42 protein-coding genes and 2 pseudogenes are annotated in these 52,292 nt (G+C 35.8%); 26 read left to right on the top strand and 18 right to left on the bottom strand.

Features of this window, described 5'->3' with window-relative positions; all coding sequences use genetic code 11:
• Positions 1–679: pseudogene (locus LEP1GSC192_RS20020) on the bottom strand (transposase); the annotation flags it as partial.
• A gap of 125 nt (positions 680–804) precedes the next feature.
• On the opposite strand from LEP1GSC192_RS20020, the gene LEP1GSC192_RS04240 reads away from it, so the two are divergent.
• The 8 genes from LEP1GSC192_RS04240 (at position 805) to LEP1GSC192_RS04280 (ending at position 9,478) form a co-directional block, all read left to right on the top strand.
• A complete protein-coding gene (locus LEP1GSC192_RS04240) occupies positions 805–1,383 on the top strand; it encodes a hypothetical protein (RefSeq protein WP_020768703.1) in 579 nt (192 codons plus the stop codon).
• Positions 1,384–2,694, top strand: a complete 1,311-nt coding sequence (locus tag LEP1GSC192_RS04245) for a hypothetical protein (protein WP_020768724.1) — start codon at positions 1,384–1,386, stop codon at positions 2,692–2,694.
• 135 nt (positions 2,695–2,829) lie between these two features.
• Positions 2,830–3,921 (top strand): hypothetical protein, encoded by a 1,092-nt coding sequence (locus LEP1GSC192_RS04250; RefSeq protein ID WP_020768716.1) that lies wholly within the window; start codon positions 2,830–2,832, stop codon positions 3,919–3,921.
• Positions 3,922–3,953: 32 nt separating this feature from the next.
• Positions 3,954–5,402 (top strand): LA2681 family HEPN domain-containing protein, encoded by a 1,449-nt coding sequence (locus LEP1GSC192_RS04255; RefSeq protein ID WP_020768728.1) that lies wholly within the window; start codon positions 3,954–3,956, stop codon positions 5,400–5,402.
• Positions 5,403–5,494: 92 nt separating this feature from the next.
• On the top strand, positions 5,495–6,961 hold the full coding sequence (locus tag LEP1GSC192_RS04260) for a caspase family protein (RefSeq protein WP_020768714.1): 1,467 nt from the start codon (positions 5,495–5,497) through the stop codon (positions 6,959–6,961).
• Positions 6,962–7,325: 364 nt separating this feature from the next.
• A complete protein-coding gene (locus tag LEP1GSC192_RS04270) occupies positions 7,326–8,222 on the top strand; it encodes an SH3 domain-containing protein (RefSeq protein ID WP_157186889.1) in 897 nt (298 codons plus the stop codon).
• Positions 8,223–8,337: 115 nt separating this feature from the next.
• Positions 8,338–8,574, top strand: a complete 237-nt coding sequence (locus LEP1GSC192_RS04275; RefSeq protein ID WP_020768729.1) for a hypothetical protein — start codon at positions 8,338–8,340, stop codon at positions 8,572–8,574.
• Between the two features lie 169 nt (positions 8,575–8,743).
• Positions 8,744–9,478 carry a DUF5131 family protein gene (locus tag LEP1GSC192_RS04280; RefSeq protein ID WP_020768737.1) on the top strand — a complete coding sequence of 245 codons (735 nt, stop codon included), beginning with the start codon at positions 8,744–8,746 and terminating at the stop codon, positions 9,476–9,478.
• 334 nt (positions 9,479–9,812) lie between these two features.
• Here LEP1GSC192_RS04280 and LEP1GSC192_RS04285 read toward each other — a convergent pair whose 3' ends face one another.
• Positions 9,813–10,031: a helix-turn-helix domain-containing protein gene (locus LEP1GSC192_RS04285; RefSeq protein ID WP_036089038.1), complete on the bottom strand. Its 219-nt coding sequence runs from the start codon at positions 10,029–10,031 to the stop codon at positions 9,813–9,815.
• Positions 10,032–10,209: 178 nt separating this feature from the next.
• Between LEP1GSC192_RS04285 and LEP1GSC192_RS04290 the strand changes: the two genes are divergently transcribed.
• Positions 10,210–10,581: a TIGR04452 family lipoprotein gene (locus tag LEP1GSC192_RS04290; protein WP_036089020.1), complete on the top strand. Its 372-nt coding sequence runs from the start codon at positions 10,210–10,212 to the stop codon at positions 10,579–10,581.
• A gap of 58 nt (positions 10,582–10,639) precedes the next feature.
• Entirely contained in the window at positions 10,640–11,680 is a 1,041-nt protein-coding gene (locus LEP1GSC192_RS19240; RefSeq protein WP_020768734.1) for a hypothetical protein, read from the top strand.
• 191 nt (positions 11,681–11,871) lie between these two features.
• Here LEP1GSC192_RS19240 and LEP1GSC192_RS20130 read toward each other — a convergent pair whose 3' ends face one another.
• On the bottom strand, positions 11,872–12,003 hold the full coding sequence (locus LEP1GSC192_RS20130; RefSeq protein ID WP_255349069.1) for a hypothetical protein: 132 nt from the start codon (positions 12,001–12,003) through the stop codon (positions 11,872–11,874).
• Between the two features lie 35 nt (positions 12,004–12,038).
• Between LEP1GSC192_RS20130 and LEP1GSC192_RS20180 the strand changes: the two are divergent.
• Positions 12,039–12,296: pseudogene (locus tag LEP1GSC192_RS20180) on the top strand (DUF2085 domain-containing protein); the annotation flags it as partial.
• 142 nt (positions 12,297–12,438) lie between these two features.
• Positions 12,439–13,215 (top strand): DUF932 domain-containing protein, encoded by a 777-nt coding sequence (locus LEP1GSC192_RS04305; protein ID WP_020768719.1) that lies wholly within the window; start codon positions 12,439–12,441, stop codon positions 13,213–13,215.
• 52 nt (positions 13,216–13,267) lie between these two features.
• Here LEP1GSC192_RS04305 and LEP1GSC192_RS04310 read toward each other — a convergent pair whose 3' ends face one another.
• Positions 13,268–14,380, bottom strand: coding sequence for a phage/plasmid replication protein (locus LEP1GSC192_RS04310; protein WP_020768727.1), 1,113 nt, complete (start codon positions 14,378–14,380; stop codon positions 13,268–13,270).
• Between the two features lie 603 nt (positions 14,381–14,983).
• On the opposite strand from LEP1GSC192_RS04310, the gene LEP1GSC192_RS04315 reads away from it, so the two are divergent.
• Positions 14,984–16,024, top strand: coding sequence for a hypothetical protein (locus LEP1GSC192_RS04315; protein ID WP_020768721.1), 1,041 nt, complete (start codon positions 14,984–14,986; stop codon positions 16,022–16,024).
• 40 nt (positions 16,025–16,064) lie between these two features.
• Here LEP1GSC192_RS04315 and LEP1GSC192_RS04320 read toward each other — a convergent pair whose 3' ends face one another.
• Positions 16,065–16,613 (bottom strand): tyrosine-type recombinase/integrase, encoded by a 549-nt coding sequence (locus tag LEP1GSC192_RS04320; protein WP_020768735.1) that lies wholly within the window; start codon positions 16,611–16,613, stop codon positions 16,065–16,067.
• A gap of 280 nt (positions 16,614–16,893) precedes the next feature.
• Between LEP1GSC192_RS04320 and LEP1GSC192_RS19245 the strand changes: the two genes are divergently transcribed.
• A complete protein-coding gene (locus tag LEP1GSC192_RS19245; RefSeq protein WP_052005204.1) occupies positions 16,894–17,253 on the top strand; it encodes a hypothetical protein in 360 nt (119 codons plus the stop codon).
• A gap of 354 nt (positions 17,254–17,607) precedes the next feature.
• Here LEP1GSC192_RS19245 and LEP1GSC192_RS04330 read toward each other — a convergent pair whose 3' ends face one another.
• The 3 genes from LEP1GSC192_RS04330 to LEP1GSC192_RS04340 all read right to left on the bottom strand — a co-directional run bounded on the left by LEP1GSC192_RS04330 (position 17,608) and on the right by LEP1GSC192_RS04340 (position 19,142).
• Positions 17,608–18,018 carry a hypothetical protein gene (locus LEP1GSC192_RS04330; RefSeq protein WP_020768715.1) on the bottom strand — a complete coding sequence of 137 codons (411 nt, stop codon included), beginning with the start codon at positions 18,016–18,018 and terminating at the stop codon, positions 17,608–17,610.
• A gap of 65 nt (positions 18,019–18,083) precedes the next feature.
• The gene (locus LEP1GSC192_RS04335; protein ID WP_020768725.1) at positions 18,084–18,473 is read right to left on the bottom strand and encodes a hypothetical protein; all 390 of its coding nucleotides are present in this window, start codon (positions 18,471–18,473) and stop codon (positions 18,084–18,086) included.
• A gap of 9 nt (positions 18,474–18,482) precedes the next feature.
• Positions 18,483–19,142: a tyrosine-type recombinase/integrase gene (locus tag LEP1GSC192_RS04340; RefSeq protein WP_020768732.1), complete on the bottom strand. Its 660-nt coding sequence runs from the start codon at positions 19,140–19,142 to the stop codon at positions 18,483–18,485.
• A gap of 192 nt (positions 19,143–19,334) precedes the next feature.
• Here LEP1GSC192_RS04340 and LEP1GSC192_RS19250 point away from each other — a divergent pair, with 192 nt between their 5' ends.
• The 3 genes from LEP1GSC192_RS19250 to LEP1GSC192_RS04355 all read left to right on the top strand — a co-directional run bounded on the left by LEP1GSC192_RS19250 (position 19,335) and on the right by LEP1GSC192_RS04355 (position 23,252).
• Positions 19,335–20,921 carry an alpha/beta hydrolase gene (locus tag LEP1GSC192_RS19250; RefSeq protein ID WP_020768709.1) on the top strand — a complete coding sequence of 529 codons (1,587 nt, stop codon included), beginning with the start codon at positions 19,335–19,337 and terminating at the stop codon, positions 20,919–20,921.
• Positions 20,922–21,039: 118 nt separating this feature from the next.
• Positions 21,040–22,458, top strand: coding sequence for an AAA family ATPase (locus LEP1GSC192_RS04350; protein WP_020768706.1), 1,419 nt, complete (start codon positions 21,040–21,042; stop codon positions 22,456–22,458).
• Positions 22,455–23,252, top strand: a complete 798-nt coding sequence (locus tag LEP1GSC192_RS04355; protein WP_036089027.1) for a hypothetical protein — start codon at positions 22,455–22,457, stop codon at positions 23,250–23,252. Before LEP1GSC192_RS04350 ends, LEP1GSC192_RS04355 begins: the two co-directional genes overlap by 4 nt.
• Before the next feature lie 219 nt (positions 23,253–23,471).
• Here the strand turns inward: LEP1GSC192_RS04355 and LEP1GSC192_RS04360 are convergent, their stop codons facing one another.
• The 4 genes from LEP1GSC192_RS04360 to LEP1GSC192_RS04375 form a co-directional block, all read right to left on the bottom strand.
• The gene (locus LEP1GSC192_RS04360) at positions 23,472–24,638 is read right to left on the bottom strand and encodes an ImmA/IrrE family metallo-endopeptidase (protein ID WP_020768708.1); all 1,167 of its coding nucleotides are present in this window, start codon (positions 24,636–24,638) and stop codon (positions 23,472–23,474) included.
• A gap of 3 nt (positions 24,639–24,641) precedes the next feature.
• The gene (locus tag LEP1GSC192_RS04365; protein WP_232420954.1) at positions 24,642–25,352 is read right to left on the bottom strand and encodes a hypothetical protein; all 711 of its coding nucleotides are present in this window, start codon (positions 25,350–25,352) and stop codon (positions 24,642–24,644) included.
• Between the two features lie 502 nt (positions 25,353–25,854).
• The gene (locus LEP1GSC192_RS04370) at positions 25,855–27,015 is read right to left on the bottom strand and encodes a transporter (RefSeq protein ID WP_008589764.1); all 1,161 of its coding nucleotides are present in this window, start codon (positions 27,013–27,015) and stop codon (positions 25,855–25,857) included.
• A 56-nt stretch (positions 27,016–27,071) separates the two neighbouring features.
• A complete protein-coding gene (locus tag LEP1GSC192_RS04375; protein ID WP_008590697.1) occupies positions 27,072–27,851 on the bottom strand; it encodes a hypothetical protein in 780 nt (259 codons plus the stop codon).
• Between the two features lie 1,451 nt (positions 27,852–29,302).
• On the opposite strand from LEP1GSC192_RS04375, the gene LEP1GSC192_RS04385 reads away from it, so the two are divergent.
• From LEP1GSC192_RS04385 to LEP1GSC192_RS04395, 3 genes are read left to right on the top strand one after another with little or no spacing between them, the layout of a single operon-like run.
• On the top strand, positions 29,303–30,643 hold the full coding sequence (locus LEP1GSC192_RS04385; RefSeq protein WP_010514610.1) for a TolC family protein: 1,341 nt from the start codon (positions 29,303–29,305) through the stop codon (positions 30,641–30,643).
• On the top strand, positions 30,609–33,713 hold the full coding sequence (locus LEP1GSC192_RS04390; protein WP_008591556.1) for an efflux RND transporter permease subunit: 3,105 nt from the start codon (positions 30,609–30,611) through the stop codon (positions 33,711–33,713). Before LEP1GSC192_RS04385 ends, LEP1GSC192_RS04390 begins: the two co-directional genes overlap by 35 nt.
• A gap of 59 nt (positions 33,714–33,772) precedes the next feature.
• A complete protein-coding gene (locus LEP1GSC192_RS04395; RefSeq protein WP_008591159.1) occupies positions 33,773–35,677 on the top strand; it encodes a heavy metal translocating P-type ATPase in 1,905 nt (634 codons plus the stop codon).
• A gap of 174 nt (positions 35,678–35,851) precedes the next feature.
• Here LEP1GSC192_RS04395 and LEP1GSC192_RS04400 read toward each other — a convergent pair whose 3' ends face one another.
• Positions 35,852–36,529: a hypothetical protein gene (locus tag LEP1GSC192_RS04400; RefSeq protein ID WP_008589401.1), complete on the bottom strand. Its 678-nt coding sequence runs from the start codon at positions 36,527–36,529 to the stop codon at positions 35,852–35,854.
• A 370-nt stretch (positions 36,530–36,899) separates the two neighbouring features.
• Here LEP1GSC192_RS04400 and LEP1GSC192_RS04405 point away from each other — a divergent pair, with 370 nt between their 5' ends.
• Complete coding sequence (locus LEP1GSC192_RS04405) at positions 36,900–37,901, top strand: hypothetical protein (RefSeq protein ID WP_008591546.1); 1,002 nt, start codon at positions 36,900–36,902, stop codon at positions 37,899–37,901.
• 47 nt (positions 37,902–37,948) lie between these two features.
• On the opposite strand, the gene LEP1GSC192_RS04410 is transcribed toward LEP1GSC192_RS04405, so the two are convergent.
• The gene (locus LEP1GSC192_RS04410) at positions 37,949–38,815 is read right to left on the bottom strand and encodes an HNH endonuclease (RefSeq protein WP_232420955.1); all 867 of its coding nucleotides are present in this window, start codon (positions 38,813–38,815) and stop codon (positions 37,949–37,951) included.
• Positions 38,816–38,964: 149 nt separating this feature from the next.
• Positions 38,965–39,855 carry a tyrosine-type recombinase/integrase gene (locus tag LEP1GSC192_RS04415; protein WP_036089031.1) on the bottom strand — a complete coding sequence of 297 codons (891 nt, stop codon included), beginning with the start codon at positions 39,853–39,855 and terminating at the stop codon, positions 38,965–38,967.
• Positions 39,856–40,023: 168 nt separating this feature from the next.
• Between LEP1GSC192_RS04415 and LEP1GSC192_RS04420 the strand changes: the two genes are divergently transcribed.
• From LEP1GSC192_RS04420 to LEP1GSC192_RS04440, 5 genes are all read left to right on the top strand, one after another.
• Positions 40,024–40,635 (top strand): hypothetical protein, encoded by a 612-nt coding sequence (locus tag LEP1GSC192_RS04420; protein WP_008590240.1) that lies wholly within the window; start codon positions 40,024–40,026, stop codon positions 40,633–40,635.
• Positions 40,636–40,918: 283 nt separating this feature from the next.
• Positions 40,919–48,154: an RHS repeat-associated core domain-containing protein gene (locus LEP1GSC192_RS04425; protein WP_020768731.1), complete on the top strand. Its 7,236-nt coding sequence runs from the start codon at positions 40,919–40,921 to the stop codon at positions 48,152–48,154.
• Positions 48,151–48,771, top strand: a complete 621-nt coding sequence (locus LEP1GSC192_RS04430; RefSeq protein ID WP_020768712.1) for a hypothetical protein — start codon at positions 48,151–48,153, stop codon at positions 48,769–48,771. Before LEP1GSC192_RS04425 ends, LEP1GSC192_RS04430 begins: the two co-directional genes overlap by 4 nt.
• A gap of 44 nt (positions 48,772–48,815) precedes the next feature.
• Positions 48,816–49,268, top strand: coding sequence for a TIGR04452 family lipoprotein (locus LEP1GSC192_RS04435; protein ID WP_036089035.1), 453 nt, complete (start codon positions 48,816–48,818; stop codon positions 49,266–49,268).
• A gap of 129 nt (positions 49,269–49,397) precedes the next feature.
• Positions 49,398–50,090: a hypothetical protein gene (locus LEP1GSC192_RS04440; protein ID WP_232420956.1), complete on the top strand. Its 693-nt coding sequence runs from the start codon at positions 49,398–49,400 to the stop codon at positions 50,088–50,090.
• 41 nt (positions 50,091–50,131) lie between these two features.
• On the opposite strand, the gene LEP1GSC192_RS04445 is transcribed toward LEP1GSC192_RS04440, so the two are convergent.
• The 3 genes from LEP1GSC192_RS04445 to LEP1GSC192_RS04455 all read right to left on the bottom strand — a co-directional run.
• Positions 50,132–50,794 (bottom strand): hypothetical protein, encoded by a 663-nt coding sequence (locus LEP1GSC192_RS04445; RefSeq protein ID WP_020768730.1) that lies wholly within the window; start codon positions 50,792–50,794, stop codon positions 50,132–50,134.
• A complete protein-coding gene (locus LEP1GSC192_RS04450; protein WP_020768701.1) occupies positions 50,751–51,080 on the bottom strand; it encodes an HNH endonuclease in 330 nt (109 codons plus the stop codon). The genes LEP1GSC192_RS04445 and LEP1GSC192_RS04450 overlap by 44 nt, the downstream gene beginning before the upstream one ends.
• The coding region (locus LEP1GSC192_RS04455) for a transposase (RefSeq protein WP_036089054.1) at positions 51,070–52,292 on the bottom strand (1,223 nt) is incomplete at its 5' end. The genes LEP1GSC192_RS04455 and LEP1GSC192_RS04450, both read right to left, overlap by 11 nt.

The raw sequence follows: 52,292 nt of genomic DNA on the forward strand, positions 1-52,292 counted from the left end.
TGTCTACGCATACGTAGGGCCGTTTTGCCATGATCTTGCTAATGTCTCTATTCTCATTTGGTGGTAGTAGGAAGTCCTTGAACTGATCGTTTAGAGCATCATAGGTTAGCTTTTTATACTTTGGTAATTGATCGGAAGCGAAGAGTTGGAATCTTCTCTTGAGTAAGCTGGCTGCATTATATCCTATCTTTAGTCTCTTACTTAGTTCTGTTGCTGTTACTACCTTTGGGTATTGAATTAGAGATTCATAAAGGATGTATCCGAACATCCAAATTGGTAGTTTGAAGTGATGAAGGGGAGTGTAACTTAGTCTTGATGTTAGATGTCTACATTGAGGACATCTAATTAGATCTGTTCTTGTTGAGATTTCTTTATCTAAGATTCTGCCGTTACATTCAGGAGTAGGGCAGTGCTTTGGGTAGAAGTCATTGAGTATCTTCTTGGTTATCTCTGTGAAGTAGACAGTGTTGAGTGCTGGGTTGTAGTGTTTAGGGAGGGGAGTTCGGAAGAGATTTCTATTTTCTGTTTTTCTAATGAATGGAGCGGTTCTGGATTGGAGGAAAGGTGGTCCTCGGTTCGGATTACGTGTGTTAAATATTCCGAATTCAAGCCAAGGTCGAGTAGGGGTGAAGGATTGTCCGGGAGATCGAATTTCTGTGTATTTTAGGGCTGATTGCATACGTATTACTTTTTTGTTTTTTAAGGAAGCAAAACGTTAGACACATAGAAAAAGAAAGTAAAAAATTGAATTTTGTGGAATAGTATATAAGGCACTCATGAATTCAAATAAAATAGGAGTTAAGAATGAAACAATACGAACTGCTAGAGTATATTCGAAAATTAATTCTTACAAAAATTAAAGTAATAGGAGATATTCTTTCTGATAAGTTTACATATGCTGAATTAATAGATTCGATTCCTGAGAGGGCGCGTGACGAATTGAAAAAATATATTCCGGCTTTGGTTGATATGAGGAGAGTCGACTCATTTTCTAATAATTTAGAGTTTAGGCTAACAATATTTGGTTTGGGGGAAGGTATTCAATATGAATCATTTCCGGTGTTTCTTTTTAAGATAATGAAATGTAATTTCGAGAAAGGAATACGTGTATATAAAAGCAGGGAAATTGCTAATGATGCTAGATCATTCACACTTTTAATTGATTCAAACTCTTATTCTTCCTTTGAAGAATCTTTTTTAAACAAGAAAGAAGAGTTCATAAGGGATGCCCTTTCACCTCCGGTTTATTCTGTCATCTATCAAGATCACCTTGAGGGGGCATTTTTTACTGAATTTGGCTTTGCGGGGTTCTTAACTCCAGATACATTATACTTACGTATAACAGATTTGGATAGTTTATTGCGAAGCATTAAGAAGAGTTAGATGGCAAACACTCAAAAAGAAATAATATTTGATCCGAAAGATTTTATTAATCCTCCATATTGGAATTGCCCAAAATGCCAAGCTCATGGTTCCTTTGGGGTTTTATCTATTGGCGTTCTTTCTTACCGTAGAAGATGTAAGTCTTGCTTATTTTCGGAAACGTATTCTTTACCTCAATTAAATAAAAAAGTTATTTATCTGGATCAGATGGCAGTCAGTGAAATGATGAAAGCTTTAAACTCAGGAAATAAAGCAAATAAAGAAGGCAAAGTCGATCCATATTGGAAGATCCTTTTCGAAAAATTAGAAACATTATCAAAACTGCAATTAATTGTTTGTCCTGACTCAGAATTTCATAACCGTGAATCTACATTGTCTGGATTTAAAGAAGATTTAGAAAAGATGTATAAATTACTATCCGGTGGCATTCACTTTCGTATGAAAAACCAAATAACGGAATCTCAGTTATTTTTTCATTTTGAGCAATGGCTATCTGGAAACGATAATCCAGATTTTCACTTTAATGCTGCTGATGTTGTGGACGGAGAATATAATAAATGGGATGAAAAGATATTCATTACTGTTACACTTCCTATTCAAGACGAGCATGTAAAGTTACTTAGAGACTCGAGAGACGAGACGTCTCAGCAGCTATGGGCATTAGCGGATTATTGGAAATCCCAAGGCGAAAGAAAATTGAATGATTTTTATGAAACTGAATGGTCTTCATTCGGTAAGACTCATTTAGAACGATATTATCAGAATTATAGAAGATTACAAGAAATTGAAAATTTGCCAGAAGCGAAGGGTTCATTTGAAGATTATCTGCCTAATGAATCCGTAACGCTTATAAATAAACTAATTTTGATACTGAAATTGAAGGGATGGGATGAAACACGGGCCACTCAAAAGGTTATTGAATATTTAAACTCGCCTAGCTTGAAGAATATTCCCTTTTTGAAAATTTCCTCTTTCTTATATGCTACGCTTGCAAGGAAGTTTTCCTCGGGTGGTCGGAATAAACCGCCAGGACAAGGAACTATTACTGACTTTAATATTATTTCGACTTATATTCCTTATTGCGATGCTATGTTTATAGATAACGAATGCCATTCATATTTGCAAGAAAATCCCTTAAAAGTAGAGGTGCAGAATATGGCGAAAACATTTTCGAAAAATAATCGAGAGGAATTTTTAGTGTATCTTGATCAAATTAAATCGGAAATTCCCGTTGAGCATTATGAGAAAGTTAAGGAAGTTTATGGTGAAGGTTGGGAACATCCATATTTTGAAATATTTGAAAAGAACTAAGCGGCACTACGTGTGACCTGTTATTTGTTCGAATAACTTGAATAGGTAGGATAAATTTCGATCGTTCAAAAATTATGAAATAATAATTGTAGGTTTTAGTTTAATATATCCATTTCATTTGCGGATAAAATAATAATGCTTAATAACTTGTTAAAGAAAATATTTAATTGTGCCACAAAGAAAAATAGAGAGCTCTTGGATTCAAAGGAAAAAGTGTTAAATGAAATTTATAGCAAATTTCGGAAAATGAATGCTGAAAATAAAAAGAATTTAGTAAAGGTTCAGAATATATTTTCAAGAAGAGATGTCCAAGTTAAAATCGAATATTACTCAATTCAATCTTTTCTAATTATTGAGGGTATAAAAATATTTTATGATAATGACAAAATCGCTTTCTTCCCTTTTGAGAACGCATCGTTCTACCAGAAAAACCCATCCGGAATAAAAAAAGCGCGTGATGAATTCCTTAAGATTGGTTGGTTTTTTCCAGCATATATAGTTGCGAATCCGTTAAAGGTTTTGGCAGCAGAATTGAAATCTCAATCAATAGACTCTAAGATGACAATTTTAGAGTCTATCTTGCTAAGTTTATATAATCTTGAATATTTATCTCGTATGTATTCTGAGCGATACGCCAAGGTAGCCTACGTTAGCTACAGAAAAGAAATAATATTAGAATCTATTGAAGCATTTAGTCTTGGTTTGAATCATTGTGCGATAACGACACTGATCCCTGTAATTGAAGGAACAATTCGCGATATAGCGGATTTGAATGGGGAAAAGTCGGTTGATGTCGCCGTTAATAAATTACTTGGGATATTGAGGGATTATAAGAAGAAAATTAAAACTGAAAGTTTTTTAAAAGATTTTGATTATTTTCCACCTGAATTTAAGGCTGATGGCTTCTTTGATGATTTTCATGAGCAGTTTCAGCTTCTGGAAGGGCTAATTAGATACATGAATGAATTTTTGTATAAAGATTCTCAATTAGTAGATGATATAGGGAATTTGAATCGACACAGTATTTTGCATGGCTTTTTTAAAACTTATGATTATCCATTTAATTTTGTCAGATTAATCTCCATTCTCGATTTGCTTGTATTCGTAATAATGTTGAAAACCAATTTTTCTTCAAATTTGCCGCCAGACCAAACAGAAAAGTCAATAGCCCTGTTCGACCATTTAGAAAGACTTTCAAGTATCGAATTGAAGAATACGCGCCATTAACTTACTTTTAAATGAAATCGTATAAGATTGAAATGAAAATAAATCAAAAGCTCGAATTAGCCGAAGAAACTTTTAGTTCAGGAAATCCTAACGAAGCTTTGAGAATCACTTTAGAATACCTTGACGATTCCGATGAACAATCTATACTTCCGGATGATATTTTTTCTGATTATAAGGCCGGTTGCCTATTAGTAGATATAGGTGCCCAGTTTCATGACATTGATGTAATAAAACAAGGTCTTCAGATTGTTGAATCAAATCGATATGAGGGACATGTTTCAAATACTTCTATACAATATAATTTGGGAAACGCTAAAAAGGCATTGTTTGATGCTGCTAGATATAAAATCGATGATCGATACAATGCTGAATTACTGAGACTGGCTATTGAAGCTAAAAATCATTATTTAAGGTGCTTAAACTTTAAGGAAAATATTCCACAAGATTTTAAATATCGAGTATTGGTTAATACCGCAAATGCTCTGGATGTATGTGGACGACCAAGCGAAGCTCTCTTTTTCTACAATCAGGCGCTCGCAATAAATGCGAAAGGGTTTGAGGCTCATGCTAGTAAATCAACTGCTCTTCAATGGTTAAATACACTAAGTTCAATATATACTCCGCAAATGCTCTTAGTAACTAAGTACCATGTGAAGAAAGCGCTAAGTTTAGCACCTCCATATTATAATGTCGATGAATTACAAAATAGATTGCTTAGTGTTGATATTGCTTTATCAAAATTGAACGTAGAAAAATCGGATATTGGAACCAAACATAGATTAAAATATCAGAATAGTGATAAGCAAACGAAGAATAATTTCTTTATTAACAATAATCTGTATCTTTCCGAACATAGCTGTTATTGTTCTTGTGACGATGCATCAAATGATGAAATATTAGGTAAAAAATTTATTCCAAACCGACCTGGGTTAAACCGAAAAGTGATTTTACTTAGATTGATTCGTAGAATAATAAACGAATATATTTATGCCAGAGAATTACTAGTTAAGGGCTTACAAACTATCAATGAAAATCATTCTGAAATAGAAGAGTCTATAAGAGCATCCTACAGAATTTGCTATGGAACTTTAGATAAAATCGCAAGACTTATTGTAATTTCGGAAATGGGGGAGTTGGAAATTAAGGATAACTTGATATTTGAGTCTTTTTGGAGAAATAGGCCTAATATTAGGGATAAAGCAGTGACCTCTGAAAGCTATAATCTATTCGCATTGTATTCGATAGCGACAGATTTACAAGTAAATGAAGGTGAACTTAGATTTTTCAAGGAATGGAGAAATGCTTTTGAGCATTCGTTAATTATAATAACAAACTCTGAGTCTATAAATATAAATCAAAGTAGAATACTTACCATTTCAAAAACTGAACTATTGGAAAATTTATTGAAATTACTTCGCATTGTTAGGTCGGCTATTTTTAGTGCCGCTTTCTTACTCAAGGAGGATTGTGATTTGGATTAAAATGGAACATTAGACGAATTGAGAATAAAAGTATATTGGCATATAATAATTATATAAGAAACAAATACAATTTTGAGGCGATGGAAAATATCATGGATTTTTCTTTATGTATCGGTTTAGATAAATATATCAGTTTAAGGCCCCCTACACCATATGCAGAAAATGATGCCAATGGATTTCATGAAATAATGGAGAATATATTTAAAATCGAAAACGCTCAAAGTCTTATTGGAAATAATGCCACATTAAGAACAATACAAAGGGCTATTAAGCAGATTTCTTCAAAAATAGAAGACTCTGATCGCTTTATTTTCTTTTATGCAGGGCACGGTACTAATTTTTCTGGAGTTCCACATTTGAGCGCTTATGACTCAGATGATGAAGAAGAATCATGGATTTCTCTCTATACTATATTTGAAGAAATAAATTCCAAATGCAAACGTAGTTTGTATTTTGTAGATGCCTGTGAAAGTACTTTAGCATTAGGAGCAAGGAAGACTAAAATAGATAAATTTAAATTGGATCAACTCATAGAAAGAACTTCTGAATCAGAGTATTGTTGTGTTTTCTCAGCTACATCTCATAAAGGTGTGGCAGATATTATACCGGATGAGAAGCATGGAATTTTTTCTCATTACTTATTGAAAGCATTTACTGGAAAGGTGTCCGAAGTTATAAGAGAAGGGAAATATATAACGAACAATTCACTTAAGGACTATTTATCAGATTCTGTTAAAAAGTATTGTAAAACGAATCCAAATTCAATGCATTTACAAACTCCCTTTGGTTGGGGAAAGGATCAGGGCGAAATTATAATTCATGAATTTAATAGCAATAATGGTCCAATTGCTTATTCAGAAATTTCTGAGAAAGATTCAAATAGAATTGCATTTATAGCTAAAAAAGAAATTAAAATACGGGATCTTTCAGGATTTAAGAAAGGGATACATTCAATTCCGAAATTTTATACTGCGTCCGTTGAAAGATTTATAAATTCGATATCTAAAACCGAAATTCATGAGAATGTTGAACAAGTAGCTCAATCGTTGAAGAACCTTTTTGATCTTAGGAATAAAGATTTTAAGGTCGACATTGATAATGGCGGGGGTTCTGGTCGTTTCGAATGCCCTTATTGCTTTTACGATTGCTATATAGAGATTGATGAAGACAATCTGGACGCCTTAATTCTTACGATGCGTCTTCAGCCAATAGACTTAAGTAAGATTTATGAAGTTGCCGACGAATTAGATGATAGTTTTCCACATTGGTTCGATTTTTTAATGTATGATTTGCCGAAGAGAATTGATATTGAAGATTTAATTGATAAAATTGAAGACTCACCAAAATTAAAGGAAAAGTTGAATCTTACTTATCCAAGTGATAATTCATATTTAACTATTTATATGAAAGATGGAGAGCGTGAAATTACAATACGGTCTAATGAAATTGAAATCTATTTTCATGCTACGGAAAACGTTCCTTCTATGATTGATGGGCTTAAGGATCTTGCAAATAAAGTAGCGGAAATATCCGGAAACGTAAATAAGATATTAGAATAGAAAATAGTAGAATTATTAACCATTGCCCGAATGATGCATGTTCAAAATTAGCATCTTTGTGAGCATGAAATGTTCAGATTTTATGCTAAATATAAAGTCGTGATATATTTCAGTCGAACCTTTAAGAGATGTAATTTCATTATTTAATACAACGCTTTCTTACGGGCTCTTTTCTTTGGTGGATGATTACTAAGCTTTTCCAAATCAAATGGCTCCATCGGATTAATCTTTAGCTTTCTGCATATCTTGTGGATTGTTCGCAGATTGATAAATGTTAAATAAGTCGAAATGTCTTCCTTTGATAAACGTTCTTTGATGTTTCCGTCGATTGTAAAGATCATAAATTGAATTCCATTTATTTCTCATGTATTTATTGAAAGATCATTATTTGCTTTTCTCGCAGTTTTTCATTAAGAAAAATCCTTGTTTCTTTAAATTAAGATTATACTTTGCGGAAATGATATTACGGTTATTATTTTTTCTCATTTTCTTAGTTACTTGTTTACCGGACAAAAAGAATTCCAATGTTCTTTATGTGAACAGCTTAAACGGCATCGTGCTTAGAGAAAAACCGAGCGTCGATTCTGAAAAATTGAAGGTAATAAACTATTCAACCCCCGTATTTATATTGGAAGAGAGCCAGTCGGAAATGAAAATAGCTGGTAAATCGGGTAAATGGCTTAAAGTCAAATATGCTCCAATTGGATATCCAGACATTGAGCCGGTAAACAATGAATTTACTGGATGGGTTTTCTCTGCGTTTTTAACGAATGAAGCGGATATTCAGCAGGCTTTGACTAATAAATTCGAAGTAATAAATGGATGTTATAAAATTAATCGAACGAATTTCCCGAAAGATTTTAAATCCGGACTGATCGGAAATTGCACTGGTGAAGAATACCGTGGTGTTGATAATGGCTGCCTGGATCTTAAGCTATATCCGGATCATGGTGTAGGATTGCATGAAACCGATTGGACCTCGCGTTATGGATCCTGGCAGATTGAAGGAAACAGTATCAAAATTGAGACAGGACACGAAACGACTGATCAAGGCAGTAGGGCTATTTGTGAACAAAGATGCAGAGATCAAAAACTTTCTCGTTCTAAATTAGAAGAATGTGAACAAGAATGTTGGTTAGTAAAAAGATTTTACGAAATAACTTTAACTGAAAATGGAGAAGTATATGTGGCAGGTGGTTCTGGCGATATGGGATGTATGAGGCCTCTTCCGTGGCTTCGGGAAGAGGGTAAGTCAAAATAAAGGATCCCTTTCTGATTTCTTGCATCATATGATACAGTTTAGAGTTTAGTATTTCCCAACATTAAACTTTGTAAACTGGAGTAATCTACAGACCTAGCATTTTGTTTAGAAGAATTTGTTATCTCGGATCGGTTCCGGGAACGATAAAAAGATCGTGGTCAGCGATCATTACGATGTAGCCGTCGTATGCGATGCCGAACAGATAATTTACTCTCAGTTTGATCGACAAAATCAGTCGAAAATTGACTGTTTGCCAGGCTCAATAGAGAACGCGGGGATCAATGTTCTAATCGTAAATGTATTGGAAGGAACGATGCCTGCTTTCAATAATAGAAAAATAAAATACCATTAAATATTATTCTACTTCTTAAGTTGAAATGCCGAGAAGACCGAGATGAGTTTCTTTCTTTAGATTATTCACATGTATTAAATTGATTGTATTTACTAGTTGCATAATTATTATTAACTTATTATAATATCATGCAATTTTACTTTATGATAAAGGACATTAGAGGAATATTATGGCAGGCAATTCTAAGATAGAATGGACTGAGGCTACTTGGAATCCAGTTACAGGTTGTACGAAGGTTAGCCTTGGTTGTAAAAATTGCTATGCGGAAACGTTAACGAAGAGATTTGAAAAAACATGGGGACCTTTTTCTAATGTGAAATTGCATCCGCAAAGATTACAAATACCTTTAAAAAGAAAACAGCCGACGGTCTATTTTGTAAATTCGATGAGTGATATTTTTCACGAAAAAGTATCCAATGAATTTATCTATGAAATGTTCAAAATTATGAACAACTGTCCAGAGCATACATTTCAAATATTGACAAAACGACCGGAAAGATTATTAGAATTAGATTCTAAGTTAAATTGGACCCCAAATATCTGGATGGGAGTTTCAATTGAAAATAGAATATCCTACAATCGTTTGTATCCATTAAAGCGATGTGGGGCAAAAGTTAAGTTTCTTTCTCTTGAACCTTTGCTAGAAAGTGTCATTGATATTGATATTATTGGAATAGATTGGGTAATAGTCGGTGGTGAATCGGGACTTCGAGCTCGCCCATTGATGGAGGAATGGGTAATTGAAATTAAAACGATTTGCTTTCGAAATAATATCCCGTTTTTCTTTAAGCAATGGGGAGGTAAATGGAAAAAGGAAGGTGGGCGAGAGCTTGGTGGGAGGGAGTATAATCAAATTCCAAATGGTGTATCTTTAAAAAAATATGAGCATGCGCGTTTGGACTAATCCTAAATATTGAATACCCAGTACGTATTTTTAGTTAATAGTCAAACTTACTTTCAGTATGTAACAATTAATTCAGGGCGCTGCTGTGTCTAAAGTTGATTTTCTTTTAATCGACGAGCAATGCGAATTGAAATTTATTCCTACCTATTACTATGATTTTAAAAATATTTCTTTAGAAAAAATGTTTGACAGTTTGGATGGAAATAAAAATTTTAGTCAAAGAAGGGGCTGTAGCTTAACGGAAAAGCGAGGTTCTTAATAAATGCAGGAGTGAAAATTTGTGCATTTATTAAAACCCTGCATGCGGGTTCGAATCCCGTCAGCTCCACATTTCTTATATATCAAAAAGATCCTTTGGCTTCACCTTCAGTCTTTTAGAAATTCGAAATAAGGTATTCACATTCGGATTAGTCCGACCATTTTCAATTTCTTGGATCGTTCTGAAATGAACCGCAAAATCTCCCTCATCCATATCTTCCTGAGTTAATCCGGCAGCTAGTCTAAGTTTTCTGATTCTTTTACCAAGTTTTATTCTAAATTCGTCCGAATCCACACACATTATTATGTGGGTTGAATAAAGAATATACCTACAGTGCGGAATGTGGGTGATTCGAAAAAGGGAAAAACGAGTAAAAATCTTAAATATAGCCCACATTCGAATGTGGGTCTTCTTGACGAAAATAAAGGCCACATTTTAATGTGGGTAAAAATTAGCTTAATTGAGAGTATCTATGTCTCGGATCCCATTAGATGTGAAATTGGTTCTAATTTATTCACTATTTATTTCCTGCAACCTTCTCAACGAAGTCGGGTTAGTCGATGATCGGCAAAAGGGATCTGAGGTAAAGCAGAGGATCCAAGATGCAGTAAATACCTATGTTGCAGTTGCCGCTTCTTATGATCCGTCAGTTCTAACCGCGAGCAATGCTTCATTAAACGCTCAAGCTTCAAGTTTAGCAGGAATAAATTCCGGAGACTACTATCACAAACAAGATGTGGATAATTGTGTCAGTGAGATCCAAACATGGGGATACTTAATTCGATCTCCTGGTTTCATTGCAATGATTCAGTGCCGCTTGAATCCCACTAATCCGATCTATTAGAAAAAAATCCTTTCTTTAATTTACGTTTGAATCTTTGAAGGAAAAAGGATCGGTTTATATGATTAATACATTAAATAAATATAAAATTCTATTTAGAGCTATATTGTTTGTTTCTCTTTCAGGTTGCGCAACTTTAACTCAAAAACATCTTCAAAACCCGTACACCGCTCGCTGTAACCAATTGGGAATAGTTGGAGATTTGGGACTGGAGCATGTTATCACCTTGGATAATGAAAATTCGAGTTTAATTCTGCCGAATAGATTCCAAGAACGAGTTTGGCAGCATGGCTTTACGTATGAAGAGATTGAAATACCTGATTTCTATAATAGAAGTCATTATGAAAAAAATCCGATGGAGTTTGTTTCGATTTGGAATCAGAAAGCTGGAAAAACAAATTTTGTTGAAAAGCAATTTTTAACTCAGATTCCAAAGATTGATTCTTGGGAAAAGGCGAGATATTTTGAAGCGTTATATAAAGCAATTTGCTCTTCTCCTACTAAAACTGAGGAGCTTCCGGATAACCTATTAAATGAAATTGGCATTGTTAAGGAATCATTTGCCGAAGAACAAAAGCAATGGATAAAGACAAATAAGAATTCAGTCAAAGACATCTTAGAATACAACGATAAGGTCCGTGATAGGAGATCGGAACAAATATCACATGAAGCTTTGAATAAGCTATTAGATAACAAAGTTAGAGGATACCTTTCAAAAAAGTATCCATTCACGAAGCCTTACCTTGATTTCAACATTGTTTCGATCGACGGTACGAAAGCGAAAGAAAGTTTTTATAAACTCTTTAGAGCATTAATTTTAGGCAGAAATCCTAATACTGGTTTTAAGGTGGAATTAAAAATTTCTTCCGAGGCTGACAAAATCGTTTGGGATATTGAGAATAATGGAGAAGGAATGATTTTCTATTTCAATCCATTCAAGCAATCAATGGTCGTTCAAAAGGTGCTCTCTCGAAAGGGATTACTCACATCAAATTTGGATATGGAGAGTTCTAACCTTGCTATAAAACAAATTTTTCCCGTGTATTGGAGCATTCCTCAGGACAGCCATTTAGATTTGGATTTTATCGAATCAATAAAATGAAATTTAAGAAAGTGAACGTATAGGAGATAACGAATGGGTAAAGAGGATAAGAATCGGGATAAGGAAGAAATTATTATCGAGACAAAGACCAAAGGATTCGGATTCATAAAGTCTTGTATCGGATTTCTTTGCTTGGGACCTATTGGGATTTTATTCGGGTTTTGCGGAATGGGAAAAAGCAAGACTCGTATTTATAAAAAGTAATATGCAACATTCGAGTTTTTGGACTGTAATAGAGGGTCTACTTCTTCGGAGAATGGATTCTCTTCGAAAGTCACTTTCTTATCTCCCGCACTTTTGTCATCAGTGGGAGGAGCGGTCATTTTCATATAAAGGCCATCCTTTTCCAGTCTGTGCCCGATGCACTGGTGTGTATTTCGGCCAATGTGTGTCACTGGGATTATTTACCTCCTTCTGGCCTATTTCTGCTAGTCTTTGGATTTTTTTTGCCTTATTGGTTCCGATGGGAATTGATTGGAGCATCCAGGAATTTCTCGGAATTCAATCTACTAATCTCCGGAGATTCGTTACTGGATTCTTTGGTGGCTTTGGATTCTATGGTATTGGAATGACAATTGTTTATAATGCATTCCTTTTTCTGCGTTCATTGCTTTAGATTTAAATTGATCAAGTAGTCTCTAAATTTACTCAGCTTTATCTAAAAATATAAAAAACAAAATAATAACTCTCGTTCCAGAAAAAACGCTTTCTTATATTACAAATAAATAAAATGAAACTCCTAGTTCTTTGGAGTTTATATGAGTTTTAGTTATGAGGATTTAAAAGAGAGAGCTCCCTCGGTTTTTAAGGATGCCAGTTACGGTAAACCAAGCGAAAGATACTTGCAAATAAAGACTTCGGATGTCCTCTCAAACTTTTTTGACAAAGGGTGGGAGGTGCAGTCCGCTGCTGAAAAGAATGTACGAAAGGAAGATCGTAAGGGATTTCAGAAACACTTAGTCATTCTGAAACATATAGATTATAGGATTGTAGATGAGGGAAATCTAAATGTTGTCATCCGGAATTCTCATGATCAGACAAATGCCTTAGAGATCTTTTATGGTTTTATGAGGGTCGCTTGTGCAAATCAACTCATGGTAAAAGATATTGGTAAGGTCGGGGACCATTCTGTATTTAGGCATTACAAGACAAACCAAGATGCCATTCGGAACAAGATTGAAGAGGTTATCAACGGATTCGAAGGGCTGATAGATGAAATTCGTTTTCTAAAAGCCAAGGAATTGAACTCCGAACAAGTAAACTCGTTTGTAACTAAAGCTGTGGACCTTCGTTTTGGATCGGATTTTGTTTTGGATCGAGAAAGCATTAAAAGGTCAGTATTGCGAGTTCGCCGTCTTGAGGATAACGGATTCGATGCTTGGAGAGTTTTGAACCGAGTCCAGGAGACTTTCGTAAAGGGTATAGGACGATATATGGTTCCTACTATCGGTCTAAAGAAGATTAAAAGCCTAAGTAGTATAGATAGGCTTGTCTCTTTTAATGATGATCTCTGGAAATTGGCTAAGAACATATAATGCTCAAAGAATGCAGAATGGATCGTGCAACGCGATAGGCGGAGTATAGCCTCTACGAAACTTCTCTCAAAGCATTCTCCCTCAAATGCTCAGCCAGCGATTTTCTATAGATAGGACCAATCGGAAATTTTGCAACTTTAACTTGAGTTTCCAAAATTGATTCGATTAATTCTTGGGCTAGTCCCCCTTCACCAGTTAGGTAGTCATTCATTAGAACGGCAGTCCGTAATATTTTCTTTTTCTTTTTTGATATTCTTTCTTTTTGCTTCCGAATCGCTTCGTTAAAATTTGAATGACCCTTCGGTTTCCGAGATCCATCGTTTAGAAATAGATTATGAGAGGACCGGAGTGCGTCTATCGTTTCATCCACAAGCCTGTCAATATTCCTCTTTCCTGCATAATATAGACGTAGGGCTGTTTTCATGTCTGAGCAATCAAGCGGAACTCGATCAGCTATACTTTCAATTTCCTTTAAGTAATTAAGAGTATCCCGGATATACGAATTGTAAGCGTCCTCTAAACTTTCTCTAATTGCATATAGGAAATTAGAGTCAAAAATATCTTTCACTTTACCGGCATTCATAAGTCTAAGTTCAATTCGCAAGACATCATCATCTATATCGATTCTTTTATTGTTCGCAAGCTGTTCTTTCTTGTCATAGAAAATAAGAGTTTGCGAATTGGTTTCGATATAAACTGAGCTTTTAAAGAATTTAGTTTTGTTTCTCGGGATTTCAGCCATCCTCAGGAGGTGCAGGTATTGCGAGTAAGGATTAAGTAATTTAATATTTCTGAATATATCGATTCGGGATACTTGGACCTTATTCCAGTCTCTTATGAAAATACCCATTTCGTTCAATCTTGTGATCAAAGAAAAATATAGGCCACGGTTATCTAATGGGGTATCAGAGGAAAAATTATATCCGTTGTATAGTTCCGATAGGGAAAAGTCGATCCAGTACTCTTTCTTCCAATCGGAATGAGCTCGATATTCGACACGAACCCCATTGTTGATTTGTGCAATTACTTCCTTTCCTTTTTTATTCTTATACTTCTTAGGTTTGAATAGATCGCTGTTTTTACTGACATTATGACTCTTTGTAAATAGCACTACTGTATCTATCCCTAAGTAAGAGTAAGGATCTTGGGTTGTTTTAAAATACACACTGACGTCCAAAGTTTAAATTTTGGTGCCTTACCTTCTTCTTTAGTCTTTCCGTAGAAAACTGTCAAAAACTGCCAAATTGTCCCTTTTGAATTAGGAAAACGGAAGGAAATTACCAATATACCTCTTTAGTACAATTTCCTAAAAATTTTCCAAATAGAGTCACAATAAATAAGCGTCCTAAACTCCTCTTATAATATAGGCCACCCACCTAAGACCCCTCGGACCCCCTTTTATTTAATAAGGACTCTTTAGGACGCCTAATTACTGTCCCATAAGTCTCTCCAACCAGTAATCTTATAGTTAAAAGGCCACTTTAGGACCCCGGACCAGAAACTTAAGAAAAAATACACTAATTAATCGGAGAATGAACTCAGAACCAACTGAAGACGATCCTTGGATACTTATAAGAGTAATGTTACTCAAGTGATGGAACTTGAGTTGAGGCTCATAGTAGACAGTGGTCGGGAAGTCAGAAGGATCTTGGGAATTTTTCTACTAATGTATCAAATCCAAGCCGGAAGTCGGGAAATCAATCGGGAGTAAAGACCTGTTGGAAGTCTTGATAGTAGGTCTTGGGTAAAAATTAAAGGAGGTCCCTGAATGGACCAAAATCAAATACAAATGGAAAGGTTGGGGTTAAGATACCAAAGTTCCCGAAAAGATGGAGTCGGCATTGGGATAGAGAGCATTACTCTCTCGTTCCCAATTGAAGATGTTGAGAAAGTCGTGCCAGACGAAAATAGCGAGTGGATAATTGATGAGCTGGATATTCCGGATCTATCAACAATTAAATATGAAGTTAAAGGTAGGAAATTTTTCGTGACCTATCCTTTGGCACAATTCTTGTCAGGGTTTGCTCTTCCGACTGATTCCAGTGATTTGCATGAAGAGTTTTATCAGGACTTAGAAAGGAATCAGTATCTGAATGGCTATGAGATTCATAGCTTTGAGAATATGGAAGTTGAGTCTGTCCATTTGATACAAGCTGTTAAGATCGATGTAGACCATGCTGATGAAATCCGTGACTTAGAAAATTGGATCATGGGCCAATGCTATCAAGGATACCAAGGCATTGAGAAATCTGATGTATCAATCAATGGAGCAAAGGTGCGTTGCACGTTAACTCCGTTTAGATCTAAAGACCAATTCAATTGGAAGAATTTCATCCGTGACGGCTACCAGTTTGAACTTGGAGTTATTCTTGAGAATTCTAAGAGTATAAAAGACTCCTTCGGAAGGAATAAAGTTGAAGCTTTGACAGTTCATTCTATCCAGGAAGTCATGAGGAAGAATGCCAAGAGCTTGTTTGATTCAATGGGGTATCTGTATACGTTGGTAGATACACTTGGGCATATAAAAGCTATTCAAGGAAATCTTGGGTCAATTTTTAGAGTGGCATCCGAAATGGATATACCTGAAAGCCTTGATATTCAGAAAGCTGACCTTTCTTTAGTTCGGATTAAAGAATTTGAAGAAAGCATAAAGAATATCAAAGCCTTTGAAGATTATATCTGTGAATTGTCTGGATGGTTATTGGGGAACAGTGAGCACGAAGCTTCTGTTATTAGATCGCTTGCGAAAATCGGTAAAGCCCTGGTAGGTCCAGAATTCGAGATTGAATTAGAGAACTGTAATAAATAAAATTATCCTTTTAAAGAAAATATATGATTGTTGGCCGGGGCTAAAGGGGTAAGGCCTTGGTCAACAATCTCTGCCCAAGAGTGTTTCGTAAACTTTGGGGATGAATGATCCTTCCAGAAATTGTTCTGACATTCCAAGAATTTACGATTAATTGCAATGCCCTTGTACTAAGATTATTCCTTTCTTTATTGTTTCTTCTTGGTCGGCTAACAAAGAAAAAATCCGAATCGATTCCAAACATTTCGTGGTATTCTTGCACAGCGTTTAAACAGGCCTCACTAATAGCTGAGTATTTCTTCCTACCACATTTCCCTACGTAACTAACGTATGACTGCCCAGAGGACTCTTTAGAGACGTCTGAGAGCCTTAAGGAAACGATTTCCATTGCAAGTAAACCTAACTCCTGCATTACCTGGAAAAGGGCTCTGTTTCGGTAAGTCTCTTCTGTCTTAGGGTCGGAAAAGTCCTTTTGGAGTTTTTCCAGGGTTATTTCAGACAAACAATTTTCATTTCGGGAAGTCATTAAATCCTTCTCGGCAGACTTCGGAATGTAAGAAGCAAGATATTTAACATTAGATTCGATAGACATAGGTTTTGTTCCTTTAAAGGAAATTTCAAACGATACCGGAAGTGACTGAGGCATGTAGCTTCAAGATTGAAATTGAATTCCTTAAAAATTTTTCTAAAGAATTAGTGGGAACTGCTATAGGATTGAGGTATTTAAAAAAGAATATTAGCAGAGTCTTTGACCTGATCAATAGCCAACTCTTTCACTGATGCGATCAGATATATACGACATTCTTCCTATTTTTGATCTGAAACTTTTCAGAAGCAAAACTACTAATTAAGTAAATAGGAGGAAGTCAGAAATGGCGGATTTAATTTGTTCAAAATGTTCGATCGAGTATAATCTAGAAAGAAGAAGATACATGTTTAGGGATGATGAGGGAGGATCAGTGAGTTGCCATGAATGCGGAACTACTTTGTATTCATGGGGTGCAATGGCTTGTACATTCTCTTTGGTAAGAATTAGAACAGCGGAAGAAGAAAAACAGGAAATGATTAATAGACCAGTTTTTCAGGTAGAAGTAAATAAACCAATCTTAGGGCCTCGCTGTCGATGTAAGGAAAAAATGATTCTTAAAAATGGATTATATGGTAAATTCTGGGGATGTGTAAATTTTCCAAAAGGCTGTAGAATGATAAAGAAGTATAAACCGAAGAAATAAACAATCTATGCAAACGATCGTAAATATTGTTTCAACTAAATCGATATTCGTCTGGTAAATGTTTTATCTTGAAAATAGGAAGAAGAATTACAAGAAACTTCATTCATTTCATAGAAATTACTGTAGGGGGAGTAGATGTTGAGAATTTTTATTGTAAATTTAAACATTGTCTCCTCCCCCTATGGCAAAAATGAGATCACTCCCTCATCAAACACCCTTGCGTTCGTCTTTCTTATTTCCGAATCAAATGATTAGGTGGAGTAGACAAATATAAGAATATATAGAAATTTAAGAAGTGTCTACTCCACCTAAGACTAACTAAGAGTTCTTTCTAGTTGTATTTAAGGAATAAATCTAAACATCTTCAGGAATTTCTCCGGAATAGGGTTCGCAGTGCATTCGGTAGATGTCGGTCATATTAAGGATTTCGAAGACTTCATGCTTTGTTATCTCGGACTTTTCTAATTCCATTCTTTCCATTTGTATTCCGTCAATATGGATCCAAGAGTTATAATCCTTTGGGTTGGAACTTTTAATCTTAGCAAAAACTAAATATTCATAGTCTCCAAATTTCTTTATAACAACTAAAGGATTGTTCGATTCAACAAGTCTTACTTTAAATATCCAGGTTTTATCTACGGCCTGAATATTACCGTGGATCATTTCATGGAAGGCAATTAAGGAGCGAAGAATATCATTGAAGATCTTTAAGCCATCTTCGTTAATTTGGAGCCATTTATCTTTTTGGTTTTGTATTTCAGTCACGAAAATAATATTCGAAAAGAGTAAAATACGAAAAGGAAAAAATTGAAATCTATGGAAAAAAGAGTTTAGTCCTCGTTAATGCTAAGAATTAGTAAGTATTGATCCTCCGAATCTTTCGGTAATGAAATTTTCCTAAACGCTCTGTATCTATTCAGAGAGGGTAATAAGCCTTTGAAATAAACTAAGAATATTTCTATATTCTCTTCTACTTCGTCGATTGCTCGGCCTGTGCTACCAGCCATTAGGTTATAAACTATTCGAGTAGGAGATTTTTTATCTCGTGATTTGCTATATACCGTATTTAACTCGGACCAAACAGTTTTTGAAACGTATACCTGACAATTATAGAATTCTTCGACTCGATATCTATAAGGAGGAATCATGAGGCTTACAATTTCTCCAGATTCGATCAATTCTTGAACGGAGTTGGTTTCTATCTTTTCAAGTAAGGTCATTTCTTTGTCTTACTCCCACTTTAGAAACTTAGAAGCGTTGAAATAAGGTTTTGTGTAGAACAACAAACTCGTGTTAGGTGATGCATGATTTAAGAGTTTTTGTACTGCTCCAGATCCAGCGAGGTCCATAAGCTTTGAGGCCGCTGTATGTCTCAGGCTATGGGGATGTATTAATTTACTAGAACATGTTCTAACATTCCAAGAGTTGACGATAAGCTGAAGTCCTCGTGTTGTAATGTTTGAACGTTCTTTTTGATTACCACGAGGGAGCGACAGGAAGAAATGATCGTGATTACATTCGAACCTGGAATGGTATTCTCGAATAAAGCCTAGTGTTTCTTCAGCTATAACGGCAAAAGCCATTTTGCCTCCTTTCTTGGTATATGAGATTAATGTTTCTCCAGAAGGAGCGAGGAAAAGATCCGAAAATCTAAGAGAGACAATTTCTTTTGCGCGTAACGCGGTAAGATACATTAAATTCAGCAAAGCTCTATTCCGATAGTCTCGCTCGGATACTGGGTTAGAAAATTTCTTGATTAAATCAATCATCGTTTGGTCAGTGAGACCCTTGCCAAGCATAAGCCCTGATTCCGGTCTTGATCCTTTTGGGGGGCCAGTTTTGGCATTCCTAAACTCATCAAGATTTATTACGTTAGATCTTATTGACATGATTTATAACCAAATCAGAATATTGCTAAACGGAAGTTCCTTTTTTGATTGTGAAAAAGAAAAGGATTTTTCTGATTTCAGCCGTTAAAAAAGTAGTTTTATAATATTATAAATATATAATTTACATTCCGTTTCTTTTCTGAAAGCGGAAGCACTAATTTTTTGTGGCACGCTAAATTAGGAGCTATAAATATGAAAAAAATAGAAATAAAAGAATATGAAGTTATAACTAGAAGCTCGACGAAAGCCTCGAATTTGGTCAAATTGTTTTCAGCGAATGGAAAGCACGTTGGAACAATTGAATTTATAGAAAGCTCGAAAAGAGAGAGTTGCGAATTTAGTAAAAATGTTTTGTTTCTAAAATTAGTAAAAGAAAGACAAAAGGATTTGTTAAATTATTTCAAAAAGAACCTAAAGGCATATTTAGTCTATGATGATTATATCATTATGTTAACATCAAATTTGCTTATACGAGAGAATACTAAAATTATTACACTGTATAAGATAAGGAAAGCGATCGGAGTAGAAAAAGGCAATATTCTGATAAATAGAAAAAATAAAAAGGAACCTTCCCGAAACTTAAAAAGGAGGATGAAAGCAGTTAGAGGTAGGGGAGGTGGACATATTGTCCCAAGAAGAGAATCTCACATCATTGGTAGTCGTAAAGCATCGGAACAAGGAGTAGACAAACAGAAACGCAGACTTCTAAGAAAAGATGGTGCAAGAATTCTTTCTGACCATCCTTTAAGAGAATCTTTCGCTGCTCAGGTTTATTTTCCGGAAGAAGAGAAAGTTAAATTTGCAAAAATAAACGTATTCTTTGCTACTGATCGAGAATATGATTCTTCAAAAGCCTTGAATAAGCGTTTCGGAAGTGCGAGATCTGAGTTGAAATATGGTCATTGTACAGTTAGCATCCCACATGATCATAGAATGGGAGAGTTAGAAAGTGCTTCTATTTTTAAATTTCAATTCAAGGAGAATCCCCAAAATCATGTCGTTTTGATGAATATTGAGATATCTAGCTTCGAAGATTTTATAATGGAATCAAATAGACACTGCGATAAGTTTTCAGAAAAGAAATCTTTTATTTTTATCCATGGTTTCAACGTTACTTTCACAGAAGCCGCTAGAAGAACAGCACAAATTGCATATGATTTAGGATTTGATGGTGCTCCTATATTTTATAGTTGGCCATCAAAAGGTAAAGTTTCCGGATATGTGTCTGATGAAAATGATATTGAATGGACAAAAATAAATCTTAATAAATTTTTATTGGACTACTTATCAAAAACGAATTCGGAAAAAATCTATATAATAGCTCACAGTATGGGTTCGCGGGTGATCACAAGAGCATTAATGGATATTATCAGGAAAAATCAATTTGATAATACTAAAATAAAAGAAGTTATACTATCCGCTCCGGACATAGACGCAGATATATTTAAAAAAGATATTGCCCCTTTTTTCTTGGAGCAAAAGCAAGCATTAACGATTTACGCGTCATCGAAAGATAAGGCTTTAAAATTCTCGAAAAAGGTAAATGGCTACCCAAGGCTCGGTGACTCAGGTGCGGGACTTGTTGTTTTAGAAGGAATAGAAACTATCGATGCTTCGAACGTAGATACGGATTTTATGGGTCATTCATATTTTGCTGAATCAAAATCTATATTAAGCGATATGTATTATTTAATTAAAGATAATGTCCGAGCCGGAAAGAGATTCTCATTAGAGGAAATTTCCATGGGCAGTGGTAAATACTGGAAATTTAAAAAGTAAGTATTTTCGGGAGAGAGAATCTTTTAAGAGCTGATCTTTCTCAAAAGTTTGGGAAACGAATTTAACTTATGAAAACTTCCTCTTCTCGGAAGTTGAACAAAAATAGTCTCAATTAAAAATGATAATATACACTGATAATAATCCGATACGTAGAAATGGTTTTCCACTTATTCCGAAAAATGCAAAATTTCCATGCATTATATTAGAATATGATAACTGGAACGATTTTGGTTTTAATACTTTATATTATGCTTCCATTTATGATGAATCCGGAAATATTTTAGTTCAAGGACTTATAAAAATAGGAAAAGACGGAATACGATTAAACGATATTCCATTGATTTCAAATAATTTACCTGAGGGTTATTTTTCACTCTGGCAGGAAGTAGATTATTATAAAATTATTGTAACATCACATTTAAAGAGTGAGATTTTAACTTCTTTAAATGATTTGTGTTTCTTTGAAAAGTTAAGAATTCTATGCAGCGATTTATATGTAGTGAGAAATTCTTTACGGAGATACAGTGAAGCAGAGAAGGCCTACATTGAAGGATACGAATTACTTCAAAAAATAGACATCGATCGTAAGTTCAACTTCAAGTATTCGGGAGTATTTGATGAAACAAAATTTCCATCTGTCCATTTTGATTTTAGTGAAAAGCATTATGATTTAAAAAGAATTTGTGCAATCATTGGAAAAAACGGAGCGGGCAAGACCACATTGCTTTCAAATATCGCATCTTCTTTAAGTGGAATTGATAAAGAGAATTTGAATATAAAAGAACGACCTCCTTTTAGTAAAGTAATTGCGATTTCATTTAGCATATTTGACAATTTCTATAAGCCAGAAGAAGGAGAGCGTACGTTTAGTTATTCTTATTTTGGCGTTCGGGGGCGATCAAATGAATTAGTTTCTTCAGAAAATATAAAGTCGACATTTCTAAATTTATATTATCGGATTGCAAGCGGCTCGTTGATTTCATATTGGCAAAAGGCATTTGAGATTCTATTGGGAAAGCGACAATTAAGATTGTTTAATGATAATACAGATATTGTTGATGCCTTTGATTCTCTTAGTTCAGGCCAAAAGTTTATGATTTATTCCTTCACTCAAATTATTTCTACAATTAAAATTAATTCTTTGTTATTATTTGATGAACCTGAAACACATTTACATCCAAATGGTCAATCAGCTTTACTTGCTTGCTTACAAGATATTTTAGAAGAATTCTCTTCCTTTGCGATTATCGCAACACATTCACCTGTTTTTCTCCAAGGAATATTAAAAGAGAATACGATATTGTTAAGTAAAGTTGGAGAAAATAGGGTAGTTAATCGCCTCGTTAGCGAAAGTTTTGGACAGAATTTTTCAATCCTTACGGAAGAAATATTTGGATTCACTGAAGAGAATCATTTTTTTGTTGAGAAGCTTAAGTCTTTAATAAAGAAGAATGGGAAGACTGACTCTAATCTAATTGAAGTTTTGCGAAAAATGAATTCGAATGGAGTTGATTATATTCTTGAATCTTTATTATGAAAAATTTAAAGCCTATCGTTCGAAATGCAGTTATGGATCTCCATGCAATTATAAAACAAAAGAAGTTGAAATACAGAAGAATATTGAATAGAAAATTCAAATTCATAGAGAACGAGTATAAATTGTATAATCAGGTTGCAAAAGGAAAGAGAATTAAGCCTAAAAAGGTAGATATAACGGGACAGAAAAGTCTGATCTCTTTGTATGATTCCAAAACAGATTTAGCAAGTGAGATTTGTAGAGAAATTGTCAACGCAATTCCAGAAGAATTGTATGGAAAATGTGTAAATTGTTTTATAGGTGAGAGCAGCGAGCTTGATCATTTCCTTCCAAAGGAATTCTTTCCATATTTTTCAATTTTCCATTTGAATTTAGTTCCAATTTGTGGAACTTGCAATAAAAAAAAGGGGAAATCTATACCTTTAAAAGGAAATGATTTTATACATCCTTATTTTGATTTCATACCAGATATTCAATATTTAAAATGTAATATAATATTTAGAAATAATGTAGCCAAGGCGGTTTTCTCTATCAATAAGAATGTACTTGGATATTTGGAAAAGAGAATGATTGACCATTATGAGAATTTAGATTTACTTGATAGATTTCAAAAAAAATCTGCTCAATATTTTTCTAGAATTGCTACCTATAAAAACTATAAAGGACAGAATTACATTTTAAAAATATTGAAAAAGGACAGAGAGGAAGCTATTATATTTTACGGGACTAATTCTTGGAAGGCTGTATTATGCACTGAAATGTTACGTGTAAATTTTTTAAAAAAAATTCCTTAATACTATTATTAAAGATTATATTATGTCGTTTATATTTCTTTCCTAATACTCTTAAAAGGTTTATTATTCGAAGTTTTGACATCAATAAACATGCCTGTCTCGGTATCTCGTTTCGTGTATAATCTTGTTTTAGGATTTTTAATTTGAGATCGATCCTTGATCGCTCCATTTCTACACCCGTCGCCTTTCGGTGGGTTTGTTGCCATATGTAAACTTTTTTTAGTTTTTGCTATTTTGAAAAAAATTGATCGGTACAACCTTATCTAATGCTTGTCTATAAAATTCTTTTCCAAAAAAATCTTTTCCAATGAGATCATCAATATCTCGCCCTGATATTGACATCCTCTCTCGAATTATTTTTATTGGGTCTATATCATTTTCACGCATGATTTCAAATGCTAGGTTGAATAGAGTAGGTTCTTCATACGGGATGTAATCGTCACCGGGCTCCTTTTTCCGATATCCATGATAAGATAACCTTTGGTACAAGCGTTTAGTGTATTCATCTTTTATTAATTTTAAGTCGCTCATCCTGTGTATGATGGCCGTAATAGAAACTCTCCATTCTTTCTTAAGCCGGATTATATCTTCCATCGTTGTCCCATAGAAATGGACGCGCTCGGTGAATGATTCCAAGGGCATAAGGAATGCTGCGGCAAATAGATTTGCCTGAGTTTCTATTTCTTTATGTTGTTTTTCAAAGACAAAGCGATCGGATAAATTCCTATGTAAGAATAGATGACCTAATTCATGTGCAATGCTGAATCTCAATCTTCCAGGAGAATCCTTTATTGTATCCGCTAAGATCAAGGGTCGTAAATCATTCGAAAAGTTCGCTAAAAGAGAAAAGCCATCTAAAGAATTAGCGATCATAAATTGGGATACTATGATACCCGCGCTTTCGCATAATGAAGTAATGTTTTCAATTGGCCTATTCCCAGCTAATCTTAAAACTGTTCTCGCATCTTGCGCAATTTGCTCAATCTCGAAAGGGGAATAGTCGTATCTATTGCCATCACAAATATCGAAAATTTTGACTTCTGGTAAGATAATATATTCACTTAGAATATCAATTAATTCTAAAAGCCATTCTATTCTCCGCGTAGCCATCTTTTTTTGAACTAAGCGCGCATTTGCCCTACTTCGGAAGAAGACATTGGAACTAACTCTTTTCTGCTCATTTACAGGCTTATAAAAATAAGTTAAAGGGACATTAAGTAGATTAGATAAACTAAGTATATTCTCTTTAATCGGTTGAGATCGTCCCGATTCCCAGGCTTGTACGGCAGTTACCGTAACTTGGAGTTGCCTCGCAAGTTGGCGCATAGTATAGCCTCTTGCTTCCCTTATTGATGTAAGCCTCTTGCCTTGAAAAACTTCATTCATTTCTTACGCTTTCTTTTTTCTAATTTGAACTTTAGGTGAAGGCTGGGGTTCAAAACCTGGATCTGCTTGATTTTCTGTTGGAAGAATTTCCGGTCCTAAGTCTTTCGCTTTTTTCAGGATTGGATTTATTGCGATCATCCCATCGTCTCTGGTTCTTAAATAAAGTCCCATTCGAACTCGATTTGACGAATCTATTTCGTAAGATATTATTAATGGAATAAGACCATGGAAATAGTATTTATCGCCATATAAGGTGGCTTTATTTGAAATACTATACCGGTTAACTAATTCTGTATCGAAATCGGATTTTGAGTTTCGAATGATTATTCGGCAATTTCTTGTTTCAACAACACAATAGTGATAAATTCCCCAATCGTCATTTCTTGATGATTTAAGGCCGAAGCTCTTAGCTTTCTTTAATAAGAGGTTTTGAATTTTACTATGATATTGCATTGGGATTGCGTTATCAATTAATTCAGATTCTTTCCTTTTCTTCATTTGCTCAGAATACCAGGTGGTGTACTCTTGAATTTCTGCGGAAAGGCTGTGAATGAATTCTAACGGGAACTCATCATTTGCAAAAGCTATAATTTCGTCTAGCGAAAGGCCGTCATTATACATAGGATTAAGGTAGACATAAGAAGGAATAGATGTCAATAAACAAAAATCAGAAAAACTTCTAATTTTGTTAACTTGACCATGTCGATATGTCATGATTATTGGCATATTTCATTTGAAAGGGTTATCTATCAAAGTCCTCTTCATTAAAGCTTCGATCGATTAAGTAATAATGCTAAAATTCTTAGGACAGTCCATAAACTTAAAGAAATGCCCTGACTGCAAGAATTGGTTCGGTGTTAAGTTCAGAAAGAGAAAAGCAGAAAGTAGCGAATGGCGCTATTGGATTCAGTGTAATTCCTGTGGCTTGCGAACTTCCGAATCAATCTTTATGGACCAACCTAAGTTAGATTGGAACGCAGAGAAGTTTGATTCTTAAGATTTGGAGTAGATTTTTATCTGATTTTCCAGATTCATTTGGAGTAGATTATTACGTGATGCAATAGGTAACTTCCCATAATGGGGAATCTGTCTCATCGGAAATTGTGCTAATTTAGAAAGATTAAATATTATAATATACTACACGTTTTCAAAAAGCCGGATGTTTTAGACCCGGCCACATTACATTGCAAGAAATAAAATTTTTATTTACTATATATCAATTCAGATCAAACCGAAGGAAGGTATTGAAAAGAGTTTGCATGGCCAATTGAGGCCCATTCAAATGCTGATGGAAAGGTTTTCCAGTTTCGAATCCGAATCGAATCCGTTCGACTACAAGAAAATTCATACCGAGAAGTAAGTCCGTTCTGTTTCCTCCCTGCCGATTCGGATCATTCTGTGGATCCATTTTCGGATCCAGGGAGCCGTCTCTTCCTTTTATATTCTCCCAATAGCTAGCTTGAACTCGAATTGAAATACTCGTCCAAGAAAAGATAGAGTAGGCGATCCAAGAATTAATATCATAGATATTTCCAAAACGATATTGGTTCTCGTTTTTTGAACTGCGTAGATTTGCATTAGCTCCAAGACCCCAGGAAAATCGATCAGACTTCCCTGAATACGCGATTCCGGGTAAGTAATTGATTGTTCCTGTCCCAAGCTGCATATTGTAGGGAACTTTTTGATCTCCCATCATCGGCATCCAATCTCTTTGATCGATTGATCCTGTAGGTAGGGAGATTCCAAAGTTTAAGAAAAACTCATTGTTGTTTCGTTGGAAAACACGATGTGCTGCTGAAAAGGAAATATCTCCGACACCTGCCGATTTCATTTGGGAGGAGTCAAAATTACTTGTCTCCATCATCATTTGGTTTCGTAAGACCGGCACCATAAACATTACCATCGTATCATCTGACAGCCCGTACATTGCACTTGTCATGTAACTTTCCATGAGCATAGTCTTGGGAACGGACATATATCGATAACCGTTGACGGAGGTTTGGGGAATGCTCGGTCCTCCGGTTAACAAACTTCCCGTTGGCATGGATACGCTAGGGTCGAATTGTGGAAACCAAAGAGCCTCATAAGTTCCCATCGATTTACTTCCATTCAATAAACCTGACATGTTCATTCCCATATAACGGAAATCTAATAACCAGGAATCTTTCTTGTGAACATGCGGAAACATTAATCCTGCAGGTGCGATTTCGTCCGCTCTGGTTCCGTGGCTGTGGGACTGTTCTTGTGAGGTTGCCTTACGATGTTGCGCATGAGGATCTTCTTCGATGACCGTTTTGGAATTTTCCGGTTCTACAGGTAAGAGGCTTTGGAAAGAAATATGCAGAAGAAGAAGGAAAAGAATAATATAATGTTTCATTTTTAACTCCGAATCAAGAATGAGGGCCGCTATGAAGCGACCCTCATTTAGGATGATCAATCGACTTGTGATATAATCGATCCGATCGCAAAAGAGGTAAGTTTGGCTCCGTTGAGTACGAAACCGATGCGACTTCCCGAATAGGATGGGACATCCATCATTTGCATTACCGGGAACATCATCATCGAGTTACGTTCGGATTGCGAAATCTGAGAACATTTCTTTGGCCAAGCATTGATCCACTGTTCGGAGTTGGCATATTGGAAGTCTATACAGTATATATGATTCGTATTCGAAGTTAAGGCGGATGTGCTTTGGCTAATCGTTTCGAAATCGTTGGTCATACTTGAATAGAATTGTTCCCGACTCGAATCACTTAAACGAATTGCTGGTCCGGAGATTGGATTTCCAGATCCATAAACATAGGTAGTAAGACTGCCTCCGGATTTTAGAGAGAAGGAAACCTCAAGATTTGTTCCGCCGTTAGAGCTTGGTAAAGCGATATTACCCGAGCTATAAAAGTTCGCGTTCGAAGAATTTCCGCTAATGCCTTCCGCCAATTCGGATAGATTCCCAATCAATCCCAAACTTTTCAGATCGGCAGGCGAACAATTATACAAATCATAGCCAATTCTTTGCGGGATTAAATAGGAGAGGGTATTCGAAATGGGCGAAAGATTTTTGATCGAACATCCTTCTTCGGTGGAGATTCCAAAGAGAGTTTGCATTAGTATTTGATTTGAAGATTCTTCTTTAGGAACGAATCCAAGTTGAGAACAATTAAAGATGAATAGAGATAGAGTGACCGCAGTCATCTGTATATAACGAAATAACATATTTATATTCCTGAATATTATAAGTTGTTTAAAAATTACTCCGGACGTTACTTGCGAACTTCCGAAAGCGAAATTGGAATTAAGATATGTAAATTGATTTAGGTGGTCGTTTGAGTCTTTTTCCGTGAGCTAAAGTTAGTTTTGCAAAGTCTATGCCTTTCATCGGAAAGGAATATTCTATGACAGGACTCAGGGAAATTTTGGAAGCGATAACATAATGAGAGATAAGACGTATTTGTGAGAAGAAAGGATCTGATTTTTCCTTTTTACAAGCGCATTCGTGAACAGGGCTTTCCGGATGTGAATGGCAATTGGGTCGGTTCGTTTTTTCGGTGAAACTTGTATTCACCAGACGAATGTTACGAAAGAAATCGTCTTCTGCGCTTGCATGGATATCTCGTTTTGAATTATGATTACAGTTGCAGATTCGGCTTTTCGAAAACAATTTTTCCCAGATAAATCCTTCGTTAGGCACAAGTAGTCCGGGAGTCAATGCAAGGAATAGAATTGATTTTATTAAATTGAGTAGAAACAAATTTAAATGCAATTCCGAATGATTGAAGAAATCCTTGGCCGAGTTTAATTCGTCAAACAAAAAATACAAACGAGCTTTGAATGAGTTTAAGAGTAATTTATAGTTTTGATAGAGTAGGAATTATTAATACGGCTATAATCGTATAATGAAATCGTTTTTAGCAAACTTGTAGATAAATCGATACAGATCTATTTAGAACGCATTGTTAGTTATTATTTCAAAGAGAAGAATCGAATTTTATTGATTTAGGTTAACCTTCTATCCGAATTTGAATAAATTAGAAATAGATAATCCTTTCATTTCTATTCATATAATTGTTTCAGATACGCTGGAATTCAGGATTCGGGCCGTTTTTATTGATTTTCGCTATATATATTATAACTCATACAAATTTGATTCTGAATTATCATTATCGCCTTTGGGGCTAATTAGTTTTAAATAATTTGTTATTTACAAACTTTTAGTCCGTCTAAAGTTTTGATTATGATTCCGAGCTTGCATAAAATTCTGTTAAGCTTATCGTTCCTTTCTGCATGTATTTTATCTATTAATTGTAATAGGTTATGCAGATTTGATTCGGTGAGTCCTATTGAATTAAGTGAAATGCATGGTTCGGATTTGTCTCATGAGCCTTCAGCGCCGCAAGAGGAGTCTGATTGCGAATGGGATACTGGTAGTATAAACATATCGTACAAAGAGAAGTTTTTTAGCTCTTTTGCTCATCTTTCATTTCTAAGCAGTTATATATTTTTTGTAGATTCGTTGTTAAATATCGAAATTGCTATTTCAGAGTTGCGAGATTCGATCTTTCCAATTGATGTCCATTCTGATCCGATCTTTAGCCTTAATACCATCCGAATTCTAATTTAAATATCCACGTTTTTAGACAGTTAAGTTTAAAACGTGGAGGTTAGCTGTGTACTGCTATTTATTTAAGAGGAATATTTACCTCTATAGAATTATTAATTTAAACAAATTCGTTTTATCGATCATATTTTTCTCTTTAAGTGTTGTTCCTAATTTTGGAGCTGAACCTGCAGAGAAAAAATCGGCAAAGATTACAATGGAGAATGTTGTCGAAATTGCAGAACGCAATTCACCATTACTTCTCTCTTTAAGCTCAGACTTAGAAAGCCTTTATTTTAGAAAGAGGCAAGAGGGGATGACTCAGAACCCCATTCTATCCATGGATTATGGTCAGAGAAAGGCTGCAAATGAGTCCGGCTTTGAATATTCTTTTCAAGTAGAGCAGCCTATTTATTTCCCCGGAAGAAAAGAGTTAAAACAACTCTTAGTGGATAATGATTCCAAGATTAAAGAAATACAAGTTATTGAAGCTACAAACTCAGTGCGACTGAATGCAGTAAAATTTGCTTATCGATATCTTATGGCTGATATAAATAGAGGCCATGTGAAAGAGAGGCTACGTAGACTTGCTATAATCGAAAATTATATCAGATCAAGACCTTTTATAACTCCTCAAGCCAAAACTGATTTATTCATTTTGGAAAGAAGGATACTGACTTTAAAGAAACATTTTAATGATTTAGAGTTACTCTCCTCAAAGAATTACGAATCAATGAATTTGTATCTTAGATTTGATTCGGTTCCTTTGTTGTCTTTGCCCTTTTTTAAAGACGGGATTCGTTTTGATCAAAGCGATTTGGAAAAAAAAGCCATTGATAACAACCCGATGCTATTGACTGCAAGAGGAGAAGTAGAGAAAGCAAGAACTGAATATCGCTTAGCTAGTTTGGAAAAATATCCCGACTATGCAGTGATTGGCCAGGTTGGAGAAGATAAATCTGGGGTTGCAAACAGATATTTCGATGTGGGTTTAAAGTTCAGGGTTCCAGTATGGGATCAATATCAAAATAAAGTTGCCTCCGCTGCAAAAAATTTGGACGCAAAATCGAATAACGTACTGCAGCAAGAGAATCTAATTAGAATGAATCTTCGGCAAACAATTTTGGAATATGAGAAATCGAAAGTTAATATTAAATTATTCGATTTGTCTAAGCTGGAAGAAATTGAGAATGACCTTACCTTCGCGGATACTGAATTTTCCAGATCTCGGATTCAAATTTTAAGTTATCTGGAGTTGGAGAATCAACTTCACGAAACATACCATGCCATATTGGATGCGCAACAAACGCATATAGAAGCATTTCTCAATCTTCTATATATCACCAATGAAAAAGACATTATAGGAGTATTGAAAAATGCTGAGCAAACTTTTAAATACGGTTCTAAATAATTCGATTCTATCTATAGGGATCGTATTATTTCTTTTTATTTATTCTTTCTTTAATCTTAAGCAGGTGCCAATAGACGCTGTGCCGGATATTACAAATGTACAGGTTATTGTAACTACAAATACCGGGCCGTTAGACCCGGAGAGAGTAGAGAAGCTTGTTACCTTTCCTCTAGAGACGGAATTGATGGGGTTGCCTAATTTAATTGATATTCGTTCTGTTTCTAAATTCGGACTTTCTAATTTAACTTTAATCTTTAAAGAAGGTACGGATATATATTTGGCAAGGTCTCTTGTATTAGAGAGGTTATCGAGTGCCAAAAATAAACTCCCGGATGATGTTTCACCGGAAGTTGCACCTAACTCTACTGGTTTAGGTGAAATATTTTTCTATTCAGTTCAAGCTAAACCCGGTTCAGAATTGGAAAAGATGACAGATGAGAAGAGGCTATTATATCTGAGAACTATTCAAGATTATGTAGTCCGTCCCCAATTAAAATCCATGGTTCCTGGTATTGTGGAAGTGGATTCGAACGGCGGATATGAAAAGGAAATACATATCGATTTAGTTCCTTCCAAGATGGCAAGATGGGGTCTTACTATTGACAAGCTGATCGAGACTCTCTCTACATTAGGAGAGAATTTTAGTGGTGGGATCATTTCGAGAGGTAAGGAGATTGCGATCGTTAGGATTAATGGAATAAAAAACCATTTGCAAGAAATTGAAAAGATTCCTGTACAAAGAATGGCAAGCGGTGGTGCTATACGTGTATCGGACATTGCAGAAGTAAAAGAACATGGAAAATTCAGACTCGGAGGAGCAACTGCCGGAGGAAAAGAAATAATTCTCGGAACTGCCTTAATGCTAAGAGGCGAGAATAGTGAAAGAGTGAATGATGAACTTAATCAAGCTGTCCAAAAGCTGACTCTTCCTCAGGATGTAGAAGTTAGTGTTCTTTTGGAGAGATCTTTTCTAATAAATGCAACAATTAATACTGTATTAAGAAATCTAGGAGAAGGTGCAATTCTTGTAATCATTACGTTGTTCTTCATTCTTAGAAATTGGAGAGCAGCAGTAATCGTCGCTTCTATAATTCCCGGTTCTATGCTACTCGCATCTCTCGGTATGAAATACTTTGGGATTTCTGCAAACCTAATGAGTCTCGGGGCAATTGATTTCGGTCTTTTAGTAGATGCCTCAATTGTAATTGCAGAAAGCGTATTGTCTAGATTCGAAAAGCAATCCTATTCTAATAACGCAGAGAAGAGGCAGATAATTTTTCAATCCTCGATTGAGGTTTTGAAACCTGTGACTTTTGGGATTATTGTTATTATGTTGGTGTATCTTCCTATTTTGAGTTTGGACGGTATTCCAGGCAAGATGTTTCGACCAATGGCAGAGACAGTCCTGTTAGCTTTAGGGTTTAGCTTGATTCTTGCTATATTCTTTCTTCCTCCGTTGCTGTATTTCTTTATGACGCCAAACAGTAAGAATGTTCATGCAGAGAAAGAAAGTAAGTTCGTGACGTGGTATAGAAATTTTTTACCAAAGATGCTCGAAAGACCTAAGATGATTGCTCTCTCATCACTGTTTTTCTTTCTTCTTTCAGGATTTTTATACACTCGTTTAGGGACTGTATTTTTGCCAAAACTTACTGAAGGGGACTTGATGCTTGTTATTGTTCGAGAAGGCAATGTGAGCATCGAGGAAAGTATTAGGGAACAAAAAGAGGTTGAGAAACTGCTCTTAACTCTTCCCGAAGTTCAAGGTGTTTTTTCAAGGGTAGGAACGAGTTCTGTAGCTAACGACCCAATGGGGCCGTTTAACGCAGATACCTTTATCATTCTGAAAAAAGAATCACTGTCCGATCTCTTGGTGACTGAGAAATGGGAAGCCTTTTTAGATAAAATACACACAACTGTATCTGAAAAATTTCCAGAGTCGGAGTTAACATTGAGCCAACCATTAGAGGCGCGATTTAACGAATTAATGGAGGGGAGTCGGGCAGATATCAGCGTTAGGATTTTAGGAAAGGACCTGAATGTATTATTTGAATTGCAAGAGACTTTGAAGAATACATTGGAAAGTATAAGGGGAGCTGAAGAGGTAGAATTAGATCCGATTATGGCTTTGAGAAAGGCCAAGGTAATTGATATTGTTCCGGATTTAGTTAAATTAAATTATTATGATGTTGATTTGCCTGCCTTGAACGCTTCTGTTGAGGCAACGATGAGCGGTTTCGAGGTAGGAGGTTACTACGAAGAAGAGCTGCGATTCCCAATCAAAATGTGGTTATCTGAAGATTTTAGAAATCGTGAGGCGGAAATTGCCAATATAAACATTGGTACACAAGATGGTGGGATGCTTCCAATCCGTTTAATGTCTTCGATAGAAAAGACCGAAAAGGTGATGACAATTTCTCGAAATCAAGCAAGGCGTTTCGTTGCGGTGTCTGTAAATTTAAGAGGAAGAGATTTGGAGAGCTTCTATCAAGAAGCTAAGGACAAGGTAAATTCTCTGCAAATACCTCCTGGATACTCTGTATTTTGGGGAGGGCAAATAAAGAATCTTGAAAGTGCAAAAACCAAGCTATTGGTGATCATTCCTTCAACACTCTTTATGATATTCGTAGTTCTATACATGGGTCTTGGATCATTCCGCCAAGCAATACTTGTATTCTTCTGTGTTCCATTTGCTTTAACAGGAGGGATATGGTTTCTATTCTTTAGAGGAATGGTTTTAAGCGTATCTGCATATGTAGGCTTTATCGCATTATCCGGAATTGCAGTATTGAATGGATTGGTAAAATTAGATACGATTCATCGGTTAAGAGACAATCCTAAAGTGACAGTTGAACAGGCTGTAACTGAAGGAGCAACTAGTCGGATTCGGCCGGTTATCATGACCGCTCTAGTAGCCTCTTTCGGATTTTTGCCGATGGCGTTCGGATCAGGACTCGGTTCAGAAGTTCAAAAACCTTTAGCGACAGTTGTGATTGGAGGAATTGTTTCATCAACGATTTTGACTCTAATTATCTTACCAGTCTTCTATTACTGGTTAGAGAAAGAATAAATTATAATTCCTTAACTACTTTGTTAATGATGTAAGAATAATTATTAAGGAATTATAATATGAATAAAGAAATAGAGAATGAAGAAAAGCTGAAAAACCTTAAGGTTTTCCTTCCGGTAACACTTTCATTTCTTCTTTTGATCTTGGGAATTATACTGGAAAACTATTTTTCCAATACCTTCTTTCATGGTTGGGTTCGGTTTAGTTTTTACTTTTTGGCGTATATACCTGTTGGGTTTCCTGTAATCAAAGAGGCCCTGGAAAGTTTGAAAGATGGAGAGATATTTACCGAGTTCTTACTGATGAGTATTGCTACAATGGGGGCATTCTATTTGGAGGAATATCCAGAAGGAGTCGCCGTGATGTTGTTTTACTCTATCGGTGAGGTTTTTCAAAACCTATCTGTAGAGAGAGCGAAACTAAATATAAAAAACTTACTAGATCAAAGACCGGATACAGTGCTTATCATGAACGGAAATGAGTATTTTGAAAAGAAGGCCTTTGAGGTATTGATTGGAGAGATAATTCAACTGAAGCCAGGTGAAAAACTGGCTTTAGATGGAGAACTTTTATCAGAATCAGCGAGTTTTAATACGGCTGCATTAACCGGAGAAAGTAAACCGGATACAAAGCGACAAGGTGATACAGTTCTTGCTGGTATGATAAATTTAAATTCCGTAATTGAAATTAAAATAACAACAGCCTATCAGGATAGTAAACTATCAAAAATTTTAACCCTTATGGAAGCGGCTGCTACCCAGAAAGCTCCGACTGAGAAGTTTATCCGAAAATTTGCTAAGATCTATACTCCTATCGTCGTTCTCCTCGCGGTAGGAATTTGTTTTATCCCATATTTTTATTTAGACACTTATGTATTCAACGATTGGTTCTATCGAGCTCTAATCTTTTTGGTAATCTCTTGCCCTTGTGCTTTGGTTATTTCGATTCCGTTGGGTTATTTTGGCGGGATCGGAGCCGCATCTAAGAGTGGTATTCTTGTTAAAGGATCCAATTACTTAGATGCGATGGCTTCAATTCGAAATGTAGTAATGGATAAGACTGGGACCTTAACGGAAGGTATATTTGAAATTCAGGAAGTCAGTATACGTCCTGGTTTTGACAAAAAGAAGGTTTTAGATTATATAAATTTAATTGAGAGTAAGTCTACTCACCCGGTCGCAACTGCAGTTCACAATTATGTGGGTGAAATCAATAGAGATCTGAGCGTTGGGAATATAGAAGAAGTGCCGGGTTTAGGGATGAAAGCGCTAATTAATGGAAGGGAGATTTTAGTTGGCAACTTTAAGCTGTTGGATAAGTTCCAAATAAGTTATAATGTAGATCCTGCTAGCTTCATCAACACGACTATTGCTTTTTCTATTGATAATAAATTTGCAGGTTATCTTATTATAGCTGATAAAATTAAAGAAGATGCTCGAATAACTATAGAAGAATTACATCGTTTGAATATACGAACAATGATACTGAGTGGAGACAAGTCTTCAGTAGTTCGCTTTGTCGCAGAGAACATTGGGGTGAGGGATTATTTTGGTGATCTTTTACCGGAAAATAAAGTAGAAAAGGTAAAAGAATTAAAATCTAAATTTGAATCTGTCGCATTTGTGGGAGATGGAGTTAACGATGCTCCGGTAGCTGCAGTGAGTGATGTGGGAATTGCTATGGGTGGCATCGGAAGCGATGCAACAATTGAAATTTCGAATATAGTAATTCAGGATGATAAGCCTACAAAAATACCAACTGTAGTAAGAATTGGGAAAGAAACGCAGAAAGTGGTTTGGCAAAACATAATTCTTACATTTGCTATCAAAGTTATAGTCTTAGTTTTAGGGGCAGGGGGACTTGCAACAATGTGGGAGGCAGTTTTTGCAGATGTGGGGGTGTCTTTCTTAGCAATTTTGAATGCTATGCGAATCCAGAGGATGAAATTTATTAATTTAGAATGATGGCCGGATATATAATAGAGCTTACTTCCCATAATGGACAATCTGTCGCTTTGCGTTCTTGTTATATTTGAACGATCAACCACATAGGTAACACCTTAAACCAGTCACATGGGTTACACTTTTAGTAAGAAAGATTATAAGTAAACTATCTCGCTTTAAGCTAAAATGTTGCACTCAAATTTTTCTATCGAAGGTAACAACTTCACATGAGTATAAATTTACTCTAAATTCAGTTTTAATATCGTGAGCTCTTATATTGTAAAATGGCTCCATTCTCCAAGAATCTGAATTCTCAATCCTATAATATTCTAAATACAAAAATGTCGCCATTAGGCTGTAATCTTTATACTTTTGTTTAGCATGGTTCTCCCAGAGCGTTAGAGCTTGTTCTTCAGTGCAGAATGTTTTTTTCGGAATCTCAAGTTCTCTAATTTTCCGATAGCATAAATATGCACTTGAAACGCCGTATTTCCCAATAATTAAATGAACAGCTAATGTTAAACTTTTAACCCCGCGTAAATATTGACTGTATTTAAGTCCGATTCCTTTATTATAAAGACCTATACTAGTTAATTTGATATCAAAATTATTATCAGGGTATTGATTTGCTACCCACTCCCTTCCATTTTTAATAGCCTCATCTACTGAGAAATCTATCCCTTGATTCCTTTTCTCTAAATTTTTATCCCAAAATGAATAGCATTGATCCGAGTTAACTTCCATACCTTCGACCATTGCCGGCTGAACTTTTTCTAAGATTAAGGGAGGTAAATTGTAGTGTTCCTCGGGATAAATACCAATATTAAATAATATAAATATACTTAAGATGACACTTTTTTTAAATTTACCCATTTACAAAATCCTTGTTTAGCATTTATATAGGTTTCTATATACAACTTTGTTCCGGGCTGACTTCCAAATGAGCTACATTTAATTTTCACTTAATCGGCCAGTGTTCGAAAGAGAATAAATAGCGATTATCGGAACTTGGATATTATATAATTAATATTAGAAATACATTATTTATTTTTCGACTTTACTTTTATTTTCGAGGACTTTCTTGACAAGCGTTTTCTTTTTTCTTTTATCCTCAATTGAAGTTTCATCTGGAAATAAGTTCGCCCAATGAATATTGCAAACCCCCTTTTGGGCAAAAAGAATTGATATTAAATCATTAAGGTTACTAAGTGGTCGTTATTAAATTCTTTAAGAGATTTTTTCGATGAATCGTATTTGCTTCGTTCTACTTTTACTAACCATCACAGCATGTAAAAACAAAGAAGTACATTTGGGAGTTGAGCCATCTGAGGTTGTAGTAAGCAGCTTTCTGAGTGAAGGTGAAACAACCTATTCTGGTAACAAGCTTTTTGATGATTTTTTGGACCCTTGGTGTGAAGGAACTAATACCGAAGGAATTGGCGAAACTATTACGCTAAATTTTCCTGATAAAAAAGTGATCGATAGCTTCCTAATTAAGAATGGATATGCCTACGGAAAACTTTTTTCTAATAACAATAGAGTAAAGGATATCGAAGTTGAAGAAGCTAATGGGAAAAAGTATAATTTTACCATCATTGATCAACCGGAAAGTTCTGTGATTCGGTTTCCGGAAAAGCTTGAAACAGATAGATTGAAATTCATTATTCTTTCTGTATATAAAGGGAAAGCCAATGATACTTGCATTAGCGAGATTAGCATAAATAGCAATGAAATACTATCGGATTCTTTCGATGAAAACGCAATCACGAAGAAAGAGGCTGACCTTAGGAAAGCAAAAGAGGAGTTAGAATATAAAAAAGAAACCGCTGGTAATGATATTGAGCTTACTTATACGAATGCGGATAGTCAGACGAAAACTGATTTTAGTTTAACTTTAGAAGGGATATCGGATGCAAGCAAAGTGTCTGGAAATGCCTCGATTAGCTTAGTGGAAGACAAAATATTTGTAGAGTATGCACATACTTGGCATTTATCCTGTGATAGCTGGACTCGATCGGATAAAACGATAAAAGTAAGATGCTCAGTCCGGGAAGATTTAGATCCCGGCTATGTTGAGCCAGGAAAGAAGGATGGAATATATAGAGATAAAAAAATTGGCTACAGATTTATAAATATTGATATGGCGAGTAAGACATGGGTGTTTGAAAGGGAAAATGGACAGGTTGAAAAATTGGGACAAGATCTAAAAATTATAAGTACAAATATCTTCGAATTCAATAATTAAAATCTCAAAGTATCACCGGACGTAATTAGTTTTTAGACAAAGAGTTCTCAAGTGTCTTGGTTGATTTTGAACCAATTTTCTATTGAAAGTCGACGTCCTTCCTTTATTGTTAGGCGTGTTATCTTAATTCTTTGATCGTTATTGATTTTCCTATGCATATTATTACTGGTTTTCTTCCCGTATCCTGACATTAATCTCTTAAAATGATACTTCGCTTTATTGCATTGCGAGCAGAGTGTTTGGCCGTTTTTGTAAGAGGTTTCACCTCCATCTTCCCACTCGACTATATGATCCGCCTCCATATGGAGACCTTTCTTCATTGCTTCTTCTTTTGTTATCCCACAAATTTGACAAGTGTAGAGGTCTCTTTCGAAAATAAGGCGACTTAGCGTGGGTGGAAAGCCGCGGGTATTGTATTTTCTATTATATTTTACATCATACAGAAGTTGATTTGAGTTCCATTCGGCGATATGTGCGTTTTGTTTGTTCGTGTTAACCTTTTCTAACCATTTGGTCTGCCTAAATTTGATTTTTACTCTTCGGTTCTCTTCTATTCGTGTCCAAGTTCCGTTTGATTTACGTCTTTGGAATTTAATAAAGAAATAAGATGTAGTTTCTTCGAAATCTAGCCTCTCGCGATATTTGAGTCTAAAGAATCCGTAATGATCTTTCAATACTTGATTAATGCAATAGCTTGGGTCGCGTAGGCTCAAGTAGTATTTCTCTGGATCTACTTTTCTCCCTTCAGTTTCAAACTCATGATAGATTGGCTTGTGCTTTACATATATTGGCCAATGCATGCGAGGATGAGGATTATATATAATTGTACTATTTAGATTGAAATTTATGAATTTCATAAGTGTATTTCTGCTTAGAGAGTCGGCATTAATCTCATTTAAGATTTCTCGTTTCATGTTTTGTAAATATCTGGGAAGCCCCATTGGTAGATCCTCCAGGGGAAAACTTAGTCCTGATTTTATAATTGATAAAGGAAGAAATGTAAATTCATTATAGTAATAATGTTACTTTACGCCAGTCGAGAGAATCTATGAGCATTCCTTTTTTAAAGCATCGAAATTCCTAAGTCATATTGCGAATCTGTTTCGAATATTCCCATTTTTGCAATCGGTACTTTTTCGATTGGACTTGGTATTTCTGCTAAATGATGCGGACTTACATGTAGATAAATCAAGGTGCTGTGTATTGAAAGATGGCCGAGTAACTTTTGAATATAGAAGATGCTATAGCCATCTTCTAAAAGATGCGTTGCGAATGAATGTCTTAACGTATGCACGGTTGCGTTTTTGGTGATACCTGCTTCGCTTGCTATTATTTTAAATCTAGCCTGAATCCTTCTTAAACTCATAGAAAAGTTCTTGCCTTTTGACGAATAGAAGAGATGGGAAATCGGACGATAACTTACGATATATTGTTGGAGTAAGAATGCGGCCTGGTCAGAAAGAATCGCATAGCGTTCGCAATTGTTCTTTCCTGCTTGTATAAAGATTGATTTTCTTTCAAAGTCTATACAGTTGACTTTAAGCTTCTCTAACTCTCCTGATCTGATTCCAGAAGAATATATTAATGTATAGATTGCTTTTTCTCTAAGTGTAATGCAATGTTCCAAAAAACTGGCGATCTCAGTTCTGTTTAACACAGTTGCAATTTTTCTTCCTTTCGTCGGTATCGGAATTAGGTTCATCATATATTTTCTATTGGCAAAAGTATAAAATAGCAAAATTGCGCTATAGTACACGACTATAGATGATTCGGCTAACTTTGTTTTCCTTAAGTGAAGGAAGAAATTATATACGTGTGTCGGATTCATATCAAGGGGAGAGATCTTGAAATGCTGAGTGAAAATTGTCATGCAATCTGTGTAGGTTTTTATGGATTTATCTGAATAGCCGTGAAGGATCATATCCGAGATCATTTTATCTTTTAATATTCCCATTTTGACATTGGGTGTCACATGCGGTCACCAAACATTTATTTGTTGTATGGATTGGGTTGATATATATCAAATACTCGCAGTTTTTATTTTTCTTTAGATAATTAAGGAATTTTAATAAATAATTGTTCTAAGATCTAAGTACGGAATTGATTTGGTTAACTCTTCGAAATGAAAAATAGTAAAAGCGCGGAAATAACGAAGAAGCAAAAGTATTTACTTTCTCTCCAAAAAGAATTGAGGTCGATACAACAAGAAATTCGATCATTGCCTCTTGTGCCATACCCTAAACCCATTTTTTATTCTTACGCTATTAAATGGACTATAAGAGACTTGAGACTTAAAAGATATTCCGAAGTATATGAGTATATTTTAGAAAAACATGGCGAATTTACTCGAACTAAATCAATCAAAAAGGCGCGAGAGCTTAATCCTCCAAAGATCATGATTTCGAATAAAGACTATATTAAACTTTTGGACAAATATCCGATGGCTTCACGTTGGTTTATTAAAGCGAAGGACAAATATAATAACAAAGTGCATATATTCAATAAGCAGGATCTTCTTGTCAAAGGGATATTTAAGCTTTTTGTAACTCATTCGCGTTCCATTAGTCCGAAGCTTGAAAAGCGTAAGGCGGAAATTAAAGACATTATTTACGGTAATTATAAAAATGCAGGATTACTGAATAAGTATTTGGGAATAAGCCGAACTTGGCGCGATGATCTTAGATATAAATTCGAGGCAAAGTATTTAGACAATATTGCGAAGGAAGGTTTATAACTCTTTATATTAGTCCAGGTTGGATAAAATTAGTTTAAGATCATTTTTACCCTCAGAAGGTGGGGACCACAGTCTTCCGGAAAAGTTCCCTGAGTAATAAATTTTTAATTTCGTTTTCAAACTTGTAGCAATCGTTTCAATTGGAAAATATTTGTTAATTCTTCAATTCCTTTTGACATATTTGCCTTATGAATTCGCATTAGATACATTGATGAATCAGGTAACGTGCTTTTATTAAACGCTACTTAATTTTGGTTCATGTCCCTGTGGGGATGTTTTGGATATGCGACTAAATAAAAAAAATTCAGTTACCTTATTCGTTCTAATAGCCTCTTTCTTCTTTATTGCCTGGAATCCGTTACGCCCCATTCTGAACTATTTCGCGTCTGTGTTTTCCGGTGGAGAAACTAGCATTCCGCTTCCTCTCCCGAATATCCAAATTGGGATAACAGGAAAACCCAGTTTTTCTCTGAATATCCAAGTTCCTCCAGGAGCGGGAGATTTAGTTCCTTCGATTACGATCGATTATACGGCAAGTGGAACTCAGTCTATCTTGGGAAGCGGCTGGAATTTAGGAGGATTTCCGAGAATTTTAAAAAATCCTAATTTAGGGGTCCACTTTGGAGCAACCGATGGTTATAGCTCCAGTCTTTTAGGAGAATTGATCGAGACAAGCACGAGCGGTGTGTACCGATCCAAGATGGAATCTTTCTATAAGATTAAATTAGATGGAAACGTTTGGGTTTTCCAAGATAAATCCGGAATTACTTACGAATATGGGAGAAATGATACTAACGGTTCCGGATCAATCATCTTAATTAATGGGGCTGCTATTACTTCCTATTTAGATAAGGTTAGAGATTCTTTTGGAAATGGCTATGATATCATTTACAGTTCGGACACTACTATTTCTGATGAACCTCTTCCTCAAGAAATCAAATATGCTAGAGGGAATGGGAGAATAGTTTTTTCATATAAAGACCGCTCTAGTGGTTTTCGTGAACAGATCTTCTATCTTACGAAAGCTGCCTTTAGAAAGAAGCTTCTAGACAAAATAGAAGTGTATGCTAAAGATTCGAGCGGTTCAGAACAGCTAATTGAAACTTACGATTTTAGCTATGACACTACCGATCGAGGGCCTATCTTATCTTCCTTCGAAAGGGAAAATTATAAACCAATCAATTTCTCTTATACAGAAAGAACGACTCAGGCTAATCTATTTAATTCGAACGGAAAGAATTATGATGTTTCCTTCCAAGCTATGAATCCAAATGTTCAATCCAGCTGTGCAGCTACGCAGACAGCTTGTTTATGTACGGCTAGCGCAGCCTGTATGGCGGCGACTTTGGGATATGCTAGGATTTTATGTGCACAAGGAATTGCTTCCTATCAAAATGTTTGCACTTACGGGGTAACTTCTACATTCGTTACTCCGGCAGATACGGATGGGGACGGTTCTCCGGAATTGGTAAAAATTACAGGAAACATGACGAATCAAAAGTTCTCGGTTTCCAAGTTATCTGACTGGAACGCTTCTACTAGTAATCCAATTTCTACAAGCAATGCCACTGTTGGGGAACATATTGGAATTACAAGTATCGGAAAAATACTCCCAGGTGATTTTAATGGGGATGGAAAGAGTGATTTTCTCATTTTAAAGAATAACGGCGAAGCCCTGAAAGTTTACTATGGGCCTGATTTCAGTTCAGAATCCTATTCAAATGTCACTGCACAAAGTCTGGGAGCTTCTTCTGCGAAACATTTTGTCCTTGATGTAAATGGGGATGGTAAGACCGATTTCATCCAGGCTGACAGTAATAATAATTTACTTGTATATACTTCTACTGGTTCTGGGTTTCAAAAAATCCAAACATTAACTATTACTCCTTACGGAACGTCATTCCAACAATTTGTAGATTTGGACCGAAACGGAGTTCCGGATTTTGTAAGGATCAATGATTCCACTTCTCAAGAGCTTATTGTAACATTTTTAGATTTGCAGAATGGGTTACTTAAAATAATAGAAACAAATAAAATTTCAAGAACCGATTTCGGTAACAAGGGTGACCAGTTCTTTTCAGACCTAAACGGAGACGGATATTTGGACTTTGCATTTTTCTCTATGCCAGGTAACCAAGGAAGTATCTCTTATTATCCATTTACGGGGAGAACTTTTTTAACAAATGGAGCGAGTCCTCTTCAAACTATCAACGTTAATGGAGCGTTTGCCAATAAAGAGTCTGGTTCAAGTTCCAATACGGTTTATGTAGAGGCTGATCTTTCTGGAGATGGAGTGAAAGACAGAATATCTTATGATAATACCGACCTTTCCAACTCATTTTTTAATGTAGAAATTTATGACTCGATGAATTCCAAATACCTAACTCCTTTCAAGGTAAATTGGAACCAAGATGTTTCTAAAGATTTGAATGGAGATGGTGCTTTAGATACTCTTAGAGCTGATGTAACGAGCATAGATCAGACTGATTCGAATGGCGTAGTAACAACTGTTACTACCTATAAGTTTATAGTTACGATTGGTAACGCAAGTTCTTATGAAGTAGCTATTGATTTAGATTCCTATATACCTTCCACTTCCAGTAGTGGGGATTCGAGTTCTATTTCTTATTTTAATTGGAGGAATCGAAAAGATTTCATAGATCTAAACGGAGATAACAAAGCTGATTTCTTAAGATATGATGCTGCGAACGGTGTTTTGGCGGTTTCTTATGCAAAATCGGATTCGAATGGGTATGTTACTTATTCTGCAAATGGAGACGATAGCTGGACTACGGGCGGATACTTCCTTTCGCTCGATACAAACTCTGATGGTAAGCCGGAGATTTTAGGATTAAAGGGTAATAAAGTAAATCTTCAGACTTCTGTTGCGAGTAGCGCTCCTGGAATATCGAGCATCGCTTACAGAAGTTTTCCTTATGAATCCAGTTTAGAATTGCATTATATTCGATTCAATCAAGCGATTCCAAGCGGGCTTCTTTCGAAGGTTGAAAATGGATCTTATTCCTCCCAGGGTAATGTAGAATTAAATTTAGAATATCAACTTTCGAAAAATCATCCGGGAGCAATTCAACCGAGCTTGTATAATTCTTCTTCTCCCCAATTTGTTCCATTTGGGGGAGCTGATTATCTAATCACCAGGTTAACTCAAAAAACCGGGGATACTATTTTAAGTTCGGGAAGTTATTCATATTCGTTTGCCAGATTTTATCTAGGAGGTTTTCGAAATTCTACTTATATCGGTTTTCAAAAAATGACTCAGACCGATTCGATTCTGAATCAAACGATAGAGATAGAATACGATCCAAGTTTTATCGAGATGTCCGGGAGACCTACATATCAAAAGATTAAAAAGAATGGTATTTTACTTTCTGAATCGACCTGGAGTTATAATAAATCGACTTCTGTTTTTGGCGGGACCTTGGTATTACCTGGAGATACCTCTGAGATAAAATACCAAGCAGGGAATGTTTTTTCTTCTTCATTAATTTCGAAAACCTATGATTCTTACGGAAATATTTTAAACAAAGTAACATCCATAAATGGAACTATATTGTCAGAAAAGACAACATATCTAAATGACTGGAGCCAAAGTATTTTAGGAAAGCCGACTGAAATTCAGCTGTTTAAGGATGGAGAATTACTGTCTGATAAGAAGTTTAATTATTCCGTTCGATTAGTATCTGAAGTTCGAGAATTGGTTTCCGATGGAGTTTGGAAAAATCAATATATCCAGGCTTACGATGAATATGGAAATCCAACGTCGACTCTTGATTCTAACGGAAATACAAATTCAATAGAATATGATTCTATAGTACATAAGTATCCAATCAAGATTTCCAATTCCCTCGGCCATATTACTTTAAAAGAATATAATTTAACCAATGGATTGGAAGTTTCTAGCACAAATTCTAATGGTGTTGTATCTAAAACCGAATATGATACTTTTGGAAGAGCAGTTTTAAGCTATCTTCCTGGGGAGTCGGAATGGTCCGAGAAGGTAGAATATGAAAATACAGGAGACTTAGAGAATAAGTTAGTACGAAAAACTTTCCGCAGAAGTAACGGCCAAAGTTGGCAGGAAGAATCTAACAATATAATTACAGGAATCACTAAAAAACGAAGCAGTTTAGTGAATGGCTATGTTCTTGTGGAAGAGACGTACAGTAATCCTCAAGGACAAACTGTAAAGAAAGTGGATTCTTATTTAGAAGGATCTAACCCGTTTTCTTGGACGAGTTTTACTTATGATGCTGAAGGAAATATGATCCTTTCGGAAAGGAATGATGGATCTTCTACTTCAGTTTCGGTAGCAGGGTTGATTACCACAGTGAAAGAATCGAATAACGGTAATGTTATTCGAGAAAACATTGAAGTAAAAAATTCTTTAGGGCAAACTGTGTCTTCTACACAACAAGGAAAGACCACTCAATATAAGTACACATCGAATGGTCAAATTTCTCAGATCATCGATCCTGAAAATGGGATTACTTACATCCAGAGTGATTTTTCTGGGAGAAAAACAAAAGTCATTAGCCCGGATTCGGGGACAACTCAATACATATACGATTCCAATTCAGGAAATCTTCAAGAACAAAGGTTAGCGAGCGGCTCGAAAATTCAATATTCTTACGATGTATTAGGTAGAGCTACGCATATAACAGGAATAGGTTCTCAAGGAGAAACAGTAGATCAAGTATATGAATATGATAGCCAGTCTGTAGCGAATGGAATTGGCCGCTTAACTAAAGTAACCGATCCTTTAGGAACTACTGAATTTGAGTATGATACCAGAGGTAACCAAACACTTCTTAAGAAACATCTTTCGGAAGAAGACTTAACCTTTATCATTCAAAAGAAATATAATCTTCAAGGGCAAGTCGAAGAATTTACTTATCCGGAAGGAAGTATTGTTAAAAATCTCTATTCTGAAGCTGGTTACCTTTCTGCTGTAACTTTGACTCCGGGAGATGGTAGTGGTTCTGATTTTCCAGTAGTTCAATACGCCGGACCTACAATAGAAGATGGGCTTTTGAAGATTCAAAGGATTTTGGGAAATGGAGTTAATACAAATATTTATTATAATCCAGTGAAGAAAAATCTGGTTCGTATCCAAACAAGTAAAGACTCAGATTCTTACCAAGATTTGAATTACAGTTATAACGATTATGGAAATTATTCTTCGATAACAGATAATAAAAATCCAGTTCGTTCTCAAAGTTTCTCTTATGATTCCATTGGTCGTCTTATTTCTGCTACAGGAGTTTATGGAGCAGAAGAATACCAATATTCGGATTCAGGTAGACTTCTTAAAAAAGGGAATTTGACTTATTCCTATTCAAATAGTTTACATAAAAATGCAGCTACCGATGTTTCAGGAGATAACCTTTCTTATCATTACGTTTACGATAATGCAGGAAACGTAATTAACAAAAATGATGAATCGTTTTCTTACAATCCGTTTCAAAAATTGAAACAAGTTGATACTGCAAGCGGGGAGACGATCAAATTTGATTACGATTTTTCAGGAACTCGTATTCGAAAAACAAGAAGTAGTGATGGAACTAAGACGATTACATTGGGTGGAATTTATGAAGTTGTTTTAACTCCTGGAAAGTCTCCGCAGCATACGCTATATTTCAAAGGAAATTCTGGAGATTTAGTCGGTCAGTGGTCAAGACAGAACCCAGATCTAATTTCTTACGGAAATCAAGAACTCGTAGCTTCTTCGGGACTCGGATCTACTTGGAATACTTATCTCTGGCAATCTAAGGATATTGCTATTAGAGGAATTAAATATCTGCTTTTTGTTCCTGGAACGAATATCGCATTTTTATATGTTACAGTATTTTTAGGTGTCGCGTTCGCGTTACTTTCATTTGGCGACGGACTTTGGAAATTAACGATCAAGTTTATTACACCTATTTTGATAATTTCCTTTTCAAATTGTTCCATCGCTTTACCAGGAAGTAACGGTAATGCCCCTTGGACAATGGCTCCTTATATAGATTCAGGGACGACGGGCGTTGGAAGCCCTTACGAACCTGGCTCAGGGGCAGGAATGCCAATAACTGGATTTCTATTTCTTCATCCGGATCATTTGGGATCTATTGTTATGGCAACTGATGGGTCAGGAAATCGAGTCACAGGAGGAGCGCAGTCTGGAGCATCTCATGTATCATATAAACCTTATGGAGAAATTCAAAGGGAAGATTCTTTTGGTCCAGATGCATTTAGATATAAATATACTTCACAAGAGGAAGACAGAGAAACCGGATTATATTATTATAAAGCAAGATATTACGATCCAATTCTTGGTAGATTTCTACAAGCGGACTCTGTAATTGATGGGAGTCGTCCAACGGGAATGGATCTTTACGCGTATGCTGAAGGTAATCCGATAAGTTACACAGATCCAAGCGGCCATAGTATTCTCAGTTCTTGGTTGAGTAGCAACGGCCTAGGTTTCTTAAATTTTAGTTTAACACTTAGCAGTGCAATGTTGATATTGAACCCCGTAGGAGCCATAGGTACTGCTCTTGGCGGAGTAATAGCTGGAGGCGCTGCAGGATCGGCTGCTGCTATGATAGCTGGTGCTACGCTCTTGGGTGCAGGAGCAATAGGAGCTGGAGGCGCAGCAATTGGTTCTGTAGTTGGAGGAAGCACAGCTCTTGGATTAGGTCTAGCCTCTGGAATAATTGGCGGATCAGCAGCTCTGTTCGGATCTTCCGCACTTGTAGTAGCAGGTGTGGGCGCCGCAGCGATAGTCGGTTCAACAGCTCTTCTTGCGAGTTCAGCAGCGGCCATTGTCGGAGCTGCTGGATTAGTTATAGGCGGGGTTGCTTTGATTCAAGCCACTGTTCTTGCAGCAGCGGCTGCCGTTATAGGAGTCAGTGCAGTACTTATGGCAGCTGCATTGGCTATGACCGTTGCAGGCGCGGCAATCATCGCGGGACTTTTTGCTTTAGGTGTTGCATCGATGTTGGTTTTCTCTGCACTAGCAATGGCAGTAGGTGTAGCATTACTTGCATCGGCTGCAGTTCCAATACTTCTCTATACTGGATTAGGAGTTGGAATCCTTGCAGCAGGATCTGTATTGTCGCCATTTACTTTTCAAGCTTATATTGTGGGAGGTTATTCTAAATCGAGTTTGAATCATTTACGTTGGAATGAGAAGAATGCGAGAATTGCTGGTTGTTATGCGTCAGCAATTTCTTTTGGTGTAACTGCTGGGGCAATTGGTTATTTTGGATTGCCTGGCCTTGGCGCAAATGCAGCTGGTGAAGCTATTGCACCTGGATTACCCTCAATTCTCGAGGGGCTATTTGGAGCAGATGCGGTATATTGGTTTGGTTTCGCTGGAACTATTAAGAGTGCTGCCGAAGGGGACTGGAGAAGCATCGCTGCCGATACAATTACATATTATACCGGAGCAAAGGGACTAAGTCTTGGGCTTTCTTACGGAAGAGCAGCTCAAAATGGTTGCGGAGGATCATTGTGAAGAAGCAAATAACGCTCAATAAGCTGATTCTATTACTACATTGTACATGCCTAATGAATTGTCTTCATTGGGGTCCTATTGGACCAAATTATAATTACCAAGAAGTTGGGAATTTTTCAAATACTTATATAGTTTTTAAATTACCTAGTCTGGAGAACGGATTAAAAAATGGAGATGATTTCTTTAGTTCAGCGACAGACAAGAAAACTTATTTCGTTTCTGTTTTTATAGACAATGAAGAATTGCTTCCGTCTGCTTGCGTTAATCCAGAATACGGATATTGGCGAAATTTTTATAAAGATTTTAATTCTTTACCACAAATTATTAGAAATGAACCGAGATTTAATTTTTTACCTGATTGCGAATATTTTTTACCAATTCCAAAAGGAAAGAATCGGTTTAAAGTAAAAGTCTACAATAGAAATAAAGCGCCTGTCGGCGGCGGTGAAATTTCTCGATCCATTGACGTACCTGCAAATTTTTCCATTCGGATTAATTTAAAGGATCCTCGCCGTAATAAAATAGAAGGTACGGAAAATCGCTTTGCACTTGATGCAGGAATTTCTCTAGACTTGGAACCTAGCGTAGGCCATGAAAGTTTTCCTATTTGTCGCTAAGGTTGTTTTCAGATATTTTTGATAAAATACTATAGGATAAGTAAATGAAAAAACCTATTATAATTCTTACAATACTATTATCGAGTTCGTTTATAAATTGCCTGGTCGTCGACACTTTAGGTCTTACTGATACCTATAAAGGAGATGAGGCTAAAAAAAGACTCATAAATGCTGCAATGGTAGGGGACTACCTAACTGCAAATGCAGCTTTTACAGCGCAGGGCAAAACTGGATCTGAATTGGAATCCTATGTAATCGCAGATGTACTATACGCATCATTTGTAGATGAATTAGTTTTCAAAGTTGATGAATCTAAATATTATAAAAAGAGAGATGTAGAAGATTGTGCAACAGTAATTCGGTCTTTCGGAGTCCTTACTGACTTTGACTCATTTACAACTTATTTGAGCAGTGATTATTGTAATATAAGCCCTAACGATTTGTATATCGATAAAAACATGGGTAAAAGTTCTAATACCCCTTCGAAGAATAAGTGAATAGATTGGACCTTAAGTGCAATTAATTGCATTTTAAAGTTTCCTGGAGTTTATTGGGAAATTCTTTAATACCTAAGAATGAAAATAAATCGTCTATTTTTCTTAATATCGTTCTTCCTATGCCAATGCGTGCTCCCCGATCGAGATAAGCAATCCATTGATTTTCATCCAGATACAATTAGGGATGAAGAACTAAATGTTATAAAAGTATTTAGGATATCAGATCATGATATCAAGGGGAAAATAATTTTACTTAAATCCGATTCGCCTCTCGTAGATCATCTGCTTTCTAATTTTGTTGTAGATAACTCTGATTCTGCCTTGATTCACCTTTCCCAGGATTATCTAGTAGGGCTAATTTTAATTCAAAACGAATCCGACGAACCGGAATCATTCTCTCTCAGGAAATTAAATCTTCAGTTGGATGATAAAAGCTTAATTCCGTTAAAATCAACGGAATACCCAAAACAAGTTAGTTGCTTCAATTGGAAGGGAACCGTCAAAAATTTCTATAATTTCATAGCAATATCGGCCATAACGATCTACACAATAAATGCCATGTTCGCATGTCTTGAAGGTAAATGCGAAGAAATGGATTATTTAAAGCAAGAGATAGATAAAAACCATCCATCAAAAGTTGGAGGAAGTTATTTTTCAGATCTGAATTTTGTTACAACGCTTGATTTTAATAATAAAGTTGATTCGGAAACTATTTTAATAGCTCCACGGGCTGTTTCGAAGGGAGTTGTTTTGTATAGTAATCCTTTTCCGTTAGAGAATATTAAAGACTACGTTACGAAAGGGAACTGCACAATTAAATAGCAGTAACTTTGTGCTTAATTTTACTATTTGTCTACTCCACTTTAGGTTATATCTGACAATAACCTATCAAATTTGTTTCTATTTTTCTCGAAAGCGTTTATCCATTCACTGTCTTGAAAGTGACTTAAATTTGCTTTGGCTTGTTTCGAACAAATATCCCAATCTGACTTACTCCTCGTTAAATCAGGAAATTCAGTCCGCATCATCCGTAAGGTATTTCTATGGGCTGAGGTTGGCCATTTCTTTGCCTTGATGTCTCGACTTGCATTTCGAAAACCGGACACGAAACCATTGAGCTTATTTGTTTCTAAGTGAGAGGTGCGAAGAAATAGCTTATCAGATGAATCGAATTTTGGAGGGTTAGAGGCAAAATCATTTAAATTCTTGATAACATAAGATAATCTTCTTTCGCTTTGGCTATTAACTACTACCTTTTCGATCAGAAAGATTGCTTGAATTGCTCTATACTTCCAATAGGGATCTTTATGAATGTTTTCAGGAAGTTTTCTTTTTAGATATACAATGAAATTCTTTTGAGCATTTAGAATAGGCTGACCCCAGCTAACCCACTTAGTTTCCTTTGGTTTCTCCCTTAAAAAGAAAGAATGTTTCTTGTTTAGATTATCAGAAATACTCTGTGCTAACCATCCTGGGAATTTTTCATTTCTTCTTTTTGAAATTGATTTGGATTTCTTTATAGCCATAATCTTCTCCTTTCCATTTAATAATGTCCGCCGCTAAATGTACGATTTCTTCTTCAGTATAATATCTCTTTAGCTTGGAGAGTGGGGCTACTACATGACAGATATTATTGAATTCATGATTGCCCCCTTTACGAAGAGGGACTATATGCTCAGAGTTTGTATTTTCTGGAAGCAGTTCTCTACCTGTCAGAATACATCTGTAATCTTGGCGATCTAAGATCTGGTAGAAGTCCTCAGCTTTGAATTTATAGATCTTTTTTCTTTTCTTCCTTGAGTTACTTTTCATTTCTCGTAACCCTTTTGGAAGTCTTTGTCTTGAGCTTACTGTATAGAATTAAAGGTAGTTCTTGTTTTAGCGGTTTTATGTAGAAATTTATTCGTCTGTCATACCGAGCAAATCCTATTCGCCTCCTTGCGATTAGTCTGAGCTTTATCCATTTCCTAAGAATGGTCATAGCAGTTATTTTATGAATTTCTAATTCATCACAAATTTCAATGACTGAGTATTGTTTACCTTTCTTTCTGCCAGCTTGGATCCAGTTCCAAATTTTGCTTGCAGTCTTTTGATATTCGAGTTCTCGATTTCTTTGGAACTTCTTAATATTTGAGTCTAACCAAAATGAATTGTATTTTTCAAGTGTAGGAAGTTCATATTTTTTGGCTTTTGAAATTGCAGTGGAAGAATTGAGTATTCCAAAACCATTGTGATTCTGAATATTCGGAATTTCTGCAAAAGTCTTGGATTCAAATTGGATTTTTTGTAAAGAATCTTGAAGCCAATTTTCAGTTCTTTTCCTTTGGATTTTCCGGACAAATCCCTTCCTCTCAATCCGAACCGCCTCCTTCATCCCGGCTCTCGGATTGACAGCAAAAGCATCCCTATCTCTACACCTCATTCCTTCGTTGGCATCATCACCATCACATTCAACCAGCACATCCAGTCCGAATACGTTAGCATTCTTAATGAAGCTAAACTCATTCAGATACATTTGGGAATATTTAGGCTTGATATATCCGTAAGCAGCAAAAGCAGTTTTTAAAACTCTATGGTTTCCTTCTGCTACTTGATTGTGGACTCCATTCTTCGACCAACGATTTCGAGCGAATCTGAATCTATTGTCCTTTGATCTTGCAGAGTGATTTACTGATCTGTGGTTCTTGTATATTCCCCAAAGCCATGGGTATCCTTGGTCTGTAAAAAGGGGAGTGCAAGTAGGGAGATGTTCTTTGATTAGAGGTCCAAGCGTATCCGCTTTCTGATTAGATACTGATGAGAAGAATACTGGTCCTTGTTTTATTGCTATAGTTTGGACGAGAGTTCCGACTTGTCTCCCTCCTAATTTCTCTGAAAGGTATATAGAAGAAGTTTGACCACTATGTCTGTATCGTTTCCTACCTTGGCTTGCTCTTTCACCCGCAGAATATAATACAGCAGTGTCTACGCATACGTAGGGCCGTTTTGCCATGATCTTGCTAATGTCTCTATTCTCATTTGGTG

The sequence above is a fragment of the Leptospira sp. B5-022 genome (assembly GCF_000347035.1).
Taxonomy (GTDB): Bacteria; Spirochaetota; Leptospiria; order Leptospirales; family Leptospiraceae; genus Leptospira_B; species Leptospira_B cinconiae.

Excerpts from the sequence above, each read along its gene's own strand:
- LEP1GSC192_RS04375 (WP_008590697.1), bottom strand. The coding sequence starts at position 27,851 with ATGTTATTTCGTTATATACAGATGACTGCGGTCACTCTATCTCTATTC.
- LEP1GSC192_RS04435 (WP_036089035.1), top strand. The coding sequence starts at position 48,816 with ATGAAAAAACCTATTATAATTCTTACAATACTATTATCGAGTTCGTTT.
- LEP1GSC192_RS04390 (WP_008591556.1), top strand. The coding sequence starts at position 30,609 with ATGCTGAGCAAACTTTTAAATACGGTTCTAAATAATTCGATTCTATCT.
- LEP1GSC192_RS04250 (WP_020768716.1), top strand. The coding sequence starts at position 2,830 with ATGCTTAATAACTTGTTAAAGAAAATATTTAATTGTGCCACAAAGAAA.
- LEP1GSC192_RS04405 (WP_008591546.1), top strand. The coding sequence starts at position 36,900 with ATGAATCGTATTTGCTTCGTTCTACTTTTACTAACCATCACAGCATGT.
- LEP1GSC192_RS04315 (WP_020768721.1), top strand. The coding sequence starts at position 14,984 with ATGGACCAAAATCAAATACAAATGGAAAGGTTGGGGTTAAGATACCAA.
- LEP1GSC192_RS04335 (WP_020768725.1), bottom strand. The coding sequence starts at position 18,473 with ATGACCTTACTTGAAAAGATAGAAACCAACTCCGTTCAAGAATTGATC.
- LEP1GSC192_RS04415 (WP_036089031.1), bottom strand. The coding sequence starts at position 39,855 with ATGGGAATATTAAAAGATAAAATGATCTCGGATATGATCCTTCACGGC.
- LEP1GSC192_RS19240 (WP_020768734.1), top strand. The coding sequence starts at position 10,640 with ATGATTAATACATTAAATAAATATAAAATTCTATTTAGAGCTATATTG.
- LEP1GSC192_RS04400 (WP_008589401.1), bottom strand. The coding sequence starts at position 36,529 with ATGGGTAAATTTAAAAAAAGTGTCATCTTAAGTATATTTATATTATTT.
- LEP1GSC192_RS04355 (WP_036089027.1), top strand. The coding sequence starts at position 22,455 with ATGAAAAATTTAAAGCCTATCGTTCGAAATGCAGTTATGGATCTCCAT.
- LEP1GSC192_RS04350 (WP_020768706.1), top strand. The coding sequence starts at position 21,040 with ATGATAATATACACTGATAATAATCCGATACGTAGAAATGGTTTTCCA.
- LEP1GSC192_RS04395 (WP_008591159.1), top strand. The coding sequence starts at position 33,773 with ATGAATAAAGAAATAGAGAATGAAGAAAAGCTGAAAAACCTTAAGGTT.
- LEP1GSC192_RS20130 (WP_255349069.1), bottom strand. The coding sequence starts at position 12,003 with ATGACCGCTCCTCCCACTGATGACAAAAGTGCGGGAGATAAGAAAGTG.
- LEP1GSC192_RS04290 (WP_036089020.1), top strand. The coding sequence starts at position 10,210 with ATGTCTCGGATCCCATTAGATGTGAAATTGGTTCTAATTTATTCACTA.
- LEP1GSC192_RS04320 (WP_020768735.1), bottom strand. The coding sequence starts at position 16,613 with ATGTCTATCGAATCTAATGTTAAATATCTTGCTTCTTACATTCCGAAG.
- LEP1GSC192_RS04270 (WP_157186889.1), top strand. The coding sequence starts at position 7,326 with ATGTATTTATTGAAAGATCATTATTTGCTTTTCTCGCAGTTTTTCATT.
- LEP1GSC192_RS04255 (WP_020768728.1), top strand. The coding sequence starts at position 3,954 with ATGAAAATAAATCAAAAGCTCGAATTAGCCGAAGAAACTTTTAGTTCA.
- LEP1GSC192_RS19245 (WP_052005204.1), top strand. The coding sequence starts at position 16,894 with ATGGCGGATTTAATTTGTTCAAAATGTTCGATCGAGTATAATCTAGAA.
- LEP1GSC192_RS04260 (WP_020768714.1), top strand. The coding sequence starts at position 5,495 with ATGGATTTTTCTTTATGTATCGGTTTAGATAAATATATCAGTTTAAGG.
- LEP1GSC192_RS04420 (WP_008590240.1), top strand. The coding sequence starts at position 40,024 with ATGAAAAATAGTAAAAGCGCGGAAATAACGAAGAAGCAAAAGTATTTA.
- LEP1GSC192_RS04340 (WP_020768732.1), bottom strand. The coding sequence starts at position 19,142 with ATGTCAATAAGATCTAACGTAATAAATCTTGATGAGTTTAGGAATGCC.
- LEP1GSC192_RS04450 (WP_020768701.1), bottom strand. The coding sequence starts at position 51,080 with ATGAAAAGTAACTCAAGGAAGAAAAGAAAAAAGATCTATAAATTCAAA.
- LEP1GSC192_RS04445 (WP_020768730.1), bottom strand. The coding sequence starts at position 50,794 with ATGGCTATAAAGAAATCCAAATCAATTTCAAAAAGAAGAAATGAAAAA.
- LEP1GSC192_RS04425 (WP_020768731.1), top strand. The coding sequence starts at position 40,919 with ATGCGACTAAATAAAAAAAATTCAGTTACCTTATTCGTTCTAATAGCC.
- LEP1GSC192_RS19250 (WP_020768709.1), top strand. The coding sequence starts at position 19,335 with ATGAAAAAAATAGAAATAAAAGAATATGAAGTTATAACTAGAAGCTCG.
- LEP1GSC192_RS04245 (WP_020768724.1), top strand. The coding sequence starts at position 1,384 with ATGGCAAACACTCAAAAAGAAATAATATTTGATCCGAAAGATTTTATT.
- LEP1GSC192_RS04370 (WP_008589764.1), bottom strand. The coding sequence starts at position 27,015 with ATGAAACATTATATTATTCTTTTCCTTCTTCTTCTGCATATTTCTTTC.
- LEP1GSC192_RS04360 (WP_020768708.1), bottom strand. The coding sequence starts at position 24,638 with ATGAATGAAGTTTTTCAAGGCAAGAGGCTTACATCAATAAGGGAAGCA.
- LEP1GSC192_RS04280 (WP_020768737.1), top strand. The coding sequence starts at position 8,744 with ATGGCAGGCAATTCTAAGATAGAATGGACTGAGGCTACTTGGAATCCA.
- LEP1GSC192_RS04365 (WP_232420954.1), bottom strand. The coding sequence starts at position 25,352 with ATGACATATCGACATGGTCAAGTTAACAAAATTAGAAGTTTTTCTGAT.
- LEP1GSC192_RS04305 (WP_020768719.1), top strand. The coding sequence starts at position 12,439 with ATGAGTTTTAGTTATGAGGATTTAAAAGAGAGAGCTCCCTCGGTTTTT.
- LEP1GSC192_RS04240 (WP_020768703.1), top strand. The coding sequence starts at position 805 with ATGAAACAATACGAACTGCTAGAGTATATTCGAAAATTAATTCTTACA.
- LEP1GSC192_RS04410 (WP_232420955.1), bottom strand. The coding sequence starts at position 38,815 with ATGAAACGAGAAATCTTAAATGAGATTAATGCCGACTCTCTAAGCAGA.